The organism is Mycobacterium sp. 1465703.0 (assembly GCF_001672975.1).
In the GTDB taxonomy this organism is placed as follows: Bacteria; Actinomycetota; Actinomycetes; order Mycobacteriales; family Mycobacteriaceae; genus Mycobacterium.
In genome coordinates, this window is record NZ_LZKU01000003.1 from 1 (window position 1) to 57,671 (window position 57,671).

Sequence of the window (57,671 nt, forward strand, 5' to 3'; positions counted from 1 at the left end):
TCGAGCGGGTCAGCCCCGACGTCCTGGTCCTCGACATCATGCTCCCTGATGTGGACGGGTTGCGAATCCTGGAACGGGTCCGGCAATCCGACGCCTACACCCCGACGCTTTTCCTCACCGCGCGCGACTCGGTCATGGACCGGGTCACCGGCCTGACCGCGGGCGCCGACGACTACATGACCAAGCCGTTCAGCCTCGAGGAATTGGTCGCCCGACTGCGCGGATTGCTACGCCGTTCCAGCCAGCAACCCGCGCCGAACGCCGAAACACTGAAAGTCGGCGATCTCAAGGTCGACAGCGCCAGCCGGGAAGTCACCCGCAATGGCACCCCAATATCGCTGTCCTCCACGGAATTCGAATTGCTGCGCTTCCTGATGCGCAACCCGCGCCGCGCGCTGAGCCGCACCGAGATCCTGGACCGTGTCTGGAATTACGACTTCGCCGGACGCACCAGCATCGTGGATCTCTACATCTCGTACTTGAGGAAGAAGATCGACTCCGGCCGGGAACCGATGATTCATACCGTCCGCGGTGTGGGGTACATGCTGCGGCCGGCGGAATGACCCGAGAGCGGGGCGGCTCGTCCGGGGACTTCCCCCGGTGGTTTCCCCATTCGCTGCGCCGCCAACTGCTGTTGGGCGTGCTGGCCGTGGTCAGCATGGTGCTGGTGACGGTCGGCATCGTCTCGGTGCTGAGCCTGCGCGGCTACGTCAACGCCATGAGCGACGCCGACGTCACCGAGTCCCTGGACGCGTTCAACCACCAGTACACCAAATACCGCACCGGCGAACACGCTTCACCGCATCCCGGCACGCCGCCGATTGCGCAGGCGATGCTGGAGTTCACCGGGCAGACGCCGGGAAACTTGATCGCTGTGCTACACAACGGCAAGGTGATCGGGTCGGCGGTCTTCTCAGAAGACGAACCAAAACCGGCGCCGGCCGACGTCGTGCGTGACCTAGAAGGGCAATCATGGCGTGACGGACCGCCGCACACCGAAGTACTGGGCAAGCTAGGGCCGTACCGCGTCGCCAGCACAGCCGACGGGCCCGACGTTCTGGTGGTCGGGATGTCGCAGAACCTCGCCGACCGAATCATCGCCCGCAAACAGCTCACCACCATCGTGCTCACCGCCGCGGCGCTGGTGCTCACCGCCGGACTCACCATGTGGGTGGTCGGGTACGCGCTTCGTCCGTTGCGCCGATTGGCGGTGATCGCCGCCGGTGTCGCCGCCATGCCGCTCACCGACGACGATCACCGGATCAGCGTCCGGGTACCACCGCAGGACACCAACCCGCAAAACGAGGTCGGGATCGTCGGCCACACCTTGAATCGCTTGCTGGACAACGTCGACAGCGCGCTGGCGTATCGCGTCGATTCCGATCTGCGGATGCGCCAGTTCATCACCGACGCCAGCCACGAGTTGCGCACGCCGCTGGCGGCCATTCAGGGTTATGCCGAACTCACCCGCCAGGACAGTTCGACGCTGCCGCCGACCACCGAGTACGCGTTGGCCCGCATCGAATCCGAGGCGCGCCGGATGGCCTTGCTTGTCGACGAGTTGCTCCTGCTCTCCCGGCTGGGCGAAGGCCAAGACCTGGAGTCCGAAGAAGTCGACCTGGCCGAGTTGGTCAGCAATGCGGTGAACGACGCGACGGTGGCCGCGTCGACGCACCACTGGGCCAAAGAGCTGCCCGACGGGCCGGTATGGGTGCGAGGCGACCATGCCCGGTTACATCAGGCGGTGAGCAATCTGCTCAGCAATGCCCGCGTGCATACGCCGCCCGGAGTCACGGTGACGACCGGAATCACCTGCCACCGTGGCGGTCCCGAGCCGCCTTACGCGGAAGTGACCGTCACCGACGACGGTCCGGGCATCGACGCCGAACTCCTGCCCAAGTTGTTCGAGCGATTCGTTCGGGCGGACAAGTCGAGATCCGACGGTTCGGGCAACGGGCTGGGTCTGGCAATCGTCAGTTCGATCGTCAAGGCCCATCACGGCTCGGTCACCGCCGAATCGACTGAGGGCAGCACCATCTTCCGGGTACGGCTGCCGTTGATCGTCGAGTCATCCGCCAACAAGCCGGTACGCTAGCTCGCCGCCGCAGCGTCGGGTGACACCAATGACAATGGATACCGTTGCCGCAGATGACGATTGACGGCCGCCTCGAATAGTGCGGCCTACCCGGCGTCGCGCCGGTGCAGCGACGGCCAGACGACGCCCCCGGGGGCGTTAAGAAAGCGTAAATGTGCACAGTGCCCCCGTTAGGAAAGCGTCAACTGAAGGCCCACGGCGGATGACATCCAGCTAATTTCGAGCTGACCTTGTCGGCGAACTGTCGCTTGATGGTGATGACCGCTGTGCCCGGCTACGCCGCGCTCGCGATCACCACATACTGCGGCGGGCTCGTTGATGTTCCTTTGGTATGCGTCGGCGCCGAACGGAGAAGAGATGGGCGTGGTGGTGTACGTCGTGCTGACCGTGGCGGTGTTCGCCGCACTCGGCCTGGCACAGAAGTTGGTCGAACGGCTATGAACTATCAAAACGTAGTCGGCTTGGTGCTTTCCGTTGTCATTGCGCTCTACGTCGGGGCCGCCCTGCTCTTTCCGGAGCGGTTCTAGTGACCGCGACAACAGCCGGGATTGTGTTTTTCGTCGTTCTCGTAGCGGCGGTGGCGGTAGTGCATGTCCCCTTCGGGGACTACATGTTTCGCGTGTACGTGTCGGAAAGACACCTTTACGTCGAGCGAGTGATCTATCGACTGATCGGTGTCGATGCCCGCTCCGAGCAGACATGGGGCGCCTACGCGCGAAGCGTGTTGGCGTTCTCGTCGGTCAGCCTCCTGTTCCTGTTCGCACTTCAACTCGTGCAGGGCAAGTTACCGCTGCATCTGCATGATCCGGCAACCAAGATGACACCCGCGCTGGCGTGGAACACCGCGGTCAGCTTCGTCGCCAACACCAACTGGCAGGCCTACTCCGGCGAAACCACCCAGGGCCACCTGGTGCAGATGGCCGGCCTGGCCGTGCAGAACTTCGTCTCGGCCGCCGTCGGGATGGCGGTGGCCGTCGCGCTGGTGCGCGGCTTTGCCCGCAAGCGCACCGGCGAGCTGGGCAACTTCTGGGTCGACCTGGTGCGCGGGACCCTGCGCATCCTGCTGCCGATCGCCGTCATCAGCGCGATTCTGCTGGTGGCCGGCGGGGCGATCCAGAACTTCCACCTGCACGACCAGGTCATCACGACACTCAACGGAACCCAGCAGACCATCACCGGCGGCCCGGTGGCCAGCCAGGAGGTCATCAAGGAGCTCGGCACCAACGGCGGCGGCTTCTACAACGCGAACTCCGCCCACCCGTTTGAGAACCCGACCGCATGGACGAACTGGCTGGAGATCTTCCTGATCGTGGTGATCGGCTTCTCGCTGCCGCGCACCTTCGGGCGCATGGTGGGTAACACCAAGCAGGGTTACGCAATTCTGGGCGTGATGGCTACGCTCTACACCCTCAGCACCACCTTCATGCTGTGGCTCCAGTTGCAGCACCACGGCACGGTGCCGACCTCGATCGGCGCGTCGATGGAGGGCGTCGAGCAACGCTTCGGGGTGGCCGACTCGGGGGTGTTCGCCGCGGCGACGACGCTCACCTCCACCGGCGCCGTCGACTCCACCCACGACTCCCTCACCAGCCTCGGCGGCATGATCACCATGTTCAACATGCAGCTGGGCGAGGTTGCCCCCGGCGGTGTGGGCTCGGGCCTGTACGGCATGCTCGTGCTGGCAGTCATCACCGTTTTCGTCGCGGGTCTGATGGTCGGGCGCACTCCGGAGTACCTCGGCAAGAAGATCAACCCGCGCGAAATCAAGCTTGCCGCAAGCTATTTCCTGGTCACGCCGTTGCTCGTGCTGACCGGCACCGCGATAGCGATGGCGCTGCCCGGCGAGCGGGCCGGCATGGCCAACAGCGGTCCGCACGGGCTCTCCGAGGTTCTCTACGCATTCACCTCGGCGGCCAACAACAACGGGTCGGCTTTCGCCGGGTTGAGCGCCAATACCGACTGGTACAACACCGCTCTCGGTCTGGCCATGATATTCGGACGGTTCCTGCCCATCGTGCTGGTGCTGGCATTGGCCGGGTCGCTGGCCAAGCAGGGCAGCACACCGGATTCGGCGGGCACGCTGCCCACCCATCGGCCTCAGTTCGTCGGCATGGTGGCCGGCGTCACGCTGATTGTCGTTGCCCTCACGTTCTTGCCCATGCTCGCGCTCGGGCCTCTCGCTGAAGGAATTCACTGATGACCGCGACCGCGACCGCCACCAACCCCACCGACCAGATCCAGCCAGCGGCTTCCTCCGGCCGAAAACGGGTGCAGGGCGGCCTGCTCGACCCGAAGATGCTGTGGAAGGCCACACCGGATGCGCTGCGCAAGCTGAACCCGCGCACGCTGTGGCGCAATCCGGTGATGTTCATCGTCGAGATCGGTGCAGTCTGGAGCACCGCGCTGGCGATCATCGACCCGACCTGGTTCGCCTGGCTGACCGTGATCTGGTTGTGGCTCACCGTACTGTTCGCCAATCTCGCCGAAGCGGTGGCCGAAGGCCGGGGTAAGGCCCAGGCCGAAACGCTGCGGCGGGCCAAAACCCAAACGCTGGCCCGACGACTCAAAAACTGGGCGCCCGGGGCCGCCTCGGTCGAGGAAGCGGTCGCCGCGCCGCAGCTGCAGCAGGGCGACATCGTCGTGGTCGAGGCGGGTCAGGTGATCCCCGGTGACGGTGATGTCGTGGAAGGCATTGCCTCAGTGGACGAATCGGCCATCACGGGCGAGTCGGCCCCGGTGATCCGCGAGTCCGGCGGCGACCGTTCGGCGGTCACCGGCGGTACCACGGTGCTCAGCGACCGCATCGTCGTCAAGATCACTCAGAAGCCCGGCGAGAGCTTCATCGACCGGATGATCGCCCTCGTCGAGGGTGCCAACCGGCAGAAGACCCCGAACGAGATCGCGCTGAACATCCTGCTGGCCGCGTTGACGATCATCTTCGTCTTCGCCGTCGCGACCTTGCAGCCGTTGGCGATCTACTCCAAGGCGAACAATCCCGGCGTCCCGAACAGCCAGGCACTCAACGCAACCGGTGTGACCGGCATCGTGCTGGTGTCGTTGTTGGTATGTCTGATCCCGACGACGATCGGCGCACTGCTGTCGGCCATCGGCATCGCCGGCATGGACCGGCTGGTGCAGCGCAACGTGCTCGCCATGTCCGGGCGGGCGGTCGAAGCCGCCGGCGACGTCAACACGCTGCTGCTGGACAAAACGGGCACCATCACGCTGGGCAACCGGCAGGCCGCGGCCTTCATCCCCCTCGACGGCGTCTCTGCCGAACACCTGGCCGACGCCGCGCAGTTGTCCAGCCTGGCCGACGAAACACCCGAGGGGCGTTCGGTCGTCGTATATGCCAAGCGGCACTTCGGGTTGCGGGCCCGCACACCGGGTGAGCTGTCCCAGGCCCAATGGGTGGCGTTCTCTGCTACCACCCGGATGTCGGGCGTCGACCTCGACGGGCACCTGTTGCGCAAGGGTGCGGCGAGCTCGGTCGCGGAATGGGTACGCAGCCAAGGGGGTAAGATCCCCCAGCAGCTCGGCCAGGTCGTCGACGGCATCTCTGCCGGCGGCGGTACGCCGCTGGTGGTCGGGGAGTGCGTCGATGGCGAAGCGGCGGTTCTCGGTGTCATCCACCTCAAGGACGTCGTCAAGCAGGGCATGCGCGAGCGGTTCGACGAGATGCGCAAGATGGGCATTCGCACGGTGATGATCACGGGTGATAACCCGTTGACTGCCAAGGCAATTGCCGATGAAGCCGGCGTCGACGACTTCCTGGCCGAGGCCACCCCCGAGGACAAGCTCGACTTGATCAAGCGGGAGCAGGAAGGCGGCAAGCTGGTCGCGATGACCGGCGACGGCACCAATGACGCCCCCGCCCTGGCTCAAGCCGATGTGGGCGTAGCGATGAACACCGGCACGTCGGCCGCCAAAGAGGCCGGCAACATGGTCGACCTGGACTCCGACCCCACCAAACTCATCGAGATCGTCGAGATCGGCAAGCAATTGCTGATCACCCGGGGCGCGCTGACCACTTTCTCGATCGCCAACGACATCGCGAAGTACTTCGCCATCATCCCGGCGATGTTCGTCGCGCTGTTCCCCGGTCTCGACCTGATCAACGTGATGCGGCTGCACAGCCCGCAATCGGCAATTCTGTCCGCGGTCATCTTCAACGCGATCGTCATCGTAGCGCTGATCCCGCTTTCGCTGCGCGGCGTGCGGTACACCCCGAGCAGTGCGTCAAAGCTGTTGAGCCGCAACCTGTACATCTACGGTCTCGGGGGCATCGTCGCCCCGTTCATCGGAATCAAGTTGATCGACCTGATCGTCCAATTCATCCCAGGGATGTCCTGACATGACGTTGTCGAATTTCGTCCGCCTGCATTGGGCGGCATTGCGTACGCTGCTGGTGCTGACCGCGATCACCGGCCTGGCCTATCCCCTGTTCATCTGGGTGGTCGCGCAGCTTCCCGGCTTGCGCGACCATGCCGAAGGGTCGATCCTCACCGCCGGCGAAAAGCCGGTGGGTAGCAGGCTGATCGGCCAGGCGTTCACCGACAAGGACGGAAACCCCCTGCCGCAGTATTTCCAGAGCCGGCCCTCGGCGGCCGGCAGCGGGTATGACCCGATGTCGTCGGGTGGCAGCAACCTCGGACCGGAAAGCATCGTCGACACGCCCGCCGATCCGGCGCAGCTGGCGGCGGGCAAGTCCGCGTCGGATGCGGGCTTCAAACCGAGCCTGCTGACGACGGTGTGCTCGCGCAGCGCTGCGGTCGGCAAGCTGGAAGGCGTCGACGGGTCGCGGCCCTTCTGCACGGGCGGCGGTGTGGGCGCGGTGCTGTCGGTGATCGGTCCCCGCGATGGGCGCGGGAACGTCATCCACCCGACCCGGGTGGTCAGCGTCAACGAACCGTGCGGCTCGACAAGCGCGCCGTTCGTCACCCTCTACGAGGGTGTGCGGGTGGAATGCGCGAAGTTCGGCGAGGACTACTCGATCGGGCAGACCGTGCCGATCCGCGGCGCCGCTCCCGCGCAGCCGGCGGTACCGGCCGACGCGGTGACCGCCGGCGGCAGCGGCCTGGACCCGGACATCTCACCTGCCTATGCCGACCTTCAGGTCGCCCGGGTGGCCAAGGTGCGGCACGTCAGCGCAGACCAGGTACGTGAGCTGATCGCGCGGAACCAGAGCGGTCGCGAACTCGGATTTTTCGGCGAACCGCGCGTGAATGTGCTGCAACTAAATCTGCAACTCGACCACCGGTATCCGGTCACGAGTTAGCGATGAGGGGGATGATGGTTGACGTGAGTGACGTCAGCCTCCGCGACCACCATCCCAAGCGCGGGGAGCTACGCATCTACCTTGGTGCGGCTCCGGGTGTGGGTAAGACGTACTCGATGCTGGGCGAAGCACATCGGCGGCTGGAACGCGGTACCGATTTGGTCGCGGGTGTGGTGGAAACCCACGGGCGGTCGAAAACCGCTGAGCTGCTTGAGGGCATCGAGGTGATCCCGCCGCGCTATATCGAATACCGCGGCGGCAGCTTTCCCGAACTCGACGTGCCGGCCGTGCTGGCGCGCCATCCCCATGTCGTCCTGGTCGACGAACTCGCGCACACCAATACGCCGGGCAGCAAAAACCCCAAGCGCTGGCAGGACGTCGAGGAATTGCTCGACGCCGGGATCACCGTGATCTCTACGGTCAACGTGCAGCACCTGGAAAGCCTCAACGACGTCGTCGCGCAGATCACCGGTATTGAGCAGAAGGAGACGATACCGGACTCGGTTGTGCGTCAGGCGTCACAGGTGGAGCTCATCGACATCACACCAGAAGCGTTGCGGCGTCGGTTATCTCACGGCAACGTGTACGCTCCCGAGCGTATCGATGCGGCGCTGTCGAACTACTTCCGCCGTGGAAACCTGACCGCGCTAAGGGAATTGGCGCTGCTGTGGCTTGCCGACCAGGTCGACACCGCGCTGGCCAAGTACCGGGCCGAGAACAAGATCACCGACATGTGGGAGGCCCGCGAGCGGGTAGTCGTGGCGGTCACCGGCGGTCCCGAGTCCGAGACGCTGGTACGACGGGCGTCCCGGATCGCGTCGAAGTCGACCGCCGAGCTGATGGTGGTGCACGTCATCCGCGGTGACGGTCTGGCCGGCCTGTCGGAGTCGCGGATGGCCAAGATCCGGGAACTGGCGAGCAGCCTGGACGCGTCGATGCATACCGTGGTGGGCGACGAGGTTCCCCAGGCCCTCCTCGAGTTCGCCCGTGAAATGAACGCCACGCAGCTGGTGATCGGCACGTCGCGACGGTCGCGCTGGGCGCGGCTCTTCGAGGAGGGCATCGGCCCGCGGATCGTCGAGCTGTCCGGGAAGATCGACGTGCACCTGGTCACCCACGAGGAATCCAAACGTGGTTTCCGCGCCTCCTCACTCGCGCCGCGCGAGCGGCGGGTGGCGTCGTGGTTGGCGGCCTTCATCGTCCCGTCGGTGATCTGCGCGATCACCGTGACGACGCTGGACCCTTATCTGGACACCGGCGGCGAGAGCGCCCTGTTCTTTGTCGGGGTGCTGCTGGTGGGGCTGTTGGGAGGTATTGCGCCCGCGGCACTTTCGGCGGTGCTGTCCGGGTTGCTGCTGAATTATTTCCTGATCGCCCCGCGGCACAGCTTCACCATCGCCGAACCCAACAGTGCCATCACCGAATTGGTGCTGCTGCTCATCGCGGTCGCCGTCGCGGTGCTGGTCGACTTTGCCGCCAAACTCACCCGGGAAGCTCGTCGCGCTTCGCAGGAGGCCGAACTGCTGACCCTGTTCGCGGGTTCGGTGCTGCGCGGTGCCGACCTGGAAACCCTGCTCGAACGGGTGCGGGAGACCTATGCCCAGCGGGCCGTCAGTATGCTGCGCGAAGCCGGTGAAGACACTCGCGCGGAAGGCAAGAAGAACGACATCGTCGCCTGTGTGGGCCGAGATCCCTGTGTCACAGTCGATTCCGCCGACACCGCGATCGAGGTAGGCGACGACGAATTCTGGATGCTGCTGGCAGGCCGAAAGCTCTCCGCGCGGGACAGGCGGGTACTTGGTGCGGTGGCCAGGCAGGCCGCAAGTCTGATCAGACAGCGTGAACTCGCCGAGGAAGCCAGCCGCGCCGAGGCGATCGTGCGGGCCGACGAGCTGCGCCGCTCCCTGCTGTCGGCGGTCAGCCACGACCTGCGTACGCCGCTGGCGGCGGCTAAGGTCGCCGTCTCCAGCCTGCGCGCCGAAGACGTCGCCTTCTCCCCCGCCGACACCGCGGAATTGCTGGCCACCATCGAGGAGTCGATCGATCAGCTGACCGCGTTGGTCGGAAACCTACTCGATTCATCGCGTTTGGCCGCCGGGGTGATCCATCCTGATCTGCGCCGGGTTTACCTGGAGGAGACCGTGCAGCGCGCTCTGATCAGCATCGGCAAGGGCGCCACCGGTTTCTTCCGGTCCGCCATCGACCGGGTCAAGGTCGACGTGGCCGATGCCATGGTGATGGCCGATGCCGGACTGCTGGAACGCGTGCTGGCCAACCTGATTGACAACGGGCTGCGCTATGCGCCGCACTGTGTGGTGCGGGTCAACGCCGGGCGGGTGGGTGATCGTGTGCTGATCAACGTCATCGACGAAGGACCCGGAATTCCGCATGGCGCCGAGGAACAGATCTTCGAAGCGTTCCAGCGGCTCGGCGATCACGACAACACCACCGGCGTCGGCCTGGGCATGTCGGTGGCGCGGGGTTTTGTCGAAGCGATGGGCGGCACAATTACGGCCACCGACACCCCGGGAGGCGGGCTGACCGTGATCGTGGATTTGGCTGCGCCACCACCGGTGGATGCGTTATGACAACACGCGTTTTGGTGATCGACGACGAACCGCAGATCCTGCGTGCGCTACGCATCAATCTGTCGGTGCGCGGCTATGAGGTGATCACCGCGTCGAGCGGTGCCGGAGCGTTGCGGGCTGCCGCTGAGCACAAACCCGACGTGGTGATCCTCGACCTCGGCCTGCCCGACATCTCCGGAATCGACGTGCTGGCCGGTCTGCGCGGATGGCTCACCGCACCGGTGATCGTGTTGTCGGCGCGCACCGATTCGTCGGACAAGGTCGAGGCCCTCGACGCCGGCGCCGACGACTACGTGACCAAACCCTTTGGGATGGACGAGTTCCTGGCGCGGCTGCGCGCGGCGGTGCGCCGCAACTCCGCGGCCTCCGAACTGGAGCAGCCGGTGATCGAAACCGAGTCGTTCACGGTCGACCTGGCTGCCAAGAAGGTCACCAAGGACGGAAGCGAAGTCCACCTCACCCCGACCGAGTGGGGAATGCTCGAGGTCCTCGTCCGCAACCGCGGCAAGCTGGTCGGCCGCGAGGAACTTCTCAAAGAGGTGTGGGGCCCGGCGTATGCCACCGAAACACATTATCTACGTGTGTATCTCGCGCAGCTGCGCCGGAAACTCGAAAACGACCCGTCGCACCCCAAGCACCTGCTGACCGAGTCGGGCATGGGGTATCGATTCGAGGCGTGACGCTCGGTCAGCTTAAGTCACATGCGCACCATGCGCCTCCGCTCGGAAGCACTCGGTCTTGTGCCCGCCTCACAGCGACAACTTCGCGTCCGCCCGCAATGCGAGCACGCGCTGGTGTATTCGGTGCTCGGTGCTGCGCGGGATGTACCCCGGCCCGTACAAAGCTCGACCCAGCCGACGGGCCCTGTCGCGGCCAACCTCCCAACGCAAAGCATCCGAGATGACTTTTGATGCCCTACCCGGGACCCAAAAACCCTGCCTCTCAAGCGACTCCATCATTTCGGCGATGGTCGCCCTGCCATTATGAGCAAGGTGCATCGTGAGCACGTAGCGGAGCTCGATTCCTTCAAGGTTCATTGCCGCAGCGTGGCATATCGGTATGACATCGCCTCAAGTTGTCGCTACGAGGCGGGCAAAAGCGGTGCCCACTTTTCCAGAGACCGGTGTGGCGTATGTGACTTACTCGGCAATGGACAACACGATGCCGTCCAAGATGTCGTGCTCACTCACCGTCAGCTCGTCGATGCCCGCACGGGCCCGCAACTCGCGCGCCAACTCTTCGACCACAATCGCTCCCCCGCCGATCACGTCGGCCCGCCCCTCGTGCATCGGCGGCAGCGCCGCACGCTCGGCTCGCGTCATGCCGATCAGCCCTTCGCACACCGACAGCAAGTCATCACCGGCGACGCGCGAAAGATGAATGGCCGCAGAGTCATACGTCGTCATGTTGTGGGCCAGCGCGGAAAGCGTGGTCATCGTCCCGGCCAGTCCGACCCAGGTCTTCGCCCCCTCGACCGAAACCACGTCCAGCGCGACGTCGAGACGCTCGCGCACCACCTGTCGGGCCGCCGCCACTTCCTGCGGCGTCGGCGGGTCCGAATGCAGGCAGCGCTCGGTCAGCCGCACGCAGCCGATGTCGGCCGAGTAACTGGCCGTCACTCCGTCGTCAGCACCGCCGCCGGTCACGATTTCGGTGGAGCCGCCGCCCAGGTCGACAACGACGAAAGGTCCAGCCGCGCTGTCTAATTCGCCAACTGCACCGCGGAACGAGAGCTCAGCCTCTTCGGCGCCGGTGATCACCTCCGCCACCGATCCGGGCAGCACCGCACCCAATACATCGGCGGTCATCGCGAAGAGGGCATCGCGGTTGGCGACATCACGGGCGGCCGAGGTGGCCACCATCCGCACCCGTTGCACACCGTGCCGATCCAGCAAGGCGGCATAGTCGGTCAGCGCCGCCCGGGTCCGGGCTATCGCGTCCGCGGCGAATTCACCCGTCGCGTCGACACCCTGACCCAGCCGGACAATGCGTGTCTCCCGGTGCACATCGCGCAGCCTGCCGCCGTCGAAGTCGGCGATCAGCAACCGAATCGAGTTGGTACCGCAGTCGATTCCCGCCAGCCTGCCGTTCACCATTGGCCCTCCACCAACACGCCGGCCATCGCGGGCTCACCGGCCAGGATCGCCAGCGCCTGGTCGCCGAACGGGTTCACCCCAGGACCCTTGGCCAGCGAATGCGCGATCAGCACGTGCAGGCACTTGACCCGGTCGGGCATTCCGCCGCCGGAGAACGTGGTCCCCAGCGATTCGATCGCGTCCCGTTCGGCCAGGTACGACTCGTGGGCGCGCCGGTATGCGGCGGCCAACTCCGGGTCCTGGCCCAGCCGTTCGGTCATCTCACGCATCAGCCCAGTCGTCTCCAGTCTGCTGGCGGCGGCCGTCAGCGCCGGATGGGTCAGGTAGTACAACGTCGGAAACGGGGTGCCGTCGGGAAGTCTCGGTGCTGTCTTCACCACGCCCGGTTCACCATTGGGACATCGGTAGGCGATTTCGAGTACCCCGCGCGGTTCGCGCCCCAGCTGGCGCGCCACCGCTTCCAGGTCGGCACGATCAACCACCGGGACCCGTGGGATTCGGAGCGGGCACCGGGCCGGGCGATCCCGGTTCGGCCGGAGCTGGCGGGGCTTCGGGGACCGGACGATTGGCCGGCGGCAGGTGCGGGGCGTCGGCGATGGTGTGCCACAGCGAGGTGTACCACGGGTCGCTGTTGGCCGGTTTGGCTGACGGGGATCCCGGCTGGGTGGGCTCGGCCGCCGACGGCGGAAGCTGAACCTGGAACGGGATGTCGCCGGGCTTGACGAACCCGAGCCGCTCACGGGCTTGCGCCGCAATGTAAGCCGGGTCAGCGAGTTTGGCCTTTCGCTGCTCGAGGTCTGCGACCTGACGGCGTAATGCGGCTTCGCTGGCGGCCAGCTGGTTCATCTCGGTGCGCTGAGCGAAATAGGTGCGCACGGGTCCGGCGATGGTCAGCGTCAGCACGCAGATCACCGCGGCCAGCACCGCTGCGCGGCGCGCGGTGAAACCCAGCCGTTGCTCGGAGCGCTGCTCGACCGATTCGGCGGCCTGACGCGCGATCGGCTCCACGAGATGCTCTTGCTGCGTTCGCGTGGCGTTGCGGCCGGTCTGGTTCGCCGTGGGCGACGTTCGCGAAGCCGGCTTGGATGACGGCTTGGCCGAGCGACGGCGCCGAACCGACTCGCCGGCCTTCCCCGGGCGCGATGCCGGGGAGCGCCGTTTCGAGTCGGGCCGTTTCGCGTCAGGCATGTCGCATCAGCCGTTGCACATCAAGCTATTTCGCCTCCACGGCGTACCGTGGGAAGGCCAGGTCGCCGGCGTAGCGAGCGGCGTCACCGAGCGCCTCCTCGATCCGGAGCAGCTGGTTGTATTTGGCGACCCGCTCGCTGCGGGCCGGCGCACCCGTCTTGATCTGGCCGCTGCCGACCGCCACCGCCAGATCGGCGATCGTGGTGTCCTCGGTTTCGCCGCTGCGGTGACTCATCATCGTGCGATAGCCGCTGTGGTGGGCGAGCGCGACGGCATCCAGCGTCTCGGTGAGCGTGCCGATCTGATTCACCTTGACCAACAACGCGTTTGCCACGCCCTTGTCGATGCCCTCTTCCAGACGTTCGGGATTGGTGACGAAGATATCGTCACCGACCAGCTGCACCCGGTCACCGATCGCCGCGGTCAACGTCACCCAGCCCGCCCAATCGTCTTCCGACAGTGGGTCTTCGATCGACACCAGCGGATACGAGCCGAGCAGCCCGGCGTAGAACTCCGCCATCTGCTCCGCCGTGCGGGTGCTGCCCTCGAACTTGTAGCCGGTCCCGTCAGTGAAGAACTCGGTGGCCGCCGCATCGAGGGCCAGCGCCACATCGGTGCCGAGTTTGAAACCGACCGACTCGATGGCCCGGCTGATCAAATCCAAAGCCGCGGTGGTGCCCGCCACATCAGGAGCGAAACCGCCCTCGTCGCCCAGGCCCGTGCTCAACCCCTCCTTCTTCAGCACCGACTTCAGCGCGTGATACACCTCGGCACCCCAGCGCAGCGCCTCGGCAAAGCTGGGCGCGCCGATCGGCGCCACCATGAACTCCTGGATGTCGACGGCGGTGTCGGCGTGCGCGCCGCCGTTGAGGATGTTCATCATCGGCACCGGCAGGATGTGCGCGTTCGGGCCGCCGAGGTAGCGGAACAGCGGCAGCGCGGCGGAATCGGCGGCGGCCTTGGCCACCGCCAGCGACACGCCCAGGATTGCGTTGCCGCCCAGCCTCGATTTGTCGGGGGTACCGTCCAGATCCAGCAGCGCCTGGTCCACCAACCGCTGATCGTCAGCGTTCAGTCCGATCACCGCCGGACCGATCTCGTCCAGCACGGCCTGCACCGCTTTCTGCACACCCTTGCCGCCGTAACGCTCACCGCCGTCGCGCAGCTCGACGGCCTCGTGCTCGCCCGTCGACGCGCCGGACGGCACCGCCGCGCGGGCAAACGTTCCGTCGATCAGGGCTATCTCGACCTCGACTGTCGGGTTACCACGGGAATCGAGGATCTCGCGGGCCCCCACCTGCTCGATAATCGGCACTGAGTTCTCCTTGCGTTCCTAGCCGGTGCGTGCTTTCGCCGGTCAGCGATACATCCTGCTACAGCGGGTGACCTTTCGCGTAAGCGGTCGCCCAATCGCGCACCGCCCGCGCGTAGACGCCGGAGTTGTTGTAGGCCCGCAGCGCGGTGACCCAGCCCCGCGGCGTTGCGAGATCCTTTCCACGCCAACACAGATAACCCGCCGCCGCGAGCGCGGCATCGTCGATGTTGTCCGGGCTGAGGCGGCCGTCGTTGTGAGCATCGACACCATAGAGCCGCCACGTCTCCGGGATGAACTGCATCGGCCCCATGGCCCGGGTCACCCCGTCCCCGTCGGTGACCTCTTCCTCGGTGTCGACAATGCGCAGCGTGCCGCCGCTGCCGTCCAGGCGGACACCCCGAATCGGGGGGCTCACATCGCCGTTGGGGGCCAGCCGTGCGCCGCGATAGGTGCCGTGGTGGCTCTCGACCTGCCCGATGCCGGCCAGGGTGGTCCACGCGATGTGGCATTTCGGGTTCTCGACTTCGGCGACCCGGGCCGCATAGGCGTAGGCCTCGAGCGCGATCACCGGGATCTCCAATGCCGCCGAGCGTTGTTCGGCCCAGTCCCGCAACTGATCCGCGGGCCGACCGCTGGCATGAGTGTCCACCGCCGGCACCGGATCTCCGGCCGGTGGCGGGACGCCGTCGGGAATGAACAGACTGAGCTGCCAGGTGCAACTGGAGGCCAGCACAATCGCGGTCGCGCCAATCACGGCGGCCGCGCGCATCCAACGCCTCGGCGACACCATGCTTTCCTGAGCTCCCCTAAACTCGCCTGCACCAACTTCCGCCACACCATCGTCCCATGCGTTCGGCGACTACTCGGTTACCTCGGGCCTCGGCGCACCGACGTATTGTCGGTTTCAGCTAATCCATGGTTAGCTGCCGGTCGCTTTGGCTAGCGCAGTCAGAGCGACTCCGACCACGGTGATTCGCAACCTCATCCGCGATATTACCGAGCGGCCGACGACAAATTCGGCAAACATCGCGGCGATCGCTCGGACGGAATGCCGAAAGAGGTGAATAGCGCGCGGCATAGGCCGCTGCATACATTCGACGGCCCGTCAAGCATCGTCAACCGTGGCGTCGGCGGCGGATTCCTCGGCGGCCGAGTCGGCCTCGCCGTCGGTCTCGCGCGTCGAGCGCTGTGGCAGATCGTCCAGCACCGGTGCACCGGGCGGCCAGTGCTCGCGCCACTGTTCCTCAGAGATCGCCCCCAGTGGGGCTACGTCGAACTCCTCCGGAACACCGGTGCCGCGGCGCGCGGCCGCGATCGACCGCTCGGCAGCGCGGACCGTCTCCACGAAATCCAGAACAGCTGCGCGCAGCGCGCTTTCGGCATCGACATCGGCCGACACCGAGATCGAGGTGATCTCGGCAGGGATCAGGTCGGCGGGCAGACCGGCCTTCTCGGCACGCTGAATCACCTTCTGCGCCAGCGCCAATGCCGGTTGCCCGGTGTGCACCTCGTCCATCACCGATTTACGCGGTTTTTCGGCGGCCTTGCGCTCTTCCCACTGGGCCAGCTGCTCTTCGAGCGAGATAGATTGTCCAGCAAGGACTCCCGGCACCCGGTTGCCGAGTTTGCGCATCAGGGTGGCGGCGACATCGTCGATGGTGAAGGGGAACTGTGACGCGTCCTCGGCGATGCGGGCGTGGAAGAGGACCTGCAGCAACACGTCACCGAGTTCTTCGCGCAACTGCTCGGCGTTGCCGCTGCCGACCGCGTCCAGCAGTTCGTAGGTCTCCTCCAGCAGAAACCTGCGCAGCGAGTCGTGGGTTTGCTCACTTTCCCACGGCCCGGCGGTGCGCAGCTTGTCCATCATCGCCACCGCGTCGACCAGCCGCTCGCCGCGCGGTGTCTCGGGCGCCGATATCAACCGTGCTCCGGCCGCCAACCGGGCGGTGACGGCGGGGTGGTCGCGGTCCGAGGACAGCAGCACCGGGGCGTCTTCACCGGAGTGCACCGGACGCGCCGCGGGCAGCGACCAGGGCACCGCGACCGGCATCTCCTCGGTGTATTGCACCTCGCCGGTCAGGTGCTCGATGGCCTCGATGGGCACCAGCGACGGGCGGCGGGGGTCGAACAAGACGACGATCATCGTGCTTGTCGCTCCTCCCTGGCCATCGCCGCAGGTGACGAACTCGTTATATCAATTTCTTGCTGTGGTTTACCTTGCAGTGCCGTCACCAGGTTGGCCACCATCTGCACCAGCTCGACATCGCGTAGCCGCGGCGCGCCCACACCGCCGGCGCGCGGAATGGGAACCTGCACCGTGGATGTGGTGGCACGGTAGTGCGCGGCCGGATACATCCGCTTGAGCCGCACCTGGGCCGAATCCGGCAGCGTCATCGGCGCGAGCCGCACGGTGGACGCCGACGGCGCCGACACCTCGGTGATGCCGGCGGTGCGGCACAGCAGCCGTAGCCGCGCCACCGCCACCAGCCGCAGGGCGGGTTCGGGCAGCGCCCCGTAACGGTCGATGAGCTCCTCCACGACCGCGTCGATCTCGCCGTCGGAGGCTGCGGCGGCCAGCCGTCGGTACGCCTCCAGGCGCAGCCGGTCGCTGGCGATGTAGTCCGGCGGCAAGTGGGCATCGACCGGCAGATCGATGCGCACGTCCTTGGGCTCCTCGGCCGTCGTGACCGTCTGGCCGTCGGCGGCCGCCCGGTAGGCCTCCACCGCCTCGCCCACCAACCGGACGTACAGGTCGAAACCGACGCCGGCGACATGGCCGGACTGCTCGACACCCAACACATTGCCGGCGCCGCGGATTTCGAGGTCCTTCATCGCGACGGCCATTCCCGCGCCCAGCTCGTTGTTCTGCGCGATGGTGGCCAGCCGGTCATAGGCCGTCTCAGTCAGCGGCGCGTGCGGCGGATACAAGAAGTAGGCGTAACCACGCTCACGGCTGCGGCCGACCCGGCCGCGCAGCTGGTGCAGCTGGGATAGGCCGAAGGTATCGGCGCGCTCGACGATCAGCGTGTTGGCGTTGGAGATGTCCAGCCCGGTCTCCACGATCGTGGTGCACACCAGGATGTCGTATTCGCGGTTCCAGAACCCCTGCACGGTGCGTTCCAGCCGTTCTTCGGGCATCTGCCCGTGCGCGACGACCACCCGCGCCTCGGGCACCAGCTCGCGGATCCGCGCCGCGGTCCGATCGATCGAGCTGACCCGGTTGTGCACGTAGAAGACCTGCCCATCGCGCAGCAGCTCGCGCCGTAAGGCGGCCGCGACCTGCTTGTCGTCGTGCGGGCCGACGTAGGTCAGCACCGGATACCGCTCTTCGGGCGGCGTCAGGATCGTCGACATCTCCCGGATGCCGGCCAGGCTCATCTCCAGCGTCCGGGGTATCGGCGTGGCGCTCATGGTCAGCACATCGACGTGGGTGCGCAGCGATTTGATGTGCTCCTTGTGTTCGACGCCGAACCGCTGCTCCTCGTCGACCACCACCAGGCCGAGGTCCTTCCAGCGCACCCCGGTCTGCAACAGCCGATGCGTGCCGATCACGATGTCGACCGATCCGTCGGCCAGGCCGTCGACCACGGCGCGTGACTCGGCCGCGTCGGTGAACCGGGACAAGCCTTTGACGGTCACCGGGAACCCGGTCATCCGGTCGCTGAAGGTCTGCAGATGCTGATCGGCCAGCAGCGTGGTGGGCACCAGCACGGCGACCTGCTTGCCATCCTGGACCGCCTTGAACGCCGCCCGCACCGCGATCTCGGTCTTGCCGTAGCCGACGTCGCCGCAGATCACCCGATCCATCGGGATCGGCTTTTCCATGTCGGACTTGACCTCGGTGATCGCGGTGAGCTGGTCGACCGTCTCGGTGTAGCCGAACGCGTCTTCCATCTCGGCCTGCCAGGGGGTGTCCGGCCCGAATGCGTGCCCGGGGCTGGCCTGCCGTTTGGCGTACAGCGACACCAGTTCCCCGGCGATCTCGCGGACCGCGCGGCGCGCCTTGGTCTTGGTGTTGGTCCAGTCGCTGCCGCCGAGCCGGCTCAGCGCCGGCGCCTGGCCGCCGACGTACCGGGACAGCTGGTCCAGCGAATCCATCGGCACATACAGCTTGTCCGATCCGCCGCCTCGCTTGCTCGACGCGTATTCGAGCACCAGGTACTCGCGGCGGGCGCCGCCGACGGTGCGCTCGACCATCTCGACGAAGCGGCCGATGCCGTGCTGGTCATGCACCACCAGATCGCCGGCGGTGAGCGCCAACGGGTCAACGGTGTTGCGCCGCTTGGCCGCCAGGCGCTTGCCCTCGACGGCGGTCACCCGGCTGCCGGTCAGGTCGGTCTCGGTGATCACCACGAGGGTGGCGCCGGGGATGATCACGCCGTCGTGCAGCGGACCCTTGAGGACGCCGACCACCCCGATCTTGGGAGCCGCGCCCGAGTCGAGCATGGCGGCGGGTGTGTCACATTCGGCCAGCCGTTCCACCACGCGATGGGCGGTACCGGTGCCGGGCGCGACGATGACGGCGTAGCCGCCGGTGGTGACGTGGGCGCGCAGCATCGCGAAGATGCCGTCGATGTCGTGCTGATGCCCGCGAGCCGACGGCGCCGCGCGGATGTCCAGTTCCACGGCCGACTCATCGGACAGCTGACTCAACGTCCACCACGGATGCCCGGCGCGCGTCGCGGCGGCCTGCACGTCGTCGAGTTCGGCGAATCCCGATCCGCCGAACTGCGCAACGTCCACCGGGGCGTCGGTGCCCAACGCGGCGACCGACCATGACGCTTCGAGGAATTCGCTGCCGGTCTTGATCAGATCGGCGGCGCGGGTGCGGACCTTTTCCGGATCGCACAGCAAAACCGGTGTGCCTTGGGCCAATTGGTCGGTCAGCAGCACGTGCTCGCCGGGCCGAAGCACCGGCAGCAGCGCCTCCATGCCGTCCACCGCAATGCCCTCGGCGAGCTTGGCCAGCATGTCGGTGACACTGCCGGTGATGGCGGGTTCGGTGGTGCGGTGCCGCGCGGACAACTCGGCGGCGCGCGCCCGCACATCGTCGGTGAGCAGCAGTTCACGGCAGGCCACCGCGATCACGGTGTCGACTTCGATCTCCGGGATCGAGCGCTGATCGGCGACCGAGAACATCCGCATCTCGCTCACCTCGTCACCCCAGAACTCGATGCGCACCGGGTGTTCGGCGGTCGGCGGGAAGACGTCGAGAATGCCGCCGCGCACGGCGAACTCGCCGCGCCGGCCCACCATGTCGACCCGGGTATAGGCCAGCTCGGCGAGCCGGGCGATCACGCCCTCGAATTCGATTTCCTGGCCGACGCTCAACGTGACCGGTTCGATCAGCCCCAGCTGCGGCGTCATCGGCTGCAGCAGCGAGCGCACCGCGGTCACCACCACCTGCAGTGGCGGGCCCAACCGCGCATCGTCGGGATGAGCCAGTCGGCGCAGCACCGTCAAACGGGCGCCGACGGTGTCGACGCCGGGCGAAAGCCGCTCGTGCGGCAGCGTTTCCCAGGACGGGAAGACCGCGACGGCATCGCCGAAGACGCCGCGCAGTTCAGCGGTCAAGTCGTCGGCTTCGCGCCCGGTCGCGGTGACTACGAGTAACGGACCCAACCGCGCCAGCGCACTGGCGACGAACAGCCGCGCGCTGGCTGGACCCACCAGGTGTAATTCCGCCGGCGAAGCGGACGCGCTGCCGATCAGCTGCTGGAAGGTCGGCGCGGTGAGCGCCAGTTCAACGAGCCCCGCGATCGGGGTTTCTGGGCGAGCAGCCCCCGGTGCGGTCATGATGAATTCCATTCTAGGGGCCCTCAGCGACAGGGCCGGACACACCGAACCACGTCAATATTGAGCTCGCCGCCGTCAAGGGATCGTAAGAAAAGCACCACGTGATTACCCGCGGGCGCAAGTTGGATTCATGACCTTGCTGGATATTCTGCCGTCTCTCGGCCAGGCGGCTTCCCCTCGTTTCGATCCTGCTATCTGGCCTATCACCGCCCATCCCGACGAGGAGGGCAGGCTGTGCGTCGGCGGTGTACCACTGGCCGATATCGCCGACGAGTTCCACACCCCGGCCTACGTCATCGACGAAACCGATTTCCGGCAGCGCGCCCGCCGCTACCGCCGCACCCTGCGCGGTATCGAGGTCGTCTACGCCGGAAAGTCGCTGTTGAGCACCGCGGTGGCCCGCTGGGCCCGCGAAGAGGGCCTCGGCATCGACATCTGCTCCAGCGGAGAGCTGGCCGTCGCGCTTGCCGGTGGAGTCGACCCGGCCCGCATCGTCATGCACGGCAACGCGAAATCACCTGAGGAGTTGCGTGAAGCGGTGCGCGTCGGCGTGCGGCGCATCGTGCTGGATTCCTGCATCGAGATCGCCTACCTCGCCGGCCTGGCGCAACGGCGTCAGCCGGTGCTCCTGCGGGTGACCCCCGACATTGACATCCACGGACACCGCGCCGTCACCACCGGTGTCAGCGACCAGAAATTCGGCTTCACGCTGCACGGCGACCGAGCCGACGTCGCGGCCCAGCGGGTGCTGTCGCACCCCATCCTCGATTTGGTCGGGCTGCACTGTCATATCGGCTCGCAGGTCACCGATCCCGCCCTGTACGGCGAAGCGATTCGCCGGATGATCGCCGCGATGGCCGACATCCGGGCCCGGCACGGCGTCATCCTCACCGAACTGAACATCGGCGGCGGGCACGCCATCCCCTACGTCCCCGGTGATCGCGAGCTCAATCTCGAGCAACTGGCCGACGTCATCGAGAACGCTCTCGACGAGGCCTGTGCCGCCGAGCATTTCCCGCGGCCGCAGGTCGTGGTGGAGCCGGGGCGGGCCATCTGCGGCCGGGCCGGCGTGACGCTGTACCGGGTGTGCTCGATCAAAACCCAGCCGGGTGGACGCACCTTCGTGGCGGTCGACGGCGGCATGAGCGACAACCCGCGGGTGTCGCTTTACGGCGCGAGATATACGGCCGCGCTGGCCAACCGGCATTCGATGGGCGCCAAGCAGCGCGTCACCGTGGCCGGCCGGCACTGCGAATCGGGCGACGAGATCGCCCGCGACATTGAGCTACCGTCCGATCTGCGTCCCGGCGACCTGCTGGCCGTGCCCTGCACCGGTGCGTATCACCACAGCATGGCGTCGAACTACAACATGGTCGGCCGCCCCGCGCTGGTGGCGGTCAAGGACGGTCGGGCGCGCGAACTGGTGCGCCGGGAGACGGTTGCCGACCTGCTGGCCCGCGACTGCGGTTAGTGGCGATCGCAAGCGCGGCCAAGCCGGGCGCAGCGGGTCCCACCATGGGGTAGGCCGGCTACTCGTCCTGTAGCCGGGGGTCCGCCTCGAGGTGGGTCAGTCCGTTCCACATCAGGTTGACCAGATGCGCGGCCACCACTTCTTTCTTGGGCTCCCGGGTGTCGAGCCACCACTGCGCGGTCATCGACACCGAGCCGACCAGCGCCTGCGCGTACAGCGGCGCCAGCCCGGGATCCAGGCCGCGGCGGGAGAAGTCGCCGGCCAGGATGGAACTGACCTGGTTGACGGCGTCGTTGAGCAGGCTGGAGTAGGTGCCCGAGCTGATCGCGGCCGGCGAGTCGCGGATCATGATCCGGAAGCCGTCGGTGCGCTCTTCGACGTAGGTGAGCAACGCCAGTGCCACCCGCTCGACGCGCACCCGGGACCGGTTGTTGGTCAGCGACGACGTGATGCCGTCCAGCAACGCCGACATCTCCCGGTCGACCACCACGGCGTACAGGCCTTCCTTGCCGCCGAAATGCTCGTAGACCACCGGTTTGGACACGTTGGCACGCAGCGCGATCTCCTCGATCGAGGTGCCTTCGTACCCGCGTTCGGCAAAAAGCGAGCGTGCGATGCCGATGAGCTGTTGCCGGCGTTCGGTGCCGGTCATCCGCGCGCGCGGCGCCCGCACCTCTTTGTCCGGTTCCTTGTCCAGCACGGCCACGTCACTCAGCGTATCGGTCAACAGCCGACAAGCGGCCCGCATCGTCGTCAGACTAAAGTCTTGGTGGCGCGGTCGGGTGTCCATCCGCCGCTCGCCTCGGGTTAGCGATCCGTCGTGGTGTAATCGGCAGCACCTCTGATTTTGGTTCAGATAGTTCAGGTTCGAGTCCTGGCGACGGAGCTTCGATTGCTGGTTGCGATATCCGCATCGTTTTTTGCCTTCACCGCAGCTGAGGTGACACGCTTGACGGCGTGTCGGCACTCGCGCGCGCAGCCCGCGCGGCACATACCCAAGAGGAGGGTTGATGTCGTCTCCTGGTGATACCGCGGTCCTGGTGCTGGCGGCCGGGCCCGGCACCCGGATGCGGTCGGACACCCCAAAAGTCCTGCACACCATCGGTGGACGCAGCATGCTGTCCCACCTGCTGCACGCGATCACCAAGGTGGCGCCGCAACACCTGGCCGTCGTTTTGGGCCATGACCACGAGCGCATCGCACCGCTGGTCGCCGACTGGGCCGACGCCCTGGGCCGTCCCATCGACGTGGCGCTGCAGGACCGGCCCCGGGGCACCGGCGACGCGGTGTTGTGTGGCTTGTCCGCGCTGCCCGCCGATTACGCCGGCGTGGTCGTCGTCACCTCGGGTGACACCCCGCTGCTGGACGCCGACACCCTGGCCGACCTGATCGCCACCCACAGCGCGGCGCCGGCCGCGGTCACGGTGCTGACCACGACCGTGACCGACCCCAGCGGCTATGGCCGCATCCTGCGCACCCAGGACAACGAGGTGATGGCGATCGTGGAGCACGCCGATGCCACGCCCTCACAACGCGAGATTCGCGAGGTCAACGCCGGCGTCTACGCCTTCGATACCGCGGCCTTGCGTTCGGCACTGAACCGGTTGAGCTCCAACAACGCCCAGCACGAGCTCTACCTGACCGACGTCATCGGCATCCTGCGCGGCGACGGCCTGGCCATCCATGCCCGCCACGTCGACGACAGCGCGCTGGTGGCCGGGGTCAACAATCGCGTTCAACTCGCACAGCTGGGCGCCGAACTCAACCGCCGGATCGTCGCGGCTCACCAGATGGCCGGCGTCACCATCGTCGACCCGGCCACCACCTGGATCGACGTCGACGTCACCATCGGTCGCGACACCGTGATCAACCCGGGGACACAGCTGCTGGGCCGCACTCAAATCGGCGGGCATTGCGTCGTCGGCCCGGACACCACCCTGACCGACGTCAGCGTGGGCGAGGGTGCCTCGGTGGTGCGGACCCACGGCACCTCGTCGTCGATCGGCGCCGGCGCGACCGTCGGCCCGTTCACCTACCTGCGGCCGGGCACCGTGCTCGGCGACGACGGCAAGCTCGGGGCGTTCGTGGAGACCAAGAACGCCACCATCGGCACCGGCTCCAAAGTGCCGCATCTGACCTACGTCGGGGACGCCGACATCGGCGAACACAGCAACATCGGCGCGTCCAGCGTGTTCGTCAACTACGACGGCGAATCCAAACGACGCACCACCATCGGCTCGCACGTGCGGACCGGCTCCGACACCATGTTCGTGGCCCCGGTGACGGTCGGAGACGGCGCCTACACCGGCGCGGGCACCGTGGTGCGCAACGACGTCCCGCCCGGAACGCTGGCGGTATCCGCTGGTCCGCAGCGCAATATCGAAGGCTGGGTGCAACGCAAACGCCCGGGCACCGCGGCCGCGCAAGCGGCAGAAGCCGCCGAGAAGGCCGCCGCACAGGTCGCCCAGGCCGGCCCCCCGCCAGAAGCCGAGCCGACACCGTGAGTGTGGCAGCTGGCAACCCGGCCACTTTTCCGTACGATTCGCTTCGTACGATGGGGCCTTCGATCCCCCACCCCGATTTGCCGAGGGCAGTGCGTTGAGCCACGACTGGACTGATAACCGCAAAAATTTGATGCTCTTCTCGGGCCGCGCGCATCCGGAGCTTGCCGAGCAGGTGGCCAAGGAGCTCGACGTCCACGTCACCGCACAGACCGCGCGGGAGTTCGCCAACGGTGAGATCTTCGTGCGGTTCCACGAATCGGTGCGCGGGTGCGACGCCTTCGTCCTGCAGTCGGCCCCGGACCCGGTCAACAACTGGCTGATGGAACAGCTGATCATGATCGACGCCCTCAAGCGGGGCAGCGCCAAGCGGATCACCGCCGTCATGCCGTTCTACCCCTATGCCCGGCAGGACAAGAAGCACCGCGGCCGCGAACCGATCTCGGCGCGGCTGGTCGCCGACCTGCTCAAGACCGCGGGCGCGGACCGGATCGTCACCGTCGACCTGCACACCGACCAGATCCAGGGTTTCTTCGACGGGCCGGTCGACCACATGCGCGGGCAGAACCTGCTGACCGGCTACATCCGCGACAACTATCCCGACGGCAACATGGTGGTCGTCTCGCCCGACTCCGGCCGGGTGCGCATCGCCGAGAAATGGGCCGACTCCCTGGGCGGCGTCCCGCTGGCCTTCATTCACAAGACCCGCGACCCCCGGGTGCCCAACCAGGTGGTGTCCAACCGGGTCGTCGGTGAGGTGGCCGGACGCACCTGCGTGCTGATCGACGACATGATCGACACCGGCGGCACCATCGCCGGCGCGGTGAAGCTGCTGCGCGACGAGGGGGCCGGTGACGTGATCATCGCGGCCACCCACGGTGTGCTTTCGGATCCGGCCGCCGAGCGGCTGGCCGCCTGCGGCGCCCGGGAAGTGATCGTGACGAACACCCTGCCGATCGGCGAGGAGAAGCGGTTCCCGCAGCTGACGGTCTTGTCCATCGCGCCGCTGCTGGCCAGCACCATCCGGGCTGTCTTCGAAAACGGCTCAGTCACCGGGCTTTTCGACGGAGACGCCTAAATGGCTGGCAAGCCAGACCAAGCCGTTATCTATCACAACCCACGCTGCAGTACCTCCCGCAAAACGCTGGACCTGTTGCGCGACAACGGGTTTGATCCCGCCGTTGTCGAGTACCTGAAGACCCCGCCGTCACGGGCCGAGCTGGTGAAGATGATCCGCGAGGCCGGCATCGACGTGCGCACCGCCGTGCGCAAGCGTGAATCCTTATACGAGGAACTCAATCTGGCGGACGCGACCGACGACCAGTTGCTGGACGCCATGGCCGAGCACCCCATTCTCATCGAGCGGCCCTTCGTCGTCACACCGAAGGGCACTCGGCTGGCCCGCCCGATCGACGCGGTCCGCGAGATTCTGTGAATCGGCTCGGCAGCTGCGTGTCTGCTGCCGCGGTAATTGCGGTGGCTCTCTCCTCCGGCGGCTGTGCGCCGAAACCGCCTGATTACCAATCGATTTTGTCGAAAACCCCGACGACCACGACCACCGCGGCGAAGGAAAAGCCGGTTCCCCTGTCGCAGTATCTGCAAAGCATCGGAGTGACCGGGCAACCGGTCGCACCGGGATCCCTGCCCGATCTGACCGTGTCGATACCCACACCCCCGGGCTGGTCGCCGTTCACCAGCCCGAACATCAACCCGGAAACCCTGATCATCTCGCAGGGCGGCAAATTCCCGACGGCGCGGCTGGTGGTGTTCAAGCTCAACGGTGATTTCGACCCGGCCCAAGTCATCAAACACGGCAACGACGATGCGCAACTGTTCGAGAACTTCAAGCAGCTGGACGCCTCGGGCGCGCCCTACAACGGCTTTCCCTCATCGATGATCCAGGGCAGCTACGATCTCGACGGCATGCGGCTGCACAGCTGGAACCGCATCGTCATTCCGACCGGATCGCCGCCCGCACACCAGCGTTACCTGGTACAGCTGACCATCACCGGCTTCGCCAATCAGGCGGCCGCGCAGTCGACTGACATCGACGCCATAATTCACGGATTCGTCGTCGCGGCGAAGTGATTCAAGCGCGGCGACCCGCTTCTTGGACGAGCTGGACGCGGGACGTCAGACCAAGCTTCGCGTAGACGTGAGTCAGGTGGGTCTGCACGGTGCGCGGTGAGATGAACAGCCGGGCCCCGATCTCCTTGTTGCCCAGGCCTTCTGCCACCAGGCGCACCACGTCGCTTTCCATCGGGGTCAGGGAGTCCCAGCCGGTGGCCGGGCGTCTGCGTTCGCCACGGCCACGTTGCGCGTACGCGATTGCTTCCCCGGTAAATAAAGCGGCCCCTTCGGCCCAGGCGGCGTCAAAGTCTTTCTGCTCCAATTCTTCCCGGACCTTCGTCACGGTGGCCTGGTAATCCGCCTCATACATCGGGAAGCGGGGGTGGTCCATGCGTTGCCGTATGGTCTCCGCTGCGCCCAACAGGCGCGCCGCGTGCTGGTGACTGCCGTTGGCGGCGGCCAAGCGGGCAAGACATTCCAGGGCGTCGTCAACATGCAAATATCCGCGGGTGCCTTCGGCGATCGTGAGAGCCTCGTGAGCGTCACGCTCAGCCTGCCCCGGGTCACCTTGGGCCATCGCAATGTAGGCGCGTACTACCAGTGTCGGCACTCGTTGCCAGCCCGGTGTCAATGCGATGTTCTCGTCGGCCCAGCGGCGCGCTGTGGGCACATCACCACTTGCTAAGGCCGCCTGGGCGATCGGGCTGGTGGATCTAGTGAACACTTCGCGTAGCGGATTGGTGTGCTCCCATGCCTTCTCGCAGAACTGCATTGCGGCAGTACCATCGCCGGCAGCCAAAGCGGCGTCAGCCAGGACCGCGTACACCGAGTCTTCGGAAACTCCGCCCAGCACCTCTGCGGCTACCCCCGCGGATTGCCCCGCTGCGCGTGCAGCGGGCCCGTGCCCTTGGCGGGCCAGTACAACGCCATGCACCAGGCATCCGTAAACATTCATCAACACATCCCCGGCCTCCGCGGCCTCGGTGGCCAAGCAACGTGCAATTTCGGCCGCTTCGGCAAGGTTTCCTTGCATCATCAGCGCTACCACGAGCCAGGTTCGGCAGTTCCGTGAGTAGAACCGATCGCCGAGCGCGTCGGCGAGGTCGCGTCCTTCTTCGGCGGCCGCACGTGCGGCGGTCGGTTCACCGGACATGGCGCCGGCCGTCGCCTGGTGGCTCAAGATTTGGCATAGCGTCCACTGGTCTCCAGCCGCGCGGACCAGTTCGGTTGCTTCGGCGAAGTAGCGCTGGAGCACCTCGGGCGTATAGACGGCGCTCATCGCGCAGCTGATGAGGGCACGGGTGATCAATGCCGGGTCGTTGAGCTCACGGGCGACGGCCAATGCGTCCTGCGCCGCACTCAATTCCGTTGGAAGGCCCAACCAAGCGGCGAGGAACTGTCGCTCGATCACCGCACCTGCCCGCACGGCAGGTGCGATAGGCACGGGCCCCTCGTCAGCCAAGACAGCGTCTAAACCCGCCAGTGCTTCACCGACACGGCCGGCCCGCAACCACAATGGTTGCAGCGACAGGATCAGCCGCATCGCTGTTTCGATGTCCGAGTTCTCCCGGCTCCAACCGTAAGCGGTTCGTAGATTCTCGATTTCCCGCTGCGCCCAACGTAATAGTGGATCAACACCGCTGAGCCCCTGAGAACCAAACGCGACAGCCTTGGCGGTGTAGTAGTCGCGGTGGCGAGTTCGCACCCGGTCGGCCTCACCGGACTCGCCGAGTTTTTCTTGCGCGTACTGGCGTACGGTCTCCAGCAAGCGGTATCGCATTCCGGTGCCGGTGTCGTCGGCGACCACCAAAGATTTGTCGACCAAGAGGCTCAGCTGGTCCAGCAATTGATACCGCTCCACTTCGCCGTCGGCGCCGACGGATTGGGCGGCATCGAGGTCAAAGCCACCGGCGAACACCGCCAGCCTTCGAAACAGCACCTGCTCGGGCTCGGTGAGCAGCGCATGCGACCAATCCACCGACGCCCGCAGCGTCTGCTGGCGGCGAACCGCGGTGCGTGCACCTCCGGTCAGCAGGCGAAACCGGTCATGCAGGCTGTCCAAGATCTGGTCAGGCGACAGCGCGCGAACGCGCGCCGCGGCAAGCTCGATCGCCAACGGCATGCCATCCAAGCGCGCGCAGATTTCGGTCACCTGCGCGTTATTGTCCTCGTCCACAACGAATCCGGGGCGCGCCCGACGGGCACGGTCGGTGAACAATTCGATCGCTTCGTCGGTAAGAGACAATGAAGGTACCCGCCACGTCAGTTCGCCGGACACTCCGAGCGGTTCCCGGCTGGTCGTCAGGATCGCCAAATGTGGGCACGCCGCAAGTAACTCGACGACCATCGCCACGCATGCGTCGAGCAGATGCTCACAATTGTCGAGCACCAACAACATCCGCTTTTCGCCGAAGAACCGTAACAGCAGATCCATCGTGGAGCGGCCAGGCTGATCGGGTAGCCCCAAGGTGCGGGCGACTGTCAACGGCGCCACAGCAGGATTGGTGATGGGCGCCAGGTCTACGTACCAGATCCCATCGGAAAATTCGCCACTGAGCGCGGCGGCGACTTCCACGGACAGCCTGGTCTTGCCCGCGCCACCCGCGCCGGTCAAGGTGACCAACCGGTTGCCGCCAACCAGTTGCTGCAACTCCTTCATTTGCTGTTGGCGCCCAACAAAACTCGTCAGCTGGGCCGGTAGGTTGTGCGACGTCACCACGGTGCGCACCCGAAGCGGCGGGAAGTCGTTGCGCAGATCCGGGTGGCACAGTTGGACGACACGCTCGGGACGCGGTACATCGCGCAACGGGTAGCTACCCAGGTCGGCGAGCCACACGCCGTCGGGTAGCCGGTCCAGCACCATCGATTCGGTTGCGCCCGACAACACGGTCTGCCCGCCGTGGGCGAGATCGCGCAACCGCGCCGTGCGATTGATGGTGGGGCCCGCGTAGTTGGCGTCGTCGCGCAGTTGAATCTCACCGGTGTGTATTCCGATACGTACCCGGATCGGCGCCAACGGGGCGCGCTGCAACTCCAGCGCACACGCCACCGCATCGGATGCCCGGGCGAAGGCGGCCACAAAGCTATCGCCCTCACCCTGTTCGAGCGGGCGCACCCCGTCATGCGCAGCGACCGACTCGTTCACGATTTTGTTCAGCTGGGCCAGCGCGTCGGTCATCTGCGCGGGTTGCGTTTCCCATAACCGCGTCGAGCCCTCGACATCGGCCAGCAGCAATGTCACCGTTCCGGTCGGCAGCAACTCGACCACGCCCAAATCGTCCCAGGTTAGCGGCGCTATCTCCGCGTGTTGGCTCATGTTAGCCAGGATTGCGTCTCCGACGAGGCAAAACATCGGCCAATGCGCGCAGATCCACCACGGCGGGCGCACGGATCTACGACCCCCCGGCGCGCAGATATGCGCGTCGCGGCGGATGGTGTGGGCCGTGCGGGGCCGGATAGTCGACTACACCCGACCAAGGAGGCCGCCATGACAATCGCCCAGACGACCACATGCCCGAGCGTTTTCGACGCCGGCCTGCCCGTCATTGCCTACGACCATCTCACCGATCCCGACGAGGCACACCGCATTATCGACGGCGCCCGCGAACTATCGCCGATCGCCCTCGGCCCGCACGGACCGGAAGTCTTGAGCTACGAACTGGTCCGAACTGTATTGCGCGACAACAGATTTATCACAGCGCACGGCCTCGGACTCGACCTGCAGGGCATCACCTCCGGCCCGCTGTGGGATAGGGCGATCAGCAATATCCTCGGGCTCGACGGCGATGTGCATCACCGGCAGCGCCGGCTGGTGTCGAAGGCCTTTGCACCCCGGGGCGCAGAGCGGTTGCGCACGCTGGTCATCGAGATCATCAATGGCCTGGTCGAACCACTCACGGCCGCAGGTCGCTGCGACGTCGTTTCCGACATCGCCCGCGGCTACCCCGCGCCCGTCATCTGCGCGTTACTGGGCGCACCGCCCGAGGACTGGCACCTGTTCAGCGACTGGACCGATGACATCAAGAAGATCTTCGACTGGAACGTCGCCGAAGACGGCCCGGCGATCTTGGCCGCATGGGATCAGCTCGACGCCTACCTCGAGGAACTCATCGCGCGGCGCCGCGCATCGCTGTCCGACGACCTGATCTCCGAGCTCATCCGCACCGAAGACGACGGTGACCGGCTCACCCACGACGAGCTGCTCATGCTGAGCGCCACCCTCCTCGGTGCCGGTACCGACACGACCCGCAACCAGCTCGCGGCGGCGGTGCAGGTGCTGGCCGACCACCCCGACCAATGGGCCTTAGTGGGCCGGCACCCCGAATTGGCGGCCGACGCGGTTCATGAGCTGATGCGCTATTGCCCCATCATTTTCGGCACCATCCGCAAGGCCGCCGAAGACATTGAACTGGCCGGGGTGTGCATTCCTGCGGGCACCCTGGTGCTCGCCAACACCGCCGCAGCGAACCGTGACCCCGACGTCTACCCAAATCCCGACCGCGTCGACATCACCCGAGCGGACCCTCCGGCCATGCTCACCTTCGGCGGCGGCGTGCATTACTGCCTGGGCGCCCACCTCGCGCGACTCGAACTGACCGAAGCGCTGCGGGTGATCACCCAACGCATGCCCAATCCTCGGCCAATCGGCCCGGTCCCATGGAAAGCCATCAGTGGAATCACCGGTCCCGTCACCTTGCCGCTGGAATTCGACGTAGGGCACTAGGCGGTCCGCATCGCGATTAGTGTTGTCAGCCATGACCGGCTGGACCGCCGCAGACCTACCGTCGTTTGCCGAACGAACCGTCATCATCACTGGCGCCAACAGCGGGCTGGGCGCCGTGACGGCCCGCGAGCTGGCGCGACGAGGGGCCACGATCATCATGGCCGTCCGCAACATTCGCAAGGGCGAGACGGCGGCCCGTCAGATGGCCGGTCAGGTCGAGGTCCGTGAACTTGACCTGCAGGATTTGTCATCGGTGCGCCGGTTCGCCGACGGGGTGAACAACGCCGACGTGCTGATCAACAATGCCGGCATCATGGCCGCCCCCTTCGGGCTGACGGTCGACGGCTTCGAGACCCAGATCGGCACCAACCATCTGGGCCACTTCGCGCTGACGAACCTGTTGCTGCCCAAGCTGACCGATCGGGTGGTCACCGTGTCGTCGATGGCGCACTGGCCCGGAAGCATCAACCTCGACGACCTGAACTGGCAGAACCGGCGCTACTCGGCGTGGCTGGCCTACAGCCAGTCCAAACTCGCCAACCTGCTGTTCACCAGCGAGCTGCAGCGGCGGCTCACCGCGGCCGGTTCCCCGCTACGCGCGCTGGCGGCCCACCCGGGTTACTCGCACACCAACCTGCAGGGCGCCTCCGGCCGCAAATTGGGTGACACGCTGATGTCGGCGGTGACGCGGGTAGTCGCGACCAACGCCGATTTCGGTGCCCGGCAAACCTTGTACGCGGCATCCCAGGACCTGCCGGGAGACACGTTCGTCGGTCCCCGCTTCGGTCAGATGGGCCGCACCCAACCGGTGGGGCGCAGCCGGCGCGCCCGGGATTCGGCCACCGCGGCGGCGCTGTGGTCGCTGTCCGAACAGCTCACGAAGACCAAATTCCCCCTTTGAGGTCACGTCGGTCCCAGGCGACACAGGAGTCCCTCGACAGAACCAATAGACGTTTTGCCCGCCTCTGAGCGACAACAGGGGCGGCGTACGTGGCGGCCGCAGGTTTGTCGCTCAAAGGTGGGCACGTGCACCATCACCTCCGCCGAGTGACGGGCGTGACTGCCGAGCGAGGTGTGACGGCCGAGTGAGGTGTGACGGCCGAGTGACAGGTGACTCGCACGCGGACCGCGGCCGCCCAGGCGCAGAATTTCCCCTCTGAGGTGCAGATGCGCTAACCTGACCGGGCGTCACGGCGAGGGTAGCTGGCTGGCCAGCACCGTTATCGACGGAGACCGACGATTCGTCGCGTACCTGGCCGTGCCCCGAAACACAGGCGAGCACACAGGAGCGACACGATGGCCAAGCAAGCAGTCAACCAGCTGAAGGTCGCGGTCCGCGGCGAGACCGGCAAGGGTGCGTCCCGGCGGGCCCGTCGCGACGGCAAGATTCCAGCCGTCCTCTACGGCCACGGCGCCGACCCGCAGCACCTGGAACTGCCCGGACACGACTTCGCGGCGGTGCTGCGCCACGCCGGTACCAACGCCGTGCTGACCCTCGACATCGACGGCAAGGAGCAGCTGGCACTGACCAAGTCGCTCGACATCCACCCGATTCGCCGCACCATTCAGCACGCCGACCTGTTGGTCGTGCGTCGCGGCGAGAAGGTCGTCGTCGAGGTCCGCGTCGTCATCGAGGGCGAGGCCGTGCCGGGCACGCTGGTGACCCAGGACGCCACCGCCATCGAGGTCGAGGCCGACGCCCTGTCGATTCCCGAGCAGCTGACGGTGTCGGTCGAGGGTGCCGAGCCGGGCACCCAGTTCACCGCCGGACAGGTCGGCCTGCCCAAGGGCGTCACCCTGATCTCCGACCCGGAGACGCTGGTGGTCAACGTGGTTACCGCGCCGACCGCCGAGGAACTCGCCGAAGAGGGCGCGGGCGAGGTCACCGAGGAAGCCGCGGCGTCCGAAGGCGAAGAGGAAGCAGCGGCCGGCGAAGAAGAGGCCGCCGAAGCCGAGTCCGAGTAGGCGGATCGCAACGTGGCCGAGCCGTTGTTGGTCGTCGGCCTGGGCAATCCCGGAGACAACTACGCCCGGACTCGACACAACGTCGGGTTCATGGTCGCCGACCTGCTGGCGGCACGGATGGGTTCGAAGTTCAAGGCGCACAAGCGTTCCGGCGCTGAGATTGTCAGCGGCCGCCTCGCCGGACACCCCGTAGTGGTGGCCAAGCCGCGCTGCTACATGAACGAATCCGGCCGCCAGGTCGGCCCGTTGGCGAAGTTCTACTCGGTGACACCGGGCGGCATCATCGTCATCCACGACGACCTCGACTTGGACTTCGGCCGCATCCGGCTCAAGATCGGCGGCGGCGAAGGCGGTCACAACGGTCTGCGTTCGGTCGCTAACGCGTTGGGCAGCAAGGACTTTCAGCGAGTCCGCATCGGCATCGGCCGCCCGCCGGGACGCAAAGACCCGGCGGCGTTTGTCTTGGAAAGCTTCAGCGCCGCCGAACGTGCCGAGGTGCCCATCATCTGCGAGCAGGCCGCGGATGCCACCGAGTTGCTGGTCGAACTGGGGCTAGAGCCCGCGCAGAATCGCGTCCACGCCTGGTAGGCCGGCCAACCGGACTAGGTGACCAGGCTTACGGACGTGGATCGGCGCAGCTTGCCCGACGGTGTCTTCGGGATGGTTCCCGGGCCGAGCACCACCACGTTGCGCGGCCGCACGTCCACCTCGGCCACCACTTCGCGGGCAACCTGGTGCTCGATGCGACGGACCTCGGTCTGGTCCTGGAAGGCGTTGGACTCCACCGCCACGGCGAAGGTTTCGCGGGAGTGGCCGGCGTCCAGCCGGACCGCCACCGCGCAGCCGGGCCGCACGCCCTCGACGCGGCAGGCGGCCCGCTCGATGTCGGTGGGATAGATGTTGCGGCCCGCCATGATGATGACGTCCTTGACGCGGCCGCAGACCACGACGTGGCCCTCCTCGGTCAGGTAGCCGAGGTCACCGGTGTCATACCAGCCGTTCTCGTCCTGCGCCGAAATGAAGCCACCCATGGTGAGGTAGCCGGGAGTCAACGACTCACCGCGCAGCTCGATGACGCCGACGCCGCGGGCGGGCATCACATCGCCGTTCTCGTCGATGATGCGCGCCTCGAGGTCCTGCAGCAGCGGGCCGAGCGTGGCCAGCCGGCGGGTGTTGCCCTTGGTGGCCGGTACGGCGCGGCGCAGGGCGGCCAGCAGGTCGGCGTCGACTTCGTCGACCACCAGACCGGCGTTGCATTCCGAGAAGGACACGGCCAGCGTGGTTTCGGCCATGCCGTAGGCCGGCAGGATGGCCGCCGGGTTCAGGCCGAACGGCTTGCCCGCGTCGAGCAGGTCCTCGACGTCGGCGGGCTCGACCGGTTCGGCGCCGGACAGGGCGAAGCGCAGGGTGGACAGGTCGAAGTCGCCGGGCTTGGCCTGGCGACGCAGCCGCTTGGCCAGCAAGGCGTACGCGAAGTTGGGCGCCGCGGTCATGGTGCCCTTGTACTTGTCGATGAGCTTGGCCCACAGCAGCGTGTCGCGCAGGAAGTCCATCGGGGTGACCTTGACCAGCTCGGCGCCGAAGTACATCGGGATGGTGAGGAAGCCGACCATGCCCATGTCGTGGAAGCAAGGCAGCCAGCTGACCATGACGTCCGTGTCGACGTTGTACTGGGCGCCGATGAACATCGCCTCGGCGTTGGAGTAGATGTTGCGGTGGGTGATCTGCACGGCCTTCGGCGATCCGGTTGAGCCGCTGGTCAGCTGCATCAACGCGAGCGCGTCCTCGCCGACCTCGACGGGGTCGATCGGTTCCGCCGCGAGCAGGTCGGCGACGGTGAGGACCTTGATGCCCTTCTCCTCGAGGACCGGGATGGCCACCAGGAACGGCTCGGAGACGACGACGGCCTTCGCCTCGATCATGCCGATGACGTTCATGGTGTCCTCGGCCCAGACGGCCAGGTCGGTTCGCGGCGTGGGCTGGTGCAGCATGGTCAGGCTGGCCCCACGCATCCAGAGGCCCTGCGCCGTCGGCGCGATCTCCACCGGATAACCGGCGAGCACACCTACCGCGTCGTCCGGCCCGATGCCGGCGGCGGCCAGGCCGCCCGCGATACGACGGGCGCGCTCGTGGACCTCGCCCCAGGTGTGGCGGACCGGTTCGTGGGGTTCACCGGTGACCATGCCCGTCTTCGCGGACCGGGCATTGCGGTACATCTTCTCGGTAAACCTGCTCACAAAAGCCTCCTCGGTTCCAGCCCTCGTCCCAACGCCCGGGATCTCATATTCCGCCGCTGACCAGCACTTCGCCGCAGCCACGCAAACACAATTGGGCGGCTGCTAGGTCTCGAATCGGTGACGCGCCCGCGCCCGCCGCAATCCAGCGACGGTCGGTCACTCGATGAGCGCGAAACGGAACCCAGAAACCTCGGGCCCGATTCAGTAATCGTCCGCCGGGACGCCCGGCGGACGATGGAATTAAGTGATCTTGCTCAACGTTTCCCGTCACCGCGCAATATCTTAAGCTCCTCTTAGGGACGCGCCAAACCCATGCGCAAAATGGGGTAAAGATTCACACCTCGGTAGGTGCCGGGACCACGCGAGCGCCCACCACCGGCCCACTGGCGACCCGCACCGTGCGGCAGACACCCGCTCCGGAAACCTCGGTGCCGACGTCGACCGCCGCGGCCGCCGACCGGCAGAGGAAGGCACACGTCGGCCCCGAGCCCGACACGATGCCGGCCAGCGCCCCGGCCTCCACACCGGCGCGCAACGTCCGGCGCAGGCCGGGGTCGAGACTCACCGCGGCCGCCTGCATCTCGTTGCCCAACAACGGTGCCAGTTGCTCGGCGTCGCCGGCCGCCAGGGCGGCCAGCACCGGCCCGGGCGCGGGCAGCCGGGGCGGATCCCCGGCCGCCCGCAGCCGGTCCAGTTCGGTGAAGACGGCCGGCGTCAGCAGCTCGCCGCCGGCGAACGCCAACACCCAGTGGAAGGTGTTGCGGGACAACACCGTCGCCAGCTCCTCGCCGCGACCGGTGCCCAACGCGGTGCCGCCATGCAGTGCGAACGGCACGTCGCTGCCCAGCCGCGCGGCCAGCATCCGCAGATCACGGCGCGGCACGTTGAGTTCCCACAGCGAGTTCATCGCGACCAGCACCGCCGCAGCGTCGGCGCTGCCACCGGCCATTCCGCCGGCCACCGGAATGGACTTGTCGATGATGATCGACACATCCGGCGCCCGGCCGACGTGTTCGGCCATCAGCTCGGCGGCCTGCCAGGCCAGGTTGCGCTCGTCGGTGGGCAGCTTGTCGGCGCCCTCGCCGACCATTTCGAGCGAGAGCACGTCGGCATTGCGGACCGTCACCTCGTCGAGCAGCGAGACGGCCTGGAAGATCGTCGTCAGCTCGTGATAGCCGTCCTCGCGACGGTCGCCGACCGCCAGATAGAGGTTGACCTTTCCAGGCACTCGGACGGTGACCGACCCGGTGGGCACCCAAGCCGCGGCGGTGTTGCCGTCAGACGCTGACACCGCAGCAGACTATCGCTGCTACCGCTCAACCACACGCAACGGCGCACCGGACGGCCCGCAATCAGCCGGCGGAGGCGGGCCCTGATCGGCAATCCGCGGAGTTGTCTCGGCGCCGCCATCGGACCGGTCGGCGGACCGCTGCAACAGCCGCACGAAGTCGTCGATGGAGAGTGTCTCCCCGCGGCGGGCAGGGTCAATACTGGCCGCCAGCAACCGATCCGCCGACTCGCTGCCGGAGCCGGCCCACTCCACGAAAGCGTTGCGGCAGGTCTTGCGCCGCTGACCGAATGCGATGTCGATCAGTTCGAACACCTGCCGGCGGAAGGCTTCATCGGTGGGCCACGGCGAGCTCGCGTACCGATCGATGCAGACCAGCCCGGAGTAGACCCGGGGAATCGGCCAGAAGACGGTCGGCGACACCATGCCGCATCGCCGAACCCGGCCGAAGAAGCGGACCTTGACGCTGGGCACGCCGTACTCCTTGCCACCGGGCTCCGCCGCCAGGCGCTCGGCGACCTCGGCCTGCACCATGACCGTCACGACCCGAATGGACGGGAACTCGGCCAGCAAGTGCAGCAGCGCGGGGACCGCGACGTTGTACGGCAGGTTCGCGACCACGGCGGTCGGCTGCTCGGCCAGATCAGCACGGCGAAGGGTCAGGACGTCGCGGTTGACCACCGTCAGGCGCTGGATTTCGCTATGCGAGTGCTCGGTGATCGTCTGGGGCAGCCGCTCGGCCAGCACCGGGTCGATTTCGACGGCGGTGACGGCGGCGCCGCGGTCGAGCAGCGCCAGGGTCAGCGATCCCAGCCCCGGTCCGACTTCCAGGACGTGGTCCGACCGGCTCACCCCGGACGTGGAAACCACCCGGCGCACCGTGTTGGCGTCGTGGACGAAGTTTTGGCCGAGGGATTTCCGTGGCCGAAATTCAAGTTCTTTGGCCAGCCGCCTGATCTCGGTGCGCCCGAGTAGCCGGATGGTCAGCGTGCACCAGCTCTTCCGCTGCACACTGGCCACGCGCCCCAACCCTGGCGCTCTCGGGTCACCTCGGCAACGGTGATCTGCTCCTCGCGGGTGGCGAGGTCGGCGCGGGAGGCGAACCGCAACCCGCCGTTACGCTCCCAGGTGCCCTGATCGAACTGCACACCGCCGTAATACCCGTTACCGGTGTTGATCGCCCAGTTTCCGCCGGCCTCACAGCTCGCGATCGCATCCCAGATGGAGCCGTTACTGACCGGGGGCACGTCGGTGCCGGGCTTGGTGCCGATGCGGACCACCGAGTCGCGGGCCGGCGTGATCACGGTGTTGGCGATCGGCAGCCGGCCGGTCTCGACGCCGTTGACAGTGGCCACCGAGAAGGTGACGTCCTGGGTGCCTGGGCTGCCCGGATCCTCGACGACCTGGCGGCTCATGTTCATACCCGGATCTTCGATCCGACGGGCGTTCGGCGGCAACGGGATTCGCTCCGTGACCTGCTGAATTCGGTTGCGGGTCACCTCGACTTCCATCCCGTCGACGATCGGTGCCGTCGCGGCGGGTGCCACCTGGTCGCTCTCCTGCAGCGGTGCGCCGGCGGCGCTGAGCAGACCGGCGACATTCGGTGCCGCCAAATGCACGGTGCGGATGGCACCGCTGTCGTGAATTCGGACCGTCTTGGCACTGACCACGGGCAGCGCCATACCGGCCAGCGGAACACGGCTGGCGCGGTTGGCGGCGGCCGGGGCGGTGTCGGTCATCGCCAACTGAGCCAGCGCCTCGTCCACGGTGGATGCGGTGGTCCACACCTGTTTGGTGTCATGGCCGTCCAGTGAGATCTGCAACGGGCGGCTGCGCCGCAACACGATCTTGCCGGCGTCGTGAACCGCGACATCAGCGGCGGGATACAGGTCGTCGCGTTCGTCGATGGCGAAACCATTCTCTTCGACGACGTCGATGACCCGGGACTTCATGGTGGTCACCCGCATCGCGACCCCGTCGACGGTCAATGTCACCGTCTTACATACCGAGACCGCATATCCGCCCGCGAATGCCAGGACTACCAGCAGCCCTCCGACCACGAGTCGCAACATCGGCGAAGGGTTCTGATGAAGTTTTGTCAATACACTCAACGCGCGCTACCCAACCCTCAACAACCCACTCATTCAGCAGCAAGTCACAAATTAAGGGCCCGCAGGCCCTACCGTTCGATCACAAGACGGTAACGAACCGGTCAATGTTGGGCAACTCTGACGCGGCGATGGTATAAGAATCGCCTGGTCGTAAACCTCAATCTGTGACCAATTCGTACACCCGGTGAGCGTTGCCGGTCGTTATCTCAGCAAGCTCCTCTGGGCGACAATCAACCAGTTCGGCGATCGCCCGAACAGTATAAGGAAGGCAATAGGGCTCATTCGGCCTCCCCCGATAGGGATGGGGCGTCAAGAATGGCGCATCGGTTTCCACCAGCAGCTGCTCCGGCGGTATCAACGGGATGGCTTCGCGCAGGGCGTGGGCGTTGCGGAAGCTCGCGGTGCCGGCCAGGCTCAGCATCCAGCCTGCGTCCACACAGCGGCGGGCCATGGCGGCGTCCGAGGAAAAGCAGTGGAAGATCACGGTGTCCGGTGCGCCCTCGGCCGCCAGCACATCGAGCACATCTTGGTCGGCTTCCCGGTTATGGATCATCAGCGGCTTGCCGCACCGCTTGGCCAGGTCGATGTGCCAGGCGAAAGCCTCGCGCTGCACGGCCGGCTCGGCGCAGCCGTCCAACCGGCCGGGCCAGTACAGGTCCATGCCCGTCTCGCCGACCGCCACCACCCTGGGATGGTTGACCAGTCGCTCGATTTCCGCGCGGGCGGCGTCGTCCAGCGCGTCGGCGCGGGTCGGGTGCAAGGCCACCGCCGCATACACCCGGGGGTCCCACTGGGCGGCGTGCGTGACCCAGCGCGCCGAGTCCAGGTCGTCGGCAATCGTGACGACCGTTCCCACGCCGACCGCTGCGGCGCGGTCCACGATGGCCCGCACCCCCTCGGCGTCGGTGGCGCCAACGGCGTCCAGGTGGGTGTGTGCATCCACGAGTGGACTCAAGGGCTGCGGCGCCGGGGGCGGCTGGCGTTGGGAGCTCACGCGCACACAATAAGGTGCCCACAAATAAGGTTGAGGGCGATGAGGCCCTATTACGTCACCACCGCGATTACCTATCCCAACGGCGACCCGCACATCGGGCACGCCTACGAGTACATCGCAACCGACGCGATCGCCCGCTTCAAGCGGCTCGACGGATTCGATGTGCGGTTTCTGACCGGCACCGACGAGCACGGCCTCAAGATGGTCGAAACGGCGGCGACCGAGGGCATCCCGACGGCCGAGCTGGCCCGGCGCAACTCCGATGTGTTCCAACGCCTGCAGGAGCGGTTGAACATCTCCTTCGACCGCTTCATCCGCACCACCGACCCCGACCACCACGAGGCGTCCAAGGAGATCTGGCGTCGGATGTCGGCGGCCGGTGACATTTACCTGGACACCTACTCGGGCTGGTATTCGGTGCGCGATGAGCGGTTCTTCGTCGAGTCGGAGACCAAACTCCTCGACGACGGGACCCGGGTGGCAGTCGAAACCGGCGCCCCGGTGACCTGGACCGAGGAGCAGACGTACTTCTTCCGGCTCGCGGCATACACCGACAAGCTGCTGGCCCACTACGAGGCGAACCCGGACTTCATCGCGCCCGAGGTGCGACGCAACGAGGTGGTCAGCTTCGTCTCGGGCGGCCTGCGTGATCTGTCCATCTCACGCACCTCATTCGACTGGGGCGTGCAGGTCCCCGAACATCCCGACCACGTGATGTACGTCTGGGTCGACGCGCTGACCAACTACCTGACCGGCGTTGGCTACCCCGACACCGAGTCGGAGCGTTTCCGGCGCTATTGGCCGGCCGACTTGCACATGATCGGCAAAGACATCATCCGATTCCACACGGTGTACTGGCCCGCGTTTTTGATGTCGGCCGGAATCGAGTTACCGCGCAGAGTTTTCGCGCACGGATTCCTGCTCAACCGGGGCGAGAAGATGAGCAAATCGGTGGGCAACGTCGTCGACCCGGTGAAGCTGATCGACACCTTCGGCGTGGATCAGGTGCGTTATTTCCTGTTACGCGAAGTTCCGTTCGGCCAGGACGGCAGCTTCAGCGAGGAGGCCATCGTCACCCGCACCAACTCCGACCTGGCCAACGAACTGGGCAACCTGGCCCAGCGGTCGTTGTCGATGATCGCCAAGAACCTCGACGGCGTCGTTCCAGAACCCGGCGAGCTGATTGCCGCCGACACCGAGTTGCTCGCGACGGCCGACGGTCTCTTGGAGCGCGTACGCGCCAGCTTCGACTCGCAGGCGATGCACTTGGCATTGGAAGCGATCTGGCTGATGCTCGGCGAGGCCAATAGGTACTTTTCCGCCCAGCAGCCGTGGGTGCTGCGCAAGAGCGAATCCGGGGCCGATCAGGCACGGTTCCGGACCGTTCTGTACGTCACCTGCGAGGCGGTCCGCATCGCCGCGCTGCTGGTCCAGCCCGCCATGCCCGAATCGGCGGGCAAGCTGCTGGATCTGCTCGGGCAGCCGGACGACCAACGGGCGTTCGACGCCGTCGGCACCCGGCTGACACCCGGTACGGTGCTGCCGGCTCCCACCGGTGTATTCCCCCGCTACCAGGCGGTTCCCGAAGCGGAATGATCTAGCGGCCGATGACCGGACAATTCCATTGAGGATCAAGCGAGTTCGGTGACACCGCGATACTTCTGCGCCGCTTTGCACAAAAGCGTCCGTCATAACTTCTGCCATAGCCCATAATCGGGCTGTGGAACGACGCCAGAATTCGTATCAGAGCCAATCGCCGATGGCCGCCTTGAGGGAGTTGCCCGCACTGGTCGTGCTGGAGCGCATTCCGGTTCCGGTACTGGCCATCGGGCAAGACGGCAGTATCTTGTTCGCCAATACCGCATTTTCCGACATGATGGGCTACGAGCCGGACGAGACGTTATCGCTGCGGTTCGAACAAATCTTTCACCAGGCCCCGGCGTCAGATTCGCTGCTGGCAACGGTGCATGCCCTCGCCAACATGGTCGTCGAACTGGCGCACAAGGATGGCTCAGTGGTACGCGCGATGATGAGCAAGTCCGCGGCGAGGCGGGTTGATGATCGGTTCGCCCTTGCCACGTTCCAGGATCTGACCGAGCACCTTTGGGAAGAAGCCCGCTAGCCGACAGCCTTCCTAGTGGCCCGCGCGACGGCGGTGCCGGGCCGTCGCGGCAGACCGCCGGAAACCATCAGCCGGAAGTAGTCGAAGGACGAACTGCTGCCCACCGCTAACCGGGGCAATGCCAGCGGGTCACAGCGACGATCCGCGAATCCCGCCGTGGTGGACAACGCCCAGCGCACCCCCCGGTCACGCAACACTGCCTTGGCCCGATCATCGAAGTCTTGTAGTCGGCCGTTCGGGTAAGCGAAAACCGTTGGTGTGGAGCCAGTCTCACGTTCGAGTGCCGCGCAGGAATCCGTGATCTCCCGCCTGATCTTGTCGTCATCGCACCGGGCGAGGATGGGATGGGTCACCGTGTGGGGATATAGCGTCACCAAAGGGTCGCGGGCCATCTCACGCGCGTCGTCCCAGGTGAGCATTCGGAACGGCCCGGCGTCGGCGTGGTAGCCCAGTGCGCCGACGAGCTCGTCCAGCACCGTGATCCGTTCCGCGTCGGCAAGGTCTTTCAACTTCTCAACCGCCGCCGCGTAGACCCTGCCACGCAAGGTGGCGCCGGCGAGTGAACGAGTTCCCAATCCCAATGCGGCCAGGTTGATTTCGGCCGTATTACTGCGGGCGATCGCCAGCCAAAGCCGATCGGGCCACAACGTTTCCGCGGTGCCGATCGGGCCGGTCGCCAGGAACACCGCCGCGGGCAGATTCAGATCCCGCAGCACCGGCATGGCGTGTGTCGCGAGGTTGCGAGTGCCGTCGTCGAACGTGATCGCCATCGCTCGCGGCGGCAACGTCCCGGCAGCAAGCCGATTGAGGGCCTCCTCCAACGGAAGGACGTTGAAGTGCTCACGGACGTACTCCAATTGGCGGCGATACAGCGCCAAGCCGGCGACATGCCAGCACGCCGGCGACAGCGGTAGATCTTCCACACCGTGAAACATCACGATGGCGAGGACGTCGTTATGCCTTCGCCGGGCCAATGCCGGAACCCCTGCAGCACAGAGCATTCCGGCCGCGACGTTCTTGATGGCCGCCCGTGTCCCGATGTCTGTGACTCGCGCCATCACAGGCCGAACGCTATCGGCGCCGCCATGATTCGCGCCTTACCCGCCAGACGATCACTCCTGCACCGACGATGGCCACAGCGACCCAACCGGCGCCGAACCACCACAGCCAGTCGAGGTCGGAATGAGTACCGGATCCCCCGGGGGCCACACCGCCAGCCAACGTGGGACGCTCGACGGTCACCGGGTCTTGTCCGGGCACCGACACCACCGCAACACCTTTGAGTCTTTGCCAGTGCTTGTTGTTGTCGCTCTTGAGCCACCTGATCAGCTCGTCAAGTTGTCCGGGCGCTCCGTTGGACGTCGCGATCAGCAGTGACCGACCACGGTTGAAAACCGTTTGGAGAGAAGCGAACCGCAGCACCGGGTCCAACGTGAGCTTGGTGGGCTTGTCCCCCGATCCGACAGCACCGACCGTGATTGGGCCGCTCGGCCCGGCGGTCACCGGCAGCACCACGTCGGACTGGTTCCACCCGTCGGCGGAAATCAGTAGTGCGGGATTCGAGGAATCGATCGCTTGTTTCAGGCTGGTGACGCTGGTGTCGATCGGTATCGCGCTCATTCGCTGCAGGCCCACCATGATGTCGAGCGCGCGCACCGTGTCAATCAACGAGTGCTCCGCGATACCCACCTGAACGCGGGGCATCAGTGTTTGTGGCACCGATTGGAAACCATCCGGTACCGGCGGTGCGGCAGGGTTGCTCTGAATGATGCTGTCGCCGCTGATGTTCAACGTGAGCAGCTGGTTTCCCGGCCCGGCGGTGTAAAAGTCTCCGCAATGTCCGATGTTGCCCGCGACATCGTAAACCAAATCGACACTGGTATATCGCTGTAGCAGCCGGTCCGGCACGTCGACCCATCGATCGATGTTGCCGTGTCCATCGGTCGGCCAGTGGTCGATGGTCTCGCGGCCGATCGTGACCGCGATCTGGCCGCCGATGTTGTTAGGGGTCGGAGTGTAAGAACCCTGCAGATGAACACGCACCGATCGAATGGATCTGCCAAACCTCGTCTGGTCCAGTCCGATTGACACCCGGGGTTGCAGCGCAGTCACGTTGACGACGGACTGGCCCAGTTCGCGCAGTGTGATGGCGTCGCCCGGTAGTTGCACTTTCGGCCTGGGAGATTCCACCGACACCTTGGATGTCAGGGCCAGATCCGACAGGTCGCTGAACAACAGCGCGGTGTCCGGTTCGTCAGATCGGTTCAGCGGTCCTGAAATCAGCAGCCACGGCACACCGGTCGAGCCTTGCAGGCTGAGCCCGTTGTCTGGCCCCTCTTTGATGACGACCTGACGTTCCAGTGGTTGCGGCGGCGTCGGTGGCGCCGCCAGCCCTTCCACCAACGGGGAGACCACGATATCGGGAGCCTGTTGGCCGTAGTGTGCGGCGGTCGAGGTGGCCAGTTGAATTGCCGTGTCGGACTCAGCTACCGACGGCGATTGCGGCAAATAGATAGTCAGCTTTCGCAGCACCGGCGGCAAGAAATGGGACACCGTGGTGGGCGGCAGTTCAGTACCGGTGTAGGTGACCGTCCCGTTGGTCAGCCGCAGCGGACTCTCCGGATACAAGCAAAATCCGTCTAATGGCACCAGATACGCACGCACCATTACGGTCAACGAATTGTCGATCACCTCGGCGCCGGTGAGCGGAATGACGATCGGGGCCTGATCGCTGGTGGGCAGGTTCAGTCTCGTGATGGTGCGATCACCCTGCGTTACGGTGATCAATCCGGATCGTAGATTGATCGGCAGTTCGACCGTCGTGTTGAGGGCGGTCGGTGTCAGACCGTGCAGCACCGGCAGCGTCAGCTGCACGCTGTTCGTCAAGCCCCAGAACTCCAGGGTGGCGGGAGACCCTAGGTCGGCCAACGCCAGCGTCGTCATCGAGTCCGTCGCCGTGGGAGGGTCAGCGGGCGCGCCCCATGACGCTGGAGCACTCATCACCAAGAATCCGACGATACCGGCCAGCACAATTACTCGACCGAAAGATTTCCGGAAGATCACCGGAACAGTATGCATTGTTGAAAGCGCTTTAACCCCAATAACGGATTTGCGGCCGCGGCGAACGCGAAAAGGCATCGCGCATCACCTGTTCGAGATGCCCGGCGCCCGGACTCTCGTCGAGGCCTAATCGGATTCCGATTCCGCTGCCGCATCGCCGCGGGGAGCGCTGGCCGCGGTATGACGCATTACTTCGCGCCGCAGGAATTGCTGGAAGTAGGGCAACGACGCTTCCGAGACAATGCCGGGCAGCAGCAGCTCCCATATCTGATGCAAACGCGCAAAGGGGTCGCCGACGATGTCCCCGATTCGGCCGTGGCTGGATATCGCGGTAGCTATCAACCGCATCCCGGAGATGGTGCCCACGATCGACGCACTCAGCACGTCCGGTTCGACGTCGCTCCGCAGGTCTCCTTCTTTGACTGCGCGGTGCGCCTCCTGCGCCGTCTCGAGCACCAGGTTGGCGTAGAAGCGCGACGCGGCCTCGTTGAATCCGCTTAACGCAGTAGCCAATTGCGCGGCCGCCCGGGCCATCTTGTCCGAGCCCAACACTTCGACGATCGTGAACGAGCCGTGCACCATGTTCTCCAGCCCCGGCGATGACGACCCGCAGACATTCCGGTAAGCGCTGAGAATCCTGTCGGAGCCTTCCTCGATGAGGTTGGAGGCCAACGATTCTTTCGAATCGAAGTGGTGGTACAGGGCGCCCTTGGTCATTCCCGTCCGCTCAATGATCGTGCTCCATCCGGCCGCGGCATAACCGACCTCACCGAACACTTCGATCGCGGCATCGAGGATCTTTCGCCGAGTGGCTTCAGATCGGACCTGGCGCGCCATTGTGCCCGCACCTCCCGAATCTCGTCGGATACACCGATCGCTCCCCTGCGTTCGTTTTGCCCGCAAGAACGTCAAGGATGTCTGCGCTCACTGCAGCAATCCGACCGTGCGACCCGCGTTCGTCGCTATTGCGCTTGGACATCGCTCGAAGTGCTATTGATTGCGAGCGCCGCACGCCGCCTCAGGAATTGGCTGAAGTACTCGCTGCGGTCCGGTTGCAGAATCCCGGTGAGCAGCAGCGTCCAGCACATCTCCAGGTCGCGCAGGAACCGCTCCGGTTCGTCGAGATTGCTGGTTTTTCGCAGCCCCATATGCAGCGAGACCATCAAACGGCCGATGCCCTGCGGGTCGCACTGTTCATTGATGTCGCCCTCCGACTTGGCCCGCTCCGCGACTCTGGCCAAGGCTTTGATCCATCGATCGAACAATCTCTCCTGTAGGCCGTCCGACAGACCGATCGACTCCAACAGATTCAGTCCTGACCTGACGACATCTGTCGTGATGTCTTTGATGGCGATCAGATACGAAAAGTCGATGAGGGTCTCGAGCCCGGAAAGGCCGCGGGTCAGCAAGTCTTGCACGGCTACCGCGCCGGCCTCGGTCTGGCCGTCGATGATCGCGACCGCCAACGCGTGCTTCGACTTGAAGTGGAAGTACATCGCGCCTTTGGTCAGTTCAGCCGCGGCCAGAATGTCGTCGAGACCGACTTCGTGGTAGGGCCGTCGGGCGAACTGGTGCGCTGCGGCCCGCAGGATCTGTTGCCGGGTGGTGTCCGCGCGTCCGTCTGTCGAGTGTGTGGTCATCGCAGTAAAGAACTCCGCGGCGGAGGCTTTGCTGCAGGTGTTTGTGCCCAGGCTGGCGCCGCGGGCGGTGTCGCCCGCTTCCACGTCAACGACGCCTTGCTCAAGCAGGGCACGCATACCTCGGTTCTTGGGATTCGGAGCGAGCAAACGCCCGCGTCGCTCAAGTGTCTAGCCCATGAACGAGGTTATCAGTCATACGGGTCGTCGCGGTTGACGGCCCCGTAAATACCTGAGGTCTACATCACACCATGTTGTCAAACTATTAGTATGTTTTGTAGGCTATTATGCGATAGTCAGTTTGCAGAAGCCCTAATCACTGTCTCGGTCGTCTGAACCGCGTAAGGGGATGCACATGTCGCTCGTCACGGCCAACCGCTGGTCGCCGGTCTCAGATGACCGGCAGGTCGCGGCGGACCAGCGGTTTCTCGATGTCTGGATGATCGGCTCCAGCTTTTGGCCGCCGTCGCGCCGCTTCCCCCTACTGACGGCCGGGGTCTGAAGTGATCGATTTCGGGGCGTTTCCCCCGGAGATCAACTCCACGAGGATGTACGCCGGTCCCGGTCCGCTATCACTCACGGCCGCCGGGGTGGCCTGGGACGCGTTGGCCGCCGAACTGCATGCCGCGGCTAGTTGCTACCGCTCAGTTATCGCCGGGTTAACCACCGCACGCTGGATGGGTCCCTCTTCGCTGGCGATGGCATCCGCGTTCGCGCCATACATGGCGTGGATGGCCGGGGCCGCCGCGCGGGCAGCGGAGTCGGCCGGTCAAGCCAGGCTCGCCGTGGAGGTATACGAGGCCGCCTTCACCATGACCGTCCCGCCGCCGGCGGTCGCCGCCAACCGGGCCCAGCTCGCGGCGCTGGTCGCGACCAACTTCTTCGGCCAGAACTCGACAGCGATCGCAGCTACCGAGGCCGAGTACGGCGAAATGTGGGCCCAGGACGCCGCAGCGATGTACGAGTACGCCGCGGGCTCGGCCGCCGCGTGCTCGGTGACGCCGTTCAACCCGGCGCCGCAGGTGACCGATGAGAGCGGGATGGACCGGCAGGCCGGCGCGGTCGGGCGGGCCGCCGCGCAATCGCAGCAATCGGACCTGACGCACGTGGTGAACTCGGTGCCGAAGACATTGCAGGGGCTCTCATCTCCGATGAGGTACGGGATTACCGATGTCGGCGACGCCGGTGGAAGCGCCGGGGCCGCGGCGACCGATTCGGCCAATTCGTCGATCATGACAGGCCTCGCGTCGGGTATCCCCGGCGCCATTCCCAGCGCCTTTTCGGCGGCAGCGACCCCGCTGTACGGGATGTCCTCCATTCTCGGCATGGCACAGACCGCACAAGGCTTGGCGAGTGCGGCCGGCAACGGCGCCATGGCGGCCGCCGGAACCGCGGCATCGACGGCCGCAAGTGCGGCGAGCACCGGCGCGGGCGCACTCGGGTCGCTCGGATCCGGTGTCTTCGGCAGCCTCGGCAGTGCGGCCTCGTTAGGGCCGCTGGCCGTGCCGGCGGGCTGGACCAGCGTCATTCCGGCCGCCAACGGTGCCGTGTCGGCGTTACCCGCCGTCAATCTTGCCGGTGCAAATATGCCGCCCAGCGTGATGGGCTCGCTACCCCGACTGGCGGCCGCCTCGGGCAAGACCCTCGGGCCCCGATACGGAGTGATCCCGACCGTGATGACACGCCCGCCGGCTGCCGGATACGCGTAGGCCATCCCGTGAGCGGACAGGTTTTTATGCGGGCCCGGTTGCAAAGAAGGAGCGGTGAGTGAACTACACGCCTACCAGATCAGCGGTCAGCACATGATGGCCGACGGGCACGGGATTCACTGGCACCAAACAAAATTCAGAATCACCTGGCCGCTACCGGTCATGGTCATCTCCGACCAGGACGCGAGCTGGCCGTCGCGCAAATCCAGACTGGCACCAGCCGAGAAGGTGGCATCATGCATCAGTCGTTGATCAACCCCAACACGGTGGATGTCATCCAGCCCGGCCGGCGACAGCTGAAGCCCTGGCCGACCGGCACGTCCTCGTATCGCAGCGAAACCAGCGGCGGGCAGCTAACCACCCGTGCAGAGCACTCGGCCGCCGGCCACGCGATACCGCGCTGGCAGGACCGATATTCGCAGCGTCTGCGCATCAGCGACTCGGCGATTGTGTGCGCGTCCGTACTGCTTGCCCAGTCCGTGCGGTTCGGCGAAATTGCGAACACATCGGGTTACTCGGACCCGATGATGACGTTCTTTTCCTTGCTCTTCGCAGCACTGTGGATGTCGGCCCTCGCCGTATTTCAAACGCGCTCAACGCGAATCATCGGGGCAGGTATCGACGAATACCGGCGGATCGGCACCGCGTCGTTCTGGACGTTCGGAATCATCGCGATGGTCACCTTGCTCGCCAACATCAATCTGGCCCGCGGCTATCTGGCAATCGCGCTTCCCGTCGGCACCTTCGGGCTGCTGGCCAGCCGCAGCCTGTGGCGAAAGCAGCTCTGCCGCAAGCACGCACAGGGCGAATGCCAGACCAGGGTTCTGGCGATCGGAGACCGCCAGTCGGTTTCGCACCTTGCGCATGAACTGGCCCGCGATCCGGTGGCCGGCGGCGTCGTGGTCGGTGTCTGCATTCCCGGTTACGGGCCGGCCCGCGGCGATACCATGACGATCGGAGGCCGTGAGGTCCCGATTCTCGGCGACCATAGCCAGGTCGCAACCGCGATCGGCGGCTGCGATGCGGATACGGTCGCGGTGGCGCAGACGGATCACTTTGGGATGCACGGGATCAGGGAGCTGTTGTGGCAGCTGGAGACGATGGACGTCGACCTGGTGGTGTCACCCGGGGTGATGGACATGACCGAGGCGCGATTGACACTGCGTCTCACCGCCGGGTTGCCGCTGCTGCATGTAGAAAAGCCGCAATACGAAGGAGCGCACCGCTTTCAGAAGCAGGCCTTCGACTTCTTGTTCTCGCTGGCGGCGCTGGTCGCTACCTCGCCGCTGCTGGTTGCGGCTGCCATCGCCATCAGGCTGACCAGCAGGGGGCCCGTCTTCTACCGGGCTGAACGTATCGGTATCGACGGAAAGCCTTTCACGATGCTGAAGTTCCGCACCATGACCGATGGCGCGGACACACAGATCGAACATCTGCTGTCGCTTAACGAAGGCGCCGGTGGTGTGCTCTTCAAGATGCGCGAAGACCCCCGGGTCACGCGCATCGGCAGAATTCTTCGCCGATACAGCATCGACGAGCTGCCGCAATTCATCAACGTGCTCAAGGGAGATATGAGTGTTGTCGGGCCGCGGCCTCCGCTGCGGCGGGAAGTCGACAGCTACAACGGTGACGTGCAGCGACGGTTGTTGGTCAAGCCCGGCGTCAGCGGGTTGTGGCAAGTGAGCGGCCGCTCGGACCTCTCCTGGGAAGAGTCGGTGCGGTTGGACCTCTCTTATGTCGACAACTGGTCGATGTCAGGTGATCTGGTGATTGTCGCCAAGACGGTGAAAGCGGTCTTGACACGTCACGGCGCCTACTAGGCTCGCGACCCATGACCCAGCCGACGGCACCTGATGCGGTGGTGTCCTCGGTGCCGCTCACGCGGATGGCTCATGCGTTCTCGATCCAGTTGATCTGCCGGGCCTTCGGGATGCTGGCCTCGGTCGTCTCGGTAGCGATGACCGCCCGTTATTTGGGTCCCGGGCGTTATGGTCAGCTCTCCATCGCCGTTCTCTTCATCGCGATGTGGACCAGCCTGGCCGATTTGGGCATAGCTACCGTGATCGTGCGCCGGGTGACCTCCGGCCGCGGCGACCTCGAGCACCTGGTCCGCATCAACAGCGGCCTGGCCCTGGTCTACTGCGTTCCGCTGGCGGTGCTGGCCGCGGCGTCCGGGTTGCTCATCTACCACGACTCCGACGTGCGGGTGATGCTGGTCGTGCTCTCCGGCGCGCTATTGATGCAGACCATGGTGACGCGCTTCGAGCCGGTATTTCTTGCCACCGTCCGGTTCTCCGCGGTAGCCATCTCCGACGTCGTCGGCCGGCTGGCCACCCTGGGCATGGTCGCCGCATTGGTCGCGGCGCGGACCGACGTCATCTGGTTCGCTGTCGCGCAACTCATCCCGCCTGCGGTGCAGCTGCTGATCCAGGGCGCCGCGGCGATGCGGCATATCTCGGTGCGACCGATCTTCGCCCCGCGTGAGGCCGCCGACCTGTTGCGGGAAAGCCTGCCGCTCATCGGATTCCTGGTCGTCGGGCTGCTGTACTGCCGTGCCGACGGGGTCATCCTGTCCTTGCTGAGCACCCATGCCGAGGTCGGCGTGTACGGGTTGGCCTTCACCATCGCCTTCAACACCATTGTGGTATCGCTGATCTTCCTCAAGTCGACACTGTCGACGGCCACCGAGCTGTTTTCCCGGGACGTCGCCGCGTTCGCCGGCTTTGTGCGCCGCAGTGTCGAGTTGATGTACTTCGTGGCGGTTCCCGTCGCGGTCGTCGGCGCCCTGCTGGCCGGACCGTTGATCGCTCTCTTCGGCGACAGGGCCTTCGTCGCCCGCGGCACGCCGACGCTTGCGTTGCTGTTCGCCGCGGCGGCACTGCGATTCGTCGGCGGCACCCTCGGCCAGGGCCTGGTAGCCAGCCATCATCAGCGGGTCTTGTTCTGGTTGACGATGGCCACCCTGGTGCTCAATGTTGCACTCAATCTCGCCCTCGTCGGACGGTACGGCGCCGCCGGACCCGGCATCGCACTGGTGTGCACGGAATTGTTCAACATGGCGGTCAGCACCTGGTGGCTACGCCGTCACTGTGGTTACCGTACGCCGGTGATGTTCTTGTTGCGGTTGCTGATTCCGACCGGAGCCAGCGTGTTGGCGACGCTCGCGCTCTCGGGGCACCATGTGGTGTTGATTCTGGCCGCTGCCGCCGCGGTCTACCTGGCTACCAGCGCAGCGGTCGGCCCGTTGCGCTGGTCGAACGTGGCGTCCTTGCGACGCAGTCAGCTCGAGGCATGAAACGCGAAACGGATCGGGCATATCTCAAACACCCGGTCGCCGGCACGTCCGCCCCGGGGTCCAACCGCTCGCTAGCGGTGCTGGTCGTGAGCTACCAAAGCCATGAACCGCTCGAGATCTGCCTCCGCAGTATCGCCGAGCATTTGCCTGCGGTGCCGGTCTATGTCTACCACGACAGCGGCGATAGATGTCCCGCTCGTGCGAAACTGGCCGCGAAATACCCCGCGGTGCACTGGATTTCGGGGCCGGGGAAGCCCGGCCTCGCCGCGGCCTGCAACGCGCTGGTGGAACACACACCCGCCGACGCCGACCTGTTGTTGTTGGATTCCCACAGCCGCCTGCTGGGGCCGTTGACCCGCACCCGACAGTTGCTGCGCGCACCCAAGGTGGCGGCCGTTTCGCCGCTGGCCGTTGACGACGCCGCTCCGGGACGCGAGCCGTGGGACGTCGCCGAGCGTCGCCGTACCCTGATCCGGGCGCTGACTGCGGCTGCCGGTCACTCCGGTTCGCTTCGCCGCACGCCGTTCTCCCAGTTCTATGCTCGTCAGCCTACCGAATCACGAAGCCTCAACGGCGATTTGAGCGCAACCTGCCTGGCGATCAATCGCGCGGCCTGGAACACTGTCGGCGGCTTCGACGAGGAGTTCTTCGGCTACGGCGAAGCAGCCGACTGGCAGGCCCGAGCCCGGGCGGCGGGCTGGCGCGTCCTGCTGGCCGACGAACTCGACATCGGCCACGGCAACCCGGTAAGCGCTGAAGGCGCCGAACAACGCCGTAACCGGGACTTGATGCATGCCAACGCCGCGCTGCTACTCGAACATCAACGCAGCGTCCACCACGCGGACGTGTACCTGGCCGCTACCACCCTGCTGGAGCGATTACAACGGTCGAACAAGGTCAACCACTCCGGTCGGCGCAGGAGCCTACCGGCGATCGTGATCACCACCAATCGACTGGTATACGGCGGCGCGGAGCGGCAAAAGGCGTTGCTGGCAGCCGAATTGGACCGCCGCGGGTATCCGGTCACCGTCGTATGCGTGCAACGGTTCGGCCCGTTGATCTCCGAGATGCCGTCGACCGTGCGGGTGGTACGTCAGCCGTGGTGGGCACCGATCGCCGACATCCCTGAGGGTCCGGCGGTGCTGATCGCCGGGGACACCAACACCGAAACGGGATTTGCCACCTTGTGGCGCGCGGCCGGTAAAGACCGGCGCTGGCTGGTCGCCCCACATGTTCCTCCTGAGCAGGACCGGCCCATCTACTCGCGGCCGCTGGCCGCCGCGATGCGCCGCGCTGATGGTTTCATCGTTCTAGCACAACGGCATTGGGACATGCTAGCCGCCACTCATCGGCTGTCGAGCCGGCAATTCATCGCACCCAACGGCGTCGCCGCAAACGACGACGCCGGCCCGCGGACACGGCCTGCCGATGAGCCGCTGCACTTGGTGATGCTTTCGCGCATCCTCGAGCATAAGAATCCGCATGTGCTGATCGAGGCTCTCCACGACCTCGCTGAGTTGCCTTGGCAACTGTCCATTTTCGGCGACGGTCCCGATCGGGAAAGGTTGCAGGCGCGCACTCCTGCCGCGCTGACCGATCGGGTCCGGTGGCGTGGATGGGTAGCCGGTCCCGCGACCGCACTTGCCGAGGCCGATCTGCTGTGTGTTCCGAGCCGCTCGGAGGCGTTCCCGCTGGTGATCCTCGAGGCGATGGCCCGGTCGGTGCCGGTTGCGGCGTCCGCGATTTGCGCCGTCCCGGAAATGTTGGATTTCGGAAGGGCGGGATTTCTCGTCGAGCCCGTATCGGTAGCTGGATGGCGAGACCACCTGGGCCGCATCCTGGCCGACCCTGACGCCTTGCCCTCGGTTGGTCGACGCGGCTTCGAGCGCATGAACAAGCACTACACGGTGGAAGCGATGACGGACGCCTACCTCGACGCGATCAAGGCAGTGCTATGAATTCTCCGCGGGTGCTGTGGCTTTCACCGTGGATGCGGTCGGCGGCGCGCGTACAGGCCGAAGCGTTGCGGCGGCGGGGGGCCGAGGTGCTGCTGGTGACTTCGGATCGACACCCGGAGTCGGACGCCGCCCGTGATTACGAGCTGGTGCTCGATCCGCGGTTTCGCACGGCCGCGACCTGGCTCCCTACCTTCAAGGCCTGGCATCGCGTCCGCCAGTACCGGCCCGACGTCGTGATCGCTGAGCTGGTCCGCGATCCACGCTGGATCGCGCTGGCCGGGTGGGCGCCGCGCATTCAGGTGGTGCACGACGATCGGCCGCACGACCCCGACGAACAGATACCCGCTTACGAGCGTGCGGTATTCGACCGCTGGGGTGCCCGCGCGGCGGCCACCGTCACCTACAGCGACTATGTCGCGGCTGCCGTCGCGACGCGCCGCGATGTCGCGGGCACGCCCGTACATGTGGTGCCGCTCGTCGGCGACATCGACCCGCCTCGGGTTCCACCGCTCGTGGGGCCCGAAGGACGCCGTGACTTCGTCATGTTCGGTCGGCTCAATCCGTACAAGAACACCCACATCGTCTTTGAGGCCTGGCGGCGACATACCGGCGGCGGAGGTTGGCGCGGTGACAACCTGGTGCTCATCGGCGACGGGTCACTGGACGCCGGTGCGCTGCCCAAACACACCCGGTGGCGCAACGGAAGTTACCGCTACGCCGATGTCATCGCGACGCTGGCCGCCGCGAAAGGTTCGGTCGCCCATTACCGGCGCGCGTCACAGAGCGGCGTGCAGGTGCTCTCCATGCAGCTGGGCGTAATGCCGATCGTATCGACCGTTGGTGGTCTGCCCGAATACCAGCCGGCGGGCTGCGCACCCGTTGGTGTCGACGACATCGCCGGCCTCACTGCCGCTTTCGACCTCTTGTCCGACCCGGTCGTCGCGGCACGGCAGGGCGCCGCGGCGGCGCGGCACTACGCGCGGCGTTGCGCCGCCGAGCATGTCGCGGATCGCTTTCTGGAGATCATCGCGAAGGTAATGGCCCGTCGGCGCTGACGGGATGCTCAGGCAAGTCCGCGCCAGAAGGTCTCCAGCCACCCGGTCAACTCGCCGGCCCGGCCCAGCGCATCGGCCGGAACCGACCGAAACCGCGTCGCTGCGATGGCCGCCCAAAGCTCCTCTGTTTCGCGGGCTACCGTCGCCAGCCCCGCCTGCTGCAACTTCTCCGCGAACGGCAGCTGATGCTCATCGACGTGCTCTCCACGCGCCGAGCGACGCGGAACCACCACCGGGTGCTTCCCTTGCTCGATGCACAGCAGGGTCGATCCGGCCCCGGCGTGAGTGATGGCCACCGACGCGCACCTGATCTGCTCACAAACGTCCCCGAAGGACAGGAAGCGTTCGAATCTGGCGTGCCGCGGCTCATAGTTGCAGGTTCCGAGCTGGACGAAAAAGTCCTCCCCCACCGCGCCACTTCCGGCCAGCTCGTCGACCGCGCGCGCCAGCCGGTCGAAGGGGTGCACCTCCATCCCCATGATCACGAAGATCACACGATCCTCCCGTGGTACTCGGTACCGGGGATTCGGTCGACCAACTCGGGCCATTGCACCAGGAAGCGGGACGCGAACGGCTTCACCATCCGAGCCGTGAGCGAGAGTTCGGTGATGCGGGTGATGGACTCGACGAAAACGGTGGGAATCCGCAGCAGCCAGGCCAGCCAGAGGAAGGGGGCGGCCACACCCGACCCGGTGGTCAAGATCATGGCGGGTCGGTGGCGGAGCAAAAGCCGCAGCGCCAGAACCAGATTGCGCACCAGGTTGGGGATGTTGCGGACGGTGGGGTGCGCCGCCCAATAGACTTCCTTCTGGTCGCGCAGCAGGTAGCGAGCGTCGGCCGTGGGGAAGCTCACCCAGTACCGATCCTTGTCCTCCCAGAATTCCCGCAGGCAGAACATCTCGTAGATATGCCCGCCGGAGGACGCAATCAGGAGCAGACGGCCCATGTCTCCCCTCACCTATGGCGCTCGCGACCAAGCTTTTGACGCACGAACACGAAGGCGATCGAGCCGAACTTCTGCTCGCCAAGACCGCCGTGGAAAGACTAACTCCCGTTGTGGCCGTCCCACAGCCGTTGAGGCGTCGCGCCGGCCGTGGATGTTACCGACAGCAAGGAGTTTGACGAGATCTCCGGATTGTCAACCGCCCGGATGCTAACGTCCTCGTTGTCGGCTTGAGCGCGCCGAAGGCGCCGGTAGCTAACGGAATTCTTCCTGCGATCTGACAGCGCAGCTTTACAAGTCGCGGATGCGAGACCGGAAAGTGAGTGAGAGGCGCCGCCGATGATTCGAACGGCCATAGTCGGTTTGGGAAAGATGGGTTTGTCGCATCTTGCGATTCTTCGCATGCACCCAGACCTCGACGTGGTCGGTATCTGCGATTCGGCCGGCTATGTGCGAGACATCCTCGCCAAGTACACCGGTCTGCGTTGCTACGACGACTTCGATCGGATGCTGACGGAGACGAAGGCCGAAGCGGTTGTGGTCGCTGTTCCGTCGAGGCTGCACGCCCCGATGGTTGAGACGGCCCTGATGCGCGGAACACATGTGTTCTGTGAGAAGCCTTTCGTCCTTGATGTGAAAGATGGCGAGCGCCTGGTGACTTTGGCGGAGAGCAATCAGCTTGTCACTCAGGTCGGCTACCACTGCCGCTTTGTCGGTGCCTTCCAGGAGGCGGCCCGGATTGTCGCGTCCGGCGCGCTTGGGCGGGTACACCACGTGCGCTCTGAAGCGCACGGCCCGGTCGTCCTCCGCCAAAAAGGAAGCACATGGCGCGGGGTTAAAGGCGAGGGCGGCGGCGCCCTCTACGACTACGCGTGCCACGCGATCGACCTCATGAACTTCATTGCCGGCGTCCCGCATTCGGTCGACGGTGTGGTCCGCCATAGCATTTTCTCGCGCGACGTCGACGACGAGGTCTACTGCACGATGCGCTATGCCAACGGCGCGAGCGGTCAGTTATGCGTGAACTGGAGCGACGAAAGCTTCCGCAAGATGTCGACAAAGGTGTCGGTGTGGGGGACGAACGGCCGCATCGTCGCCGACCGGCAGGAGTGCCAGATCTATCTTCGGGAGACACACCCCGCGGTCCCCGAGTTCACCAAGGGATGGACGATCCGCTATACGACGGACCTCACCGACGAGGTCTGGTATTACCTTCGCGGCGAGGAGTATTCGGCGCAGATCGACTATTTCGCCCGCAGCGTGAAGCAGCGGCGGACCAATGGCGAGAACACATTTCGCTCCGCGATCGATGTCGATCGGGTGGTCGAGATGATTACCGGCGCGGCGCTCGCCTCGCGCTCCGTGCCGCCATCGCAGACGGCGGCGAATGGGTCGGCACGGGGCTCGTTGCGTCGCGAAATCATCGCGCGCATCATGAAACTCGCCACCTCGAAGGCATCGTGACCGTGGACCGGGTGCTTTTCGGAGACAATCAATTCTTCGGCGTCAACCACATGTCCGAGGGGAAGGCGCGCGCCCAGGCGATACGGTTCCAGCACCTCCCGGCTGTGCTGGACACGCTCGACGCCGCCTATCGGGAAGGCATCCGCACGTTCATGTGTACGACCCACTATCGTGTCGGCGAAATCTGCGACCACTTCCGAGCCAACACCGCTCAATACCCCGATTACGTCTTTTACCCGTGCATGCCGTATGCGCACAAGTATGCGAATGCCGTGACCGAGTTCGGGATCCTCGAGGCACTGCGCAGATTTTTGCCGGACACCGGGGCGGTCAGGTCGATGTTCAAGGGCGGCGTGGCCGTCGCCGGCAAGGACATCGAGCCGATGATGGAACTCTTGGTCGATGCCGAGATGAAGATGTTCGCTGGACTGTCGACGCCCGTCGTCTTCCTTCAAAACGTGGTTACCGACTTACTTCTCGGGTTGGGGATGGAAGAGGCGTTCCGATTGTTTTCTGACCACGTGAAGCTCAAGTACGGCGCCGAGCCGGGTTTCATCACGATGAACCTTCCCCGTCTCCTCGATGCCCTCGACAGGCAGGGGATCGAAGATCCGATCGTGTGCACCAACTTCAACAAGATCGGCTTCCGGATGTGCGGGGGAACCGAGCTTTACCAGAAAACCATCCGCGAGCGTCGCTGCCGGCTGATTGC

The 57,671-nt window shown here is 65.9% G+C and carries 48 protein-coding genes, 1 tRNA gene and 1 pseudogene (1 of these 50 running past the window's edge); 29 read left to right on the forward strand and 21 right to left on the reverse strand.

Annotated elements, in window-relative coordinates:
* The 8 genes from A5625_RS00150 to A5625_RS00185 all read left to right on the forward strand — a co-directional run.
* Positions 1 to 563 (forward strand): response regulator transcription factor (locus A5625_RS00150; protein WP_066988372.1); only part of this gene is annotated, 563 nt, incomplete at its 5' end.
* Positions 560 to 2,095 (forward strand): cell wall metabolism sensor histidine kinase WalK, encoded by a 1,536-nt coding sequence (locus A5625_RS00155; RefSeq protein WP_066988373.1) that lies wholly within the window; start codon positions 560 to 562, stop codon positions 2,093 to 2,095. The genes A5625_RS00150 and A5625_RS00155, both read left to right, overlap by 4 nt.
* A gap of 357 nt (positions 2,096 to 2,452) precedes the next feature.
* On the forward strand, positions 2,453 to 2,536 hold the full coding sequence (locus A5625_RS28810) for a potassium ABC transporter ATPase (protein ID WP_156747776.1): 84 nt from the start codon (positions 2,453 to 2,455) through the stop codon (positions 2,534 to 2,536).
* A gap of 85 nt (positions 2,537 to 2,621) precedes the next feature.
* A complete protein-coding gene (kdpA, locus tag A5625_RS00165) occupies positions 2,622 to 4,292 on the forward strand; it encodes a potassium-transporting ATPase subunit KdpA (protein WP_066988374.1) in 1,671 nt (556 codons plus the stop codon).
* Positions 4,292 to 6,448 (forward strand): potassium-transporting ATPase subunit KdpB, encoded by a 2,157-nt coding sequence (gene kdpB, locus A5625_RS00170; protein ID WP_066988375.1) that lies wholly within the window; start codon positions 4,292 to 4,294, stop codon positions 6,446 to 6,448. The genes kdpA and kdpB overlap by 1 nt, the downstream gene beginning before the upstream one ends.
* Position 6,449: 1 nt before the next feature.
* On the forward strand, positions 6,450 to 7,373 hold the full coding sequence (locus A5625_RS00175; protein WP_066988376.1) for a potassium-transporting ATPase subunit C: 924 nt from the start codon (positions 6,450 to 6,452) through the stop codon (positions 7,371 to 7,373).
* 11 nt (positions 7,374 to 7,384) lie between these two features.
* Positions 7,385 to 9,961, forward strand: coding sequence for a sensor histidine kinase KdpD (locus tag A5625_RS00180; protein WP_066988377.1), 2,577 nt, complete (start codon positions 7,385 to 7,387; stop codon positions 9,959 to 9,961).
* On the forward strand, positions 9,958 to 10,641 hold the full coding sequence (locus A5625_RS00185; RefSeq protein ID WP_066988378.1) for a response regulator: 684 nt from the start codon (positions 9,958 to 9,960) through the stop codon (positions 10,639 to 10,641). Before A5625_RS00180 ends, A5625_RS00185 begins: the two co-directional genes overlap by 4 nt.
* A 17-nt stretch (positions 10,642 to 10,658) precedes the next feature.
* Here the strand turns inward: A5625_RS00185 and A5625_RS29775 are convergent.
* The 8 genes and pseudogenes from A5625_RS29775 to mfd all read right to left on the reverse strand — a co-directional run bounded on the left by A5625_RS29775 (position 10,659) and on the right by mfd (position 20,356).
* Positions 10,659 to 11,016: pseudogene (locus A5625_RS29775) on the reverse strand (hypothetical protein).
* A gap of 84 nt (positions 11,017 to 11,100) precedes the next feature.
* A complete protein-coding gene (locus tag A5625_RS00195) occupies positions 11,101 to 12,057 on the reverse strand; it encodes a Ppx/GppA phosphatase family protein (RefSeq protein ID WP_066988380.1) in 957 nt (318 codons plus the stop codon).
* Positions 12,051 to 12,539, reverse strand: coding sequence for a DUF501 domain-containing protein (locus tag A5625_RS00200; RefSeq protein ID WP_066988381.1), 489 nt, complete (start codon positions 12,537 to 12,539; stop codon positions 12,051 to 12,053). Before A5625_RS00200 ends, A5625_RS00195 begins: the two co-directional genes overlap by 7 nt.
* Positions 12,532 to 13,245 carry a septum formation initiator family protein gene (locus A5625_RS00205; protein ID WP_066988382.1) on the reverse strand — a complete coding sequence of 238 codons (714 nt, stop codon included), beginning with the start codon at positions 13,243 to 13,245 and terminating at the stop codon, positions 12,532 to 12,534. The genes A5625_RS00200 and A5625_RS00205 overlap by 8 nt, the downstream gene beginning before the upstream one ends.
* A gap of 25 nt (positions 13,246 to 13,270) precedes the next feature.
* Positions 13,271 to 14,560 (reverse strand): phosphopyruvate hydratase, encoded by a 1,290-nt coding sequence (eno, locus tag A5625_RS00210; protein ID WP_066988383.1) that lies wholly within the window; start codon positions 14,558 to 14,560, stop codon positions 13,271 to 13,273.
* Between the two features lie 58 nt (positions 14,561 to 14,618).
* Complete coding sequence (locus tag A5625_RS00215) at positions 14,619 to 15,347, reverse strand: lytic transglycosylase domain-containing protein (RefSeq protein WP_156747778.1); 729 nt, start codon at positions 15,345 to 15,347, stop codon at positions 14,619 to 14,621.
* Positions 15,348 to 15,665: 318 nt separating this feature from the next.
* The gene (locus A5625_RS00220; protein WP_066988385.1) at positions 15,666 to 16,703 is read right to left on the reverse strand and encodes a nucleoside triphosphate pyrophosphohydrolase; all 1,038 of its coding nucleotides are present in this window, start codon (positions 16,701 to 16,703) and stop codon (positions 15,666 to 15,668) included.
* Positions 16,700 to 20,356, reverse strand: a complete 3,657-nt coding sequence (gene mfd, locus A5625_RS00225; RefSeq protein WP_197515892.1) for a transcription-repair coupling factor — start codon at positions 20,354 to 20,356, stop codon at positions 16,700 to 16,702. Before mfd ends, A5625_RS00220 begins: the two co-directional genes overlap by 4 nt.
* Before the next feature lie 130 nt (positions 20,357 to 20,486).
* On the opposite strand from mfd, the gene lysA reads away from it, so the two are divergent.
* Positions 20,487 to 21,827 (forward strand): diaminopimelate decarboxylase, encoded by a 1,341-nt coding sequence (gene lysA / locus A5625_RS00230; RefSeq protein ID WP_066988387.1) that lies wholly within the window; start codon positions 20,487 to 20,489, stop codon positions 21,825 to 21,827.
* Positions 21,828 to 21,885: 58 nt separating this feature from the next.
* Here the strand turns inward: lysA and A5625_RS00235 are convergent, their stop codons facing one another.
* Positions 21,886 to 22,479: a TetR/AcrR family transcriptional regulator gene (locus A5625_RS00235; RefSeq protein WP_156747779.1), complete on the reverse strand. Its 594-nt coding sequence runs from the start codon at positions 22,477 to 22,479 to the stop codon at positions 21,886 to 21,888.
* Positions 22,480 to 22,641: 162 nt separating this feature from the next.
* Here A5625_RS00235 and A5625_RS00240 point away from each other — a divergent pair.
* The 5 genes from A5625_RS00240 to A5625_RS00260 all read left to right on the forward strand — a co-directional run bounded on the left by A5625_RS00240 (position 22,642) and on the right by A5625_RS00260 (position 26,416).
* A tRNA-Gln gene (locus A5625_RS00240) sits at positions 22,642 to 22,713 on the forward strand.
* A gap of 124 nt (positions 22,714 to 22,837) precedes the next feature.
* A complete protein-coding gene (gene glmU, locus A5625_RS00245) occupies positions 22,838 to 24,331 on the forward strand; it encodes a bifunctional UDP-N-acetylglucosamine diphosphorylase/glucosamine-1-phosphate N-acetyltransferase GlmU (RefSeq protein WP_066988388.1) in 1,494 nt (497 codons plus the stop codon).
* A gap of 94 nt (positions 24,332 to 24,425) precedes the next feature.
* A complete protein-coding gene (locus A5625_RS00250; RefSeq protein WP_064953125.1) occupies positions 24,426 to 25,406 on the forward strand; it encodes a ribose-phosphate diphosphokinase in 981 nt (326 codons plus the stop codon).
* The gene (gene arsC, locus A5625_RS00255) at positions 25,407 to 25,763 is read left to right on the forward strand and encodes an arsenate reductase (glutaredoxin) (RefSeq protein WP_066988389.1); all 357 of its coding nucleotides are present in this window, start codon (positions 25,407 to 25,409) and stop codon (positions 25,761 to 25,763) included.
* The gene (locus A5625_RS00260; RefSeq protein ID WP_066988390.1) at positions 25,760 to 26,416 is read left to right on the forward strand and encodes an LpqN/LpqT family lipoprotein; all 657 of its coding nucleotides are present in this window, start codon (positions 25,760 to 25,762) and stop codon (positions 26,414 to 26,416) included. Before arsC ends, A5625_RS00260 begins: the two co-directional genes overlap by 4 nt.
* Before the next feature lies 1 nt (position 26,417).
* Here A5625_RS00260 and A5625_RS00265 read toward each other — a convergent pair whose 3' ends face one another.
* Positions 26,418 to 29,714 (reverse strand): LuxR C-terminal-related transcriptional regulator, encoded by a 3,297-nt coding sequence (locus A5625_RS00265; RefSeq protein WP_066988391.1) that lies wholly within the window; start codon positions 29,712 to 29,714, stop codon positions 26,418 to 26,420.
* Between the two features lie 171 nt (positions 29,715 to 29,885).
* On the opposite strand from A5625_RS00265, the gene A5625_RS00270 reads away from it, so the two are divergent.
* The 4 genes from A5625_RS00270 (at position 29,886) to pth (ending at position 33,674) form a co-directional block, all read left to right on the forward strand.
* Entirely contained in the window at positions 29,886 to 31,121 is a 1,236-nt protein-coding gene (locus A5625_RS00270; protein ID WP_066988392.1) for a cytochrome P450, read from the forward strand.
* Between the two features lie 31 nt (positions 31,122 to 31,152).
* Positions 31,153 to 32,022 carry an oxidoreductase gene (locus A5625_RS00275; protein ID WP_066988417.1) on the forward strand — a complete coding sequence of 290 codons (870 nt, stop codon included), beginning with the start codon at positions 31,153 to 31,155 and terminating at the stop codon, positions 32,020 to 32,022.
* Between the two features lie 395 nt (positions 32,023 to 32,417).
* Complete coding sequence (locus A5625_RS00280; RefSeq protein ID WP_066988393.1) at positions 32,418 to 33,086, forward strand: 50S ribosomal protein L25/general stress protein Ctc; 669 nt, start codon at positions 32,418 to 32,420, stop codon at positions 33,084 to 33,086.
* 12 nt (positions 33,087 to 33,098) lie between these two features.
* Positions 33,099 to 33,674, forward strand: coding sequence for an aminoacyl-tRNA hydrolase (gene pth, locus A5625_RS00285; RefSeq protein WP_066988394.1), 576 nt, complete (start codon positions 33,099 to 33,101; stop codon positions 33,672 to 33,674).
* A 14-nt stretch (positions 33,675 to 33,688) separates the two neighbouring features.
* On the opposite strand, the gene A5625_RS00290 is transcribed toward pth, so the two are convergent.
* The 5 genes from A5625_RS00290 to A5625_RS00310 all read right to left on the reverse strand — a co-directional run bounded on the left by A5625_RS00290 (position 33,689) and on the right by A5625_RS00310 (position 39,722).
* Entirely contained in the window at positions 33,689 to 35,323 is a 1,635-nt protein-coding gene (locus tag A5625_RS00290; protein WP_066988395.1) for a fatty acyl-AMP ligase, read from the reverse strand.
* Positions 35,324 to 35,657: 334 nt separating this feature from the next.
* On the reverse strand, positions 35,658 to 36,614 hold the full coding sequence (locus A5625_RS00295; RefSeq protein WP_066988396.1) for a 4-(cytidine 5'-diphospho)-2-C-methyl-D-erythritol kinase: 957 nt from the start codon (positions 36,612 to 36,614) through the stop codon (positions 35,658 to 35,660).
* A gap of 18 nt (positions 36,615 to 36,632) precedes the next feature.
* The gene (gene rsmA / locus A5625_RS00300; RefSeq protein WP_066988397.1) at positions 36,633 to 37,631 is read right to left on the reverse strand and encodes a 16S rRNA (adenine(1518)-N(6)/adenine(1519)-N(6))-dimethyltransferase RsmA; all 999 of its coding nucleotides are present in this window, start codon (positions 37,629 to 37,631) and stop codon (positions 36,633 to 36,635) included.
* On the reverse strand, positions 37,595 to 38,722 hold the full coding sequence (locus tag A5625_RS00305; RefSeq protein ID WP_197515893.1) for a resuscitation-promoting factor: 1,128 nt from the start codon (positions 38,720 to 38,722) through the stop codon (positions 37,595 to 37,597). Before A5625_RS00305 ends, rsmA begins: the two co-directional genes overlap by 37 nt.
* Positions 38,723 to 38,879: 157 nt before the next feature.
* Positions 38,880 to 39,722, reverse strand: coding sequence for a TatD family hydrolase (locus A5625_RS00310; protein WP_082984170.1), 843 nt, complete (start codon positions 39,720 to 39,722; stop codon positions 38,880 to 38,882).
* 33 nt (positions 39,723 to 39,755) lie between these two features.
* On the opposite strand from A5625_RS00310, the gene metG reads away from it, so the two are divergent.
* Entirely contained in the window at positions 39,756 to 41,312 is a 1,557-nt protein-coding gene (gene metG, locus A5625_RS00315) for a methionine--tRNA ligase (RefSeq protein WP_066988400.1), read from the forward strand.
* A gap of 163 nt (positions 41,313 to 41,475) precedes the next feature.
* Positions 41,476 to 41,838 carry a PAS domain S-box protein gene (locus tag A5625_RS00320; protein ID WP_066988401.1) on the forward strand — a complete coding sequence of 121 codons (363 nt, stop codon included), beginning with the start codon at positions 41,476 to 41,478 and terminating at the stop codon, positions 41,836 to 41,838.
* Here A5625_RS00320 and A5625_RS00325 read toward each other — a convergent pair.
* The 4 genes from A5625_RS00325 to A5625_RS00340 all read right to left on the reverse strand — a co-directional run bounded on the left by A5625_RS00325 (position 41,835) and on the right by A5625_RS00340 (position 46,538).
* Positions 41,835 to 42,896 carry a polysaccharide deacetylase family protein gene (locus tag A5625_RS00325; RefSeq protein ID WP_066988402.1) on the reverse strand — a complete coding sequence of 354 codons (1,062 nt, stop codon included), beginning with the start codon at positions 42,894 to 42,896 and terminating at the stop codon, positions 41,835 to 41,837. The genes A5625_RS00320 and A5625_RS00325 overlap by 4 nt on opposite strands.
* Before the next feature lie 13 nt (positions 42,897 to 42,909).
* The gene (locus A5625_RS00330; RefSeq protein WP_066988403.1) at positions 42,910 to 44,916 is read right to left on the reverse strand and encodes a hypothetical protein; all 2,007 of its coding nucleotides are present in this window, start codon (positions 44,914 to 44,916) and stop codon (positions 42,910 to 42,912) included.
* A gap of 108 nt (positions 44,917 to 45,024) precedes the next feature.
* Positions 45,025 to 45,735, reverse strand: a complete 711-nt coding sequence (locus tag A5625_RS00335) for a TetR/AcrR family transcriptional regulator (protein WP_066988404.1) — start codon at positions 45,733 to 45,735, stop codon at positions 45,025 to 45,027.
* Between the two features lie 125 nt (positions 45,736 to 45,860).
* Positions 45,861 to 46,538, reverse strand: coding sequence for a TetR/AcrR family transcriptional regulator (locus A5625_RS00340; protein WP_066988418.1), 678 nt, complete (start codon positions 46,536 to 46,538; stop codon positions 45,861 to 45,863).
* Between the two features lie 352 nt (positions 46,539 to 46,890).
* Here A5625_RS00340 and A5625_RS28820 point away from each other — a divergent pair, with 352 nt between their 5' ends.
* From A5625_RS28820 to A5625_RS00365, 7 genes are read left to right on the forward strand one after another with little or no spacing between them, the layout of a single operon-like run.
* Entirely contained in the window at positions 46,891 to 47,037 is a 147-nt protein-coding gene (locus A5625_RS28820) for a hypothetical protein (RefSeq protein WP_156747773.1), read from the forward strand.
* Position 47,038: 1 nt separating this feature from the next.
* Positions 47,039 to 48,244 carry a PPE family protein gene (locus A5625_RS00345; RefSeq protein ID WP_066988405.1) on the forward strand — a complete coding sequence of 402 codons (1,206 nt, stop codon included), beginning with the start codon at positions 47,039 to 47,041 and terminating at the stop codon, positions 48,242 to 48,244.
* 54 nt (positions 48,245 to 48,298) lie between these two features.
* Positions 48,299 to 48,496 (forward strand): hypothetical protein, encoded by a 198-nt coding sequence (locus tag A5625_RS28825; protein WP_156747774.1) that lies wholly within the window; start codon positions 48,299 to 48,301, stop codon positions 48,494 to 48,496.
* Positions 48,481 to 50,064, forward strand: coding sequence for a sugar transferase (locus A5625_RS00350; RefSeq protein WP_066988406.1), 1,584 nt, complete (start codon positions 48,481 to 48,483; stop codon positions 50,062 to 50,064). The genes A5625_RS28825 and A5625_RS00350 overlap by 16 nt, the downstream gene beginning before the upstream one ends.
* 11 nt (positions 50,065 to 50,075) lie before the next feature.
* Positions 50,076 to 51,539 carry an oligosaccharide flippase family protein gene (locus A5625_RS00355; RefSeq protein WP_066988407.1) on the forward strand — a complete coding sequence of 488 codons (1,464 nt, stop codon included), beginning with the start codon at positions 50,076 to 50,078 and terminating at the stop codon, positions 51,537 to 51,539.
* Positions 51,536 to 53,497, forward strand: coding sequence for a glycosyltransferase (locus A5625_RS00360; protein ID WP_066988408.1), 1,962 nt, complete (start codon positions 51,536 to 51,538; stop codon positions 53,495 to 53,497). The genes A5625_RS00355 and A5625_RS00360 overlap by 4 nt, the downstream gene beginning before the upstream one ends.
* Positions 53,494 to 54,552 (forward strand): glycosyltransferase, encoded by a 1,059-nt coding sequence (locus A5625_RS00365; protein ID WP_066988409.1) that lies wholly within the window; start codon positions 53,494 to 53,496, stop codon positions 54,550 to 54,552. Before A5625_RS00360 ends, A5625_RS00365 begins: the two co-directional genes overlap by 4 nt.
* A gap of 8 nt (positions 54,553 to 54,560) precedes the next feature.
* Here A5625_RS00365 and A5625_RS00370 read toward each other — a convergent pair whose 3' ends face one another.
* Together A5625_RS00370 and A5625_RS00375 are read right to left on the reverse strand one after the other, a co-directional pair.
* Positions 54,561 to 55,046 (reverse strand): glycosyltransferase, encoded by a 486-nt coding sequence (locus A5625_RS00370; RefSeq protein ID WP_066988410.1) that lies wholly within the window; start codon positions 55,044 to 55,046, stop codon positions 54,561 to 54,563.
* A complete protein-coding gene (locus A5625_RS00375; protein WP_066988411.1) occupies positions 55,043 to 55,498 on the reverse strand; it encodes a polysaccharide biosynthesis protein in 456 nt (151 codons plus the stop codon). The genes A5625_RS00370 and A5625_RS00375 overlap by 4 nt, the downstream gene beginning before the upstream one ends.
* A gap of 336 nt (positions 55,499 to 55,834) precedes the next feature.
* Between A5625_RS00375 and A5625_RS00380 the strand changes: the two genes are divergently transcribed.
* The gene (locus tag A5625_RS00380; RefSeq protein ID WP_066988412.1) at positions 55,835 to 56,959 is read left to right on the forward strand and encodes a Gfo/Idh/MocA family protein; all 1,125 of its coding nucleotides are present in this window, start codon (positions 55,835 to 55,837) and stop codon (positions 56,957 to 56,959) included.
* Positions 56,956 to 57,671 carry the 5' portion of a hypothetical protein gene (locus A5625_RS00385; RefSeq protein ID WP_066988413.1) on the forward strand. The gene runs 160 nt beyond the window's last position, so the window shows 716 of its 876 coding nt (coding positions 1-716); the start codon lies at positions 56,956 to 56,958; its stop codon lies off the right edge, out of view. The genes A5625_RS00380 and A5625_RS00385 overlap by 4 nt, the downstream gene beginning before the upstream one ends.

Bases quoted from the DNA above. Each gene is read 5' to 3' on its own strand.
- A5625_RS00155 (WP_066988373.1), top strand. From the start codon at position 560: ATGACCCGAGAGCGGGGCGGCTCGTCCGGGGACTTCCCCCGGTGGTTT.
- A5625_RS28810 (WP_156747776.1), top strand. From the start codon at position 2,453: ATGGGCGTGGTGGTGTACGTCGTGCTGACCGTGGCGGTGTTCGCCGCA.
- kdpB (WP_066988375.1), top strand. From the start codon at position 4,292: ATGACCGCGACCGCGACCGCCACCAACCCCACCGACCAGATCCAGCCA.
- A5625_RS00175 (WP_066988376.1), top strand. From the start codon at position 6,450: ATGACGTTGTCGAATTTCGTCCGCCTGCATTGGGCGGCATTGCGTACG.
- A5625_RS00180 (WP_066988377.1), top strand. From the start codon at position 7,385: ATGATGGTTGACGTGAGTGACGTCAGCCTCCGCGACCACCATCCCAAG.
- A5625_RS00185 (WP_066988378.1), top strand. From the start codon at position 9,958: ATGACAACACGCGTTTTGGTGATCGACGACGAACCGCAGATCCTGCGT.
- A5625_RS00195 (WP_066988380.1), bottom strand. From the start codon at position 12,057: ATGGTGAACGGCAGGCTGGCGGGAATCGACTGCGGTACCAACTCGATT.
- A5625_RS00205 (WP_066988382.1), bottom strand. From the start codon at position 13,245: ATGCCTGACGCGAAACGGCCCGACTCGAAACGGCGCTCCCCGGCATCG.
- A5625_RS00220 (WP_066988385.1), bottom strand. From the start codon at position 16,703: ATGATCGTCGTCTTGTTCGACCCCCGCCGCCCGTCGCTGGTGCCCATC.
- mfd (WP_197515892.1), bottom strand. From the start codon at position 20,356: ATGACCGCACCGGGGGCTGCTCGCCCAGAAACCCCGATCGCGGGGCTC.
- lysA (WP_066988387.1), top strand. From the start codon at position 20,487: ATGACCTTGCTGGATATTCTGCCGTCTCTCGGCCAGGCGGCTTCCCCT.
- A5625_RS00235 (WP_156747779.1), bottom strand. From the start codon at position 22,479: ATGACCGGCACCGAACGCCGGCAACAGCTCATCGGCATCGCACGCTCG.
- glmU (WP_066988388.1), top strand. From the start codon at position 22,838: ATGTCGTCTCCTGGTGATACCGCGGTCCTGGTGCTGGCGGCCGGGCCC.
- arsC (WP_066988389.1), top strand. From the start codon at position 25,407: ATGGCTGGCAAGCCAGACCAAGCCGTTATCTATCACAACCCACGCTGC.
- A5625_RS00265 (WP_066988391.1), bottom strand. From the start codon at position 29,714: ATGAGCCAACACGCGGAGATAGCGCCGCTAACCTGGGACGATTTGGGC.
- A5625_RS00270 (WP_066988392.1), top strand. From the start codon at position 29,886: ATGACAATCGCCCAGACGACCACATGCCCGAGCGTTTTCGACGCCGGC.
- A5625_RS00275 (WP_066988417.1), top strand. From the start codon at position 31,153: ATGACCGGCTGGACCGCCGCAGACCTACCGTCGTTTGCCGAACGAACC.
- A5625_RS00280 (WP_066988393.1), top strand. From the start codon at position 32,418: ATGGCCAAGCAAGCAGTCAACCAGCTGAAGGTCGCGGTCCGCGGCGAG.
- metG (WP_066988400.1), top strand. From the start codon at position 39,756: ATGAGGCCCTATTACGTCACCACCGCGATTACCTATCCCAACGGCGAC.
- A5625_RS00320 (WP_066988401.1), top strand. From the start codon at position 41,476: ATGGCCGCCTTGAGGGAGTTGCCCGCACTGGTCGTGCTGGAGCGCATT.
- A5625_RS00325 (WP_066988402.1), bottom strand. From the start codon at position 42,896: ATGGCGCGAGTCACAGACATCGGGACACGGGCGGCCATCAAGAACGTC.
- A5625_RS00330 (WP_066988403.1), bottom strand. From the start codon at position 44,916: ATGCATACTGTTCCGGTGATCTTCCGGAAATCTTTCGGTCGAGTAATT.
- A5625_RS00335 (WP_066988404.1), bottom strand. From the start codon at position 45,735: ATGGCGCGCCAGGTCCGATCTGAAGCCACTCGGCGAAAGATCCTCGAT.
- A5625_RS00340 (WP_066988418.1), bottom strand. From the start codon at position 46,538: ATGACCACACACTCGACAGACGGACGCGCGGACACCACCCGGCAACAG.
- A5625_RS28820 (WP_156747773.1), top strand. From the start codon at position 46,891: ATGTCGCTCGTCACGGCCAACCGCTGGTCGCCGGTCTCAGATGACCGG.
- A5625_RS00350 (WP_066988406.1), top strand. From the start codon at position 48,481: ATGCATCAGTCGTTGATCAACCCCAACACGGTGGATGTCATCCAGCCC.
- A5625_RS00355 (WP_066988407.1), top strand. From the start codon at position 50,076: ATGACCCAGCCGACGGCACCTGATGCGGTGGTGTCCTCGGTGCCGCTC.
- A5625_RS00360 (WP_066988408.1), top strand. From the start codon at position 51,536: ATGAAACGCGAAACGGATCGGGCATATCTCAAACACCCGGTCGCCGGC.
- A5625_RS00365 (WP_066988409.1), top strand. From the start codon at position 53,494: ATGAATTCTCCGCGGGTGCTGTGGCTTTCACCGTGGATGCGGTCGGCG.
- A5625_RS00375 (WP_066988411.1), bottom strand. From the start codon at position 55,498: ATGGGCCGTCTGCTCCTGATTGCGTCCTCCGGCGGGCATATCTACGAG.
- A5625_RS00380 (WP_066988412.1), top strand. From the start codon at position 55,835: ATGATTCGAACGGCCATAGTCGGTTTGGGAAAGATGGGTTTGTCGCAT.